Here is a 57,348-nt window from a genome sequence, read left to right as displayed (position 1 = left end):
ATATTGATAATGCCCTTTTCATACGGCAGGTCGTAGTCCACGCCGGCATCTACTATTTTCAATACGAATCCATGTTGCCGGCAAAGAAAGTTTACACCTGCCCCTCCGTGTAGGAAGTTGCTGATTTGTTGCCAAGTGATTTCTTTGGGCGACAAGCTCACTCCTTCTTCTACAATGCCATGATCGGCCGCAAAGATAATGTTCTGTGGATGCCTCAGGGTAGGGGATAAGGTTTGCTGTATAAGACCGATTTGCAGTGCCAATTCCTCCAACATGCCCAGAGAACCTTTGGGTTTGGTAAGGTTGTTGATTTTGTCTGTCAATGCGGCACGGATAGATTCGTCCGGATGAGTGATATGGAATGTTTTCATTAGTATTTTCTTGTTTAAAACCCTAGTAAGGTTTGTTTATTCATTATTTGATTACTTTTTGCAGTTGGTTATCTCGTCATTTTTTTACTTGCATCGGAATGCCTGCCACCATCAATATCACCTCATCGGCGCGGGAGGCAATATATTGATTCATCCATCCCTGCATATCCGTGAACTTCTGTTGTAGTTTGTTCTCGGAAACCCCACCCATACCAATCTCATTGGTTACGAAAATGAAAGTAGCCTCTTGCTCGGTGAAACGGTTGAACTCCTCTTTAGCTGCGGCAAGCGCCTGCTCGGTATCGGAATTCATATCAAAAAAGAAGTTGGTGCACCATAGAGTGACGCAGTCTATCAAAACCACCTTTTCAGCCAATCGGTGGCGACTGAGTTCTTTCTCTTCTTCAATATTGATCCATTCCGCTCCCCGCCGTTTCTGATGCTGTTCCACTCTTTCCCTAAAATCATCATCCCAAATGCGTGCTGTGGCAATATACACAGGGGTGGGCGAAAGGCTGAGTGCCAATTTCTCGGCATACGTGCTTTTACCGGAACGGGACCCTCCGGTGATTAGTATGATTCGCTTCATAATGCTGCATCTGCTTGATTTATGGAGCAAATATATATGATTTTTATGGCAAAGGCAAGGATGTCTCATGATATTATGGAATTAACCTTTTAAAGATAGGAGTAGGTTTTATAGAGAATACTCTCGTTTTTTATCTTGTATGATATTAGTTCCTGTTTTTCAATTACAAACATAGGAACTTAAGGGGAAGATAATTTAGAAACACGAAATATTTAAGAAAATGCTTGTTTCTTTCGGGAAGATTTTATTACCTTTGCAGCCACTTAAGTAGATATAAAGAATGCGGCAGTAGCTCAGTTGGTAGAGCATCAGCTTCCCAAGCTGAGGGTCACGAGTTCGAGTCTCGCTTGCCGCTCTGTCTGAGAATGTGAGGTTGTGCCAACGTTTTGACACAACCTTTTTCATAATAAAAAAAGTCCCATAATACCCCTTCATTATTCAGCAGTTAATCAGATATGCTGACCCCATCGTACCCACTCTACAAATTGGCCGACAAAATAGATTGGGAGAAATTCGATACGGCTTTCAGCCCTTTGTCTTGTCAGAACGATGGTCGCCCGAGTAAGCCGATTCGTTTGATGTTCTCTGCAATAACACGGGAGAACTCATAACTTTCTGTCTCACACCGGCCAACGTGGATGACAGGGACAAACGGGTGTGGCCTGTTTTTACAAAAGTCCTGTACGGAAAGGTTTTTGTCGACAGGGGCTATATCAAACAGGAACTTTTTGAGGAACTCTTTCAACGGGGGATACATCTTCTACACGGATTGAAAGCAAAGATGAAGAACAAACCAATGCCGATATATGACAAGGTCATGCTGTGCAAGAGAAGGAGAGGTTCTTATCCCGAACCGGCGTATAAGTTCATCCATGTCCCTCATCCCCTCCACACTTCATCGTCCGCAACTCCGCACTTTGTCACCCGTAAGCCCGCACTTCGGCTTCCGTAGCCCCGCACTTCACCGTCTGCAATCTCACACCTCGCACCCGTTGCGCCCTCACGTTATGGCTCATGCGGTGTGGCGTTTCTCCACCTCCTCCACCTTAAGAGGAGGAATTATATGGAGGAGGTATTTTCTATTCTCTTCTTCTCTATTCTCTTCTTCTCTCGCGCGCGCGAGGGGAGATAGGTGTGGTAACTCGCTAAGGAACTGCTTGTTATCTCGCTTTTTGCCTCTTTTCGGGCTGCTTGCCGACTGCGAGTCAGCTCGCAGTCGGCAAGCAGTCGGCTACAAGTTTGTCCGGAGTCGCCGCGCAAGCTTCGGACACTTCCGTAGTAGTGGCAGGGGAAGCTGCCGCCTGAAAATCCCCGTCTTCTTCTACAAGCGAGCTTGCTTTTTCGGCAAGCGGCCCTGTTTCTTCGGGCATCGGTTGTGTCTCTTCGGCAACCTTCATCCTATCCGTCATCACCTCCTCTTCTTCCGCTTCTCTCTTGGTAGTATTTTTCTTTGACACTTCCGCTTTCTGCTATTTGAATCTTATAAAAAACAATACCCAACTTTACATATAGGGTGTAAAATTGGGTATTGTTTTATAAATTATTGATTTTCAATATTTATTGCGGTGCGTACGGTTTTTGAACCATTCAATCTGATCCGCTATTATTCAGTGATTTGTTTTTTCAAAGATCACTACGGGATACAAGATGGGATAAATTGACTTGTTTTTTACCTATTGGCAGCGTTTGCCGCAATTGGCGTTCATCTGTCCGCATAAAATTCAGGTTCAAAAATACTACATTTTTTAGAAACTACAAATATTCTTAATATAAAATCATTTGACCTTAGTGCAAGGTGCAAGTCTATCTATATATAGATGCTTGCACCTTGCACTAAAATGTTTCCCTATGTATTATCCTGATTTTAGTTGACTGCTGTTATTACAATCCCTGTTTAAAGTTGACTCAGTTAAGTCTTATTCTTGGCTAAGTGTATCTTTTCTAACAGCTATGTCGTTGTACGAAATGCTTTCTACCAACTTCCAAGCTGATTTTTCGGGGTCTTCTGAGAATAAAGCAATTCCCTTATCAAAGACTTCAGGCGTGTAAATGATTATCATTTCGTCAATCAAGCCATTGTCACGTAATAAGGAAATGAGGTCGGCGCCTCCGGCAAGCCAAATGTCCTTCCCTCTCGCTCTTTTGAGGTCAGCAATCGTCTCCGAAACCTTTTCCGTGATGAATTTTACTTCATACTTTGCTAAGACCGGATGAGGAGAAACGACATATACCTCTTTGCCTTTGTATGGCCATAGAATATCCATACAAACAAGATTACTGTACATATTACCGTCTAAAAGAACGGTATCCACCGAGTTTAAGAAATCTTGATGTTCTTCCTTCGATGGCATCGGGTGATTGACAAGCCAACTCAAGTCTCCGTCGGGAGGTGCGATATATCCATCCGCAGAAACAGCAATGTACAATTTAATCTTTTTCATGTCTCAATTTATTGCCATTTTTCCTGTCAAAGAACATTCGCTAACCTCCAAAAAAAGAAGCGTGGAACTCACGCTGCTCCACCACGAGGTACTGGCATACCCAAAGAAGAAGACAGGCAAGCCCACGCCATACTTGTGTATAGCATGAACATTGCGCATCGGTCTCTTCTTTTAGTTGAAAAGTGCCAGTTTTCGTGATGAGACGTTCAGCGAACGTTATGTTATATATCATGAATTGCAGGAAAATATTTCCGCAATACATACTTCTATATTTCTCCTACAAAGATACTGTATTTGTAAGCAAAAACCATGAAAAATCGTTTTTTCAATTCTTCATTTCGTTTATACCATGCTATAAAGTCTATTCTTAGAAACGAAGAAGACTACTGTTTATTCAAAATCCGATAGTCCTGATATCCTATATCCTTTTTTCTCTGCTTCCCTCGAATATAACCTCTTCCTCTCTAAGACAAAGCATCCGGAAAGCGGTAGGACGTGTCGGATTCAGTTGCGAAAGTATTTTCGTGTTCTTAACGCCGTCGCAAGTTCAAGCCTTACGGTTTGAACGAAAAATCTTCCTCTTTCCCTCATGCTTCGGGCGAGCGTATTTATTCGTCAAAAACTGGACGACGGCTGAACACTACTTTCTCATTGCACCTGAAACTCGACACTCCTTACCGGCTCCGATACGGCATAAAAAAAAAGTCAGAGGTTATGAGAAGCATCGAAAAAAACAGGAAACATCGAACGACAGCCTACCTTCCAATTAGCATAAAATCAGCAGGGAAAATCACTCTTGTAGTTTTGGGGTACTTCGTTTGGGGTACAGGCTTTCTCTGGGTGTTGGCGGACTGGTATCTACTGATACATATTCTTCGGGGTATTATCTCCTTGTTGGTGGGGTTGCTCACCGTTATTCTCGTTCTTCTCGCCCTACTGACATTTCTATAACTTTATAAAATTCAAAATTATGAACAAAGTATTTTTATTAGGTGCAAACAAGCAGATTGACAGAGCCGAGCAGGTAGTGGAAGTAAATCAGATTATCCAAATGGAGGGATACAGTTGCGACAAATATGTTGTTTACGAAGTATCCAAAAACGATTGGGGTATTACCTACAAGTTGATTAACCTCCGAACGAAAGAGTTTAATACAGCAAACATCATCAGACCCTTGAAAGAGAAATTCGGCATCGGCTTTTATTACGACAGCGAAAATCCGCAGTTTATGGACAGCTTCGAAGTGGCGATGCTCCTTCAGGAAGCACAGCAAAAGAAACAGGCAGAAGATGAAGAAGCCCAACGGGAACGAATACGAGCCGAGAAAGTCGAACAAGTCGGGAGAGAACGTTTAATACGGATTTTCCCCGAAGATGCACAGGCGGTTATCGTAGCACGTCAGATGCAGGATGAGAGTGATCCATATACGGATTATCACGCAAGTCGCATCATTCGAACCGTTATTTTAGGCTTTTCCAAACATAAAAGAGACCTGTTCTCCGAAATGAGGAAATACGCATCCCACTTTGAAGGGACTGCCTATTTGAGCGAAAAGAACGAAAAATACGAGCATCGGGAAAAATATTCGATGGGAGCAGGATACTATCTGGGTAGAAGCAAATACAGCGGTTGGATAATCGAGAAAATACCCGTGTACAGTCGGGAGCAGACAATTAAGGATTTAGCTTACACGGCAGGGAAAGAAGAAAACATACGGCTTGGCAATGCCATAGCGACACATCCCGACAAACAGTCTGAGCAAACAGATGGGAATTACACGCTTGTAGAGTATTCCGAAAAAGCCGTAGCCGTTTTCGGGGAAACACGGGCAATCAAAGAGGAGCTTAAAGCAATGGGCGGACGCTTCAACAGCCGATTGACACATAACGGCAAGAAGTCGGCAGGGTGGATATTCCCGAAGTCGCAGGAAGAACGATTAATCCATTATTTCGGATTGAATTAAATAACAAGGGGCAGGGCTTGCTCTGCCCTACCAAACGCAACAGATATGAAAGCAGAAATAGAAAGCATCGTATGTAATTGGGCGGATGAGATACCTCACATCCTTATAAGAGTTATCAACGCCGTAGCCCTATCCGCCAATGAGGAGGAATTGAGAACCTCTATAAGGCAGATAGCCGAAGAAACAAAACTTGACGAATTCTTCGCCTATGGTTACGGCGCACATCACTTTTGGCTTACACATCGCAGACCGTCCAATGGTGAGCCGATGCCAAACAGATTATTAAAGGTTGAATTTTAAGGATATGAAGAAGCAAATTTACAGAATACGGACACAATATATCTTTGAAGGTGTGTTTGAAGTGCTTGCCGAGAGCAGAGAGGAAGCACGGCAAAAAGTCCTGCAAGATTGCGGACTCGTAATGGGAAGGAACATCTACAGCACCTTGCCCGATGAAGAGGTAAATTGGGCATTCGACATCCATCCTGAAAAGCGGATAGGTGAGATAGTGCAGTTGAAGTAAAGAAGAACAGCGGGCGGCATTTTTGTCGCCCGCTACTTTTTGTCGGTGAGCCTGAAGCGGTACAAAAAGTAGCAAAAAGACCGATTGAAAAAGAAAATTAACGGTGATTTGCCGGTTACTGACGAATCGACAAACCCTAAGAAATAGGGATTCCGGACTGTGAAAATAGCCACTATTGGCGATTGCAAACGATATTCTACTTGTATATTTTTGTAAACTCAAATAATAAGAAAAAGGTATGGATAAAAAACTCAGATTGACAGGGTATGTGGGAGTGGCAGGTAGCCTACTGATGTATACCGGCGACATGTTGCTGTATTTTACGACACAACCCATTCCCGATCGGGAAAAAGATCTGCTGCTTTCTATGGGCACAGTGCCCTTGGAGCGTCTCATTGCCGGAGGGATAATAGGCCCGTTGGCGGCGGTTCTGTACATCATCGGATTCTACCATTTGTTTCTCAGGGTTAAGAAAGCGCGACGAAAAACAGCCTGCTGGATGCTTGCTTCCCTATCCGTAAGTATAATTGTCGGAGGTGCTTATCATGCCTTCTTCCCGGCTTTCGGCATCGTATCGTCGCAGGGACATCCCGAAATCATCGACCATTTTCTCTCCTATGCCGGCTGGTTGGGCGGTTTTTCTTTTTTCTTAATGGGAATCGGATGGTTGCTCTTTTCTGTATTGGTGCTGCAAAAGCAGACTTCTTTTCCTCGTTGGATAGTTTTCGCAACACCGTTGATCACCATCTGGTTCAATTTCCTTTGGAAAACGCTGCCGCAACCGTTTCTTCTGTTGATAGCGGGCGGATGGAACAATCTGGTGTATACCCTGATTTTTGCCGTATCGCTGATCACATTAAAAAACAATATCATCCCCGATGACTATGAGTGATTTTTCATTTTTCACAACGTTGCAAGCCGGATGGCTGAACGCATGGATACCTTCGTTCGGCATGGTGCTGATACAGTTTATATATATGGCAATCTTCCGTGAGGGAGGAAAGCGTGCGGTGGACACCTCGTGGTACACGGCCAAAGACAAGGCGAACGCCTCTGTCAGTACAATCCTGCAAATTGCCATATTGGTGCTTTCCGTTTTCGTCCCGTTCAAGTTCGGTACGGCATGGTTTCTTGCGGGAATGGCGGTTTACGTGCTTTCGCTGGTGCTCTTTGTCCGGGCTTTTCACAACTATGTGGCAACTCCTGCCGGAAAGACCATCAAAGGAGGAGTCTATCGTTGGTCGCGCAATCCGATGTACTTTTTCTTTTTTACGGGAATGTTCGGCGTTTGTATCGCTTCCGCCTCGTTGTGGATGCTACTCGTCATGATACCCTTCATCATTGCCACGCATTTCCTCATATTGGGAGAAGAACGCTATTGTGAGGAGACCTACGGAGAGGAATACCGGGAATACAAGGCCAAGACTCCTCGTTATTTCTTGTTCTTTTAGCTGCTGAATAGAAGATGAGACTGTTCAAGAAGTTCATAAGCAATTGCCGCAGACCTGAAAACAATTTCTGGGGAAAAATGATGCTTGCGGGGATGAACTACGGCCATAATAAAATGGCTCTCTGGTGCATCGACGAATGTATCCGACCGTCCGGTGAGGAGGATATTCTCGACATCGGTTGCGGCGGCGGGCAAAACATCGCCAACTTTCTGACAAGGACGAAAGGAAAAGTATGCGGAGCGGACTACTCGGCGCAGAGCGTGGCAAAATCCGTTGCCAGGAACAGGAAAGCTGTCCGAGACGGCCGGGCGGAAATCATGAAGGCCTTGGTCTCATCCCTTCCTTATGAATCTGCGACTTTCGATCTTGCAACAGCTTTTGAAACCATCTATTTCTGGCCGGACATCGTCGAAGATTTCAAAGAAGTAAGGCGTGTGCTCAAGCCGGGCGGCAGGTTTGCCGTCTGCAACGAAATGGCTTCCGAGGCAGGAAACGAGCGATGGATTTCACTCTTGGATATGAAAATTTATACCCCGGACGAAATCGTTGAGAACATGACGAAAGCAGGGTTTACACAGACCTCCGTATTTACGCAGGGCAATCGTATCTGTGTTATCGGGCATAAATGAATACTTGACCTACTCCGATTGCCTCCAAATCATTATCGAAATGAATCTGATAAAAGAATTTAGCACTGCTCTCTGCAGCGAAAAAAGAAGTGAACGAATCCCCGAAGAGCTCGATTTCTTCGGTTCTTTGGTGGGAGAATGGGAGATCGAATGGACAGACCGTTTGTACGACGCAACACCCAGACGGGTAAAAGGCGAATGGATATTCTCTTGGGTTTTGGACGGGACTGCCATTCAGGACTTGTTCATCGTCCCGTCGCGTTCCGAGAGGTTGATAAACAAACAGCCGGATGCCGAATACGGAACCACACTCCGCATTTTCAACCCGAAGACTTCGGCATGGGATATTTTCTACGGTTGTACGGGCGAAGCCATCCGGTTGACAGCCCGTAAAACGGGGGATGACATCGTATTGACCGAAAACACGACCGGCAGAATGAGATATGTTTTTTCCGATATGACTGCCACCGCTTTTCATTGGCGCAAAGAGCAACAAAATGAAAACGGAACATGGCAGATGGTCGCCCGGGTCGTTGCGACGAAAAGAAGAGAATAGATAAAGAAACATTACAATTCATTGGGTAAAAACGTACCGAACCCGTATCTTTGGACGCTATAAGTTCATTGATACGGTAAACTTGTAATTAGTTATGAGCTACATAGACAAAACATTGCTGACGGGTGAAACTGTTACATACAAAGCCCAAGTGCATTGGTGGTTTTTTGTTTATCCGATGAAATTCCTGTTGTTCGGACTTCTGTTGATATCCTTTTCATCACTCTACATCAAGATTCCGGGTTATGTGCTGATCGCTATAGCCCTATGGGGGATTATCAACAACTACCTTGGCCGGCGCTATGCCGAATACGTCGTAACCAACAAACGGGTGATTTTCAAATTAGGCTTGATTCGTCGCAGCGTTGTCGAATTGCAACTGAACAAAGCCGAGGCCATCGCTTTCGGAGAATCGTTCTGGGGACGAATTTTCAACTTCGGAACGGTGGTCGTAACTACCGGAGGCGCTACCAATACCTATCGTTACATCGCCGATCCTCTGAGCTTTCGCAGAGCCATCAGCGAAGAGGTAGATAAGCGTTTCGGCAGAGGCAACGAATAAATGATCTTTTTCCCTGCCGAAAAATATTTTCGAAACAATTTGTTGTTTATAGAGAAAAAACATATCTTTGCGCTGTGTAGAACCTGCCAAGCCTCTCATTGCGATGCTCAAATGGGCAGGTCGTTTTATTTTTACAGTCCTATGATAAAGAAACCTTATGCCAAGCCTCCTTTATCGGTTCATGAGCAAATCAAACGGTTAAAAAGTCGTGGATTACTCTTAAAGGATGAAGCAAAAGCCGAAAAATATTTACGTTCTATCGGTTATTTCAGGTTGAGTGCTTATTTCTACCCTTTATTAAAAGAGCCTAAAACGGATCATAGATACAAAAATGGAACATCATTCACCGATGCGCTTAATATGTATCGATTTGACCGCAAACTCCGTTTATTGATCTTTTCTCAAATTGAAAAAATCGAAATAGCCGTCCGCGCATCTATTGTTCGTAATGGAGTAGAAGGACTCGGAAGTGTGTCATGGTTTCTAGAGGAACGCTTTTTTAGTGATAAAAAACGTTTTGAAAAGAGCAAAGAGCTTATTCTGAAAGAATGGGATTCATCAAAAGAAGATTTCATCGAACATTTCAAAGAGAGTTATACCGATGATAACCGGCCGGTATGGATGCTCGTTGAAGTTTTACCGTTAGGAGTTCTATCAAACCTTTATATGAATATTGGGAAGAAATCTCTGAAAAAAACGATTGCTAAAGATTTCGGATTGCCTCCCGACGTTTTTTCTTCATGGTTGCAAAGCCTCTCCGGAATTCGCAATATTTGTTGTCATCATAACCGCTTATGGAATCGGTTACTTCCCAACAAACCCAAAATACTGGGACGTCCCGTTTATCCATGGATTGATACGGCTGGCGTCGACACCGGCCGTACATATTATAAATTAGCCATGATCAGGTATATTTTGATTTCGATAAATCCGAATAACCGTTTTACTTCGAACTTGAAAGCACTGTGTGATGAATATCCAACCGTAGATTTGGCGGCTATGGGATTTCCTTCCGGTTGGGCATCAAATGAATTGTGGTCGATCTGAAAAACGGAAAACGGAAAGCGCCTATCCTCTCGGACGGGCGCCTTCGATTGATTAAGAACAAAAAAGGAATTATTGGAGCGGTCAGGTGCGGTAACCGGCTTCTCGCTCTTTATCCTCGTCCGATTCTTTGTGATTGAATTTCAGAACGATTGTTTGCGATTGTCCATGATTGTCCTCGAAGACGATTTCGAGCGACTGCCGCTCTTTGCTTCGTGAGGTATAGTAGAGGCGGAAGTCTCCTTTACCCACCGGATAACGGTCATTGGGTTTGAGAGCAACCCCACGTCCGATCCGCAAAACGCCTTTCCCCTCCGTTTGAAAAAACCGCATTGTATAGCGCGTTCCGGAAAAATTGCCTTCCGAAACGAGGGTACAGCGCACTTCCACGGTTTCACCCTGTTTGATTTGTTTGGGAACCGGCATCGTTTCGACGGTGAACGGGTACGCCTGCTGAATATCCAACTCGTAATTACAAGCAGACAGGCAAAACACGGCGAGGGCAAGCAGCCCCGTCACCCAAATTGCGTTTAATATATTTCGTTTCATTGTATCCTCCTTTCTCTTTTTAGTGTATCATCCATTTCAGTTTTGCTCCGAATTGCGCATGAAACCGTCCGGTAGATGTGCCCCACAGCATCCGTTCGCGGGCAGTCAGAAGCAGCACGATACGGTCGGACAAATACGTCTCCATTTCAAGGGTGAGTGCCCCGCCATAGACAAAGCCGTCTTTGTTCCGAAGAGTAGCCCCGTCGAAAAGCGTCTTTTCACCCCAATTGCTTGTTTCGTATCCGGCAAGAGCGGATGCTCCGAGCGAAAACAGCAGCGTCTTACCGGGCGTAGAAAGAAAATTCAGGTAGTAACCGCCTTCTCCTGTGAACTGGCTGACGGGGATTCGATTCGCTCTGTACGGATAATACTTGTTCAGGTACTCTGCGCCAAAGACCCACTGATGGCCACCTTTAGAATATGTGGACATCGACAGTCCGAAAGAATATCCCAACTTATTCCTGCTATCCGGACGATGCATACCGTCTACCATTCCTCCCGTTATCCGTATGCCCTGCATACCGAGCAGGCAGCGCTGGGCGTAAGCCTGATTCGTGGAAAACAACGTCCACAGAACTGAGAACATAAATACCAACTGTTTCATAGACTTACTTCACTTTTAGTTCACTGATTACACGGGCTCTCACAAGATCGGCATTCTCTACGGTAAACGACTGATGGCGTCCACCGTCTTTTTCGTGCAACTCGACCACAAGATGCTTATCGTCGGGAATAGTAAACTTCGGCAGTGTAAAAACGGTTCGCTCCGTTTTCTTTCCTCCGGCACACATCAGATGGTTATACGCCCTGAGCGGGGTAATGACCTGTTCCTGAATAGCGGTGCGCTTGGCAACCTTTTTGTCGATGATTTTGAACGTGATGTAATCTACATCGAATGGCACATGGGAGGCATTTTTCAGTTGCGTATGGAAATAGAGCAATCCGTTGTGCGTGTAAATTCCTTTCAATGTAAATTGGATACCAAAGCGTTTACTCCCGATATGTTTTATCTCACGCCTGTTGTTCTTGTAAATGGATTGCATAATCAACCTGACGAGCAAGGGCGATTCGCTACCCAACTCCTTCAGGTAAATATCCATCGCATTGTTCGGGCGGTTCACCGCTTCGCCATCACGGATAAAGTCGGCCATCTCGATGCTTAACTTGACCGGTTCGTCGGCATACTTCACGTTGAACGTGTAATAGGCTCCGTCTTCGGTAATCACCGCCAGATTACTCTCACGGGAAAAATCCCGAAGCGCGGCCTTCACCCGCAGTACGTTTTCCGCCCCGTCGGCTTTGGCGGCCAACAAATCGGCGGAACCCAAATCTACGTAGCGAATCGCTGCCGGGAAGATGATATGCACGGTTTTGGAGAACGTAACCTCCAGCGCATACGGCGGTATCATCCGGTTAAAGGTGAGCGGGCGTGTCAGCCCTTCAAAATAATCTCCTTTGGAAGGAGAAGAAAGCGTGTCGGCTTGCTGTGCTTGCGCCGTCATGATGCACCCGATAAGAGCGCATACCCAAAGAATTGATTTCATACGAATTGGATTGATTTTTAATGATTGTTTATTGAGTATTTGTTGGATTTTTAGTGGCGAACGTGTGTCCCTGTGTTACGTCTTGGGGAGTAGCAAAACCCGGTATCCCGCTTTCAGGGTAACTTTGACCTCCCGCATCTTCTTGCCGATGTATTGCGAAATGCCCTGCATGGCGTTTCGTCCCAAATCGGCAGCCAGTTGCGAACCCACATTTCCCCCGATGGTAATGTTGCTCCCCGTAGAGGCTCCCATGTTGGCGGCAATCTCTTTGGCCGCATTGATTTCGGTCGAGTTGGGAACAAAAATGCCTTGCACTCCATCGATGTCGTACACCTCCAGTTCGACCGGGATTACATTATCGACATACCGGATGGACGTAACGGTGATATGCAGGCGTTCGCCTCCGAGTTTGGCGCTCCCGACAAGGATCGTATTGGCCGGTATCAGGAACTGTCCGGCTCTCATCGGCTCCAGCAAACGCAGTTGTAACTCTTTGCCGTTGGACAGGGTTACGGTGCGATAGACCGAAGCGCGGATGCTGTTTTTATCCGTTATCGCTTCGTTGCCGGCAGCCGTAATAAATCCCATGTTGCGGGGTTTGCCGTACTGTTCCATAAAATCATAGGTTTCCATCGGGGCAGATAAAAGAGAGACCACATTCCGTTGCACCTGCGATACCGGTTTGGGGATAATTTTCTCTCTTAAATTGCCTGCACTTCCTGCAACTTCGGCAGGCTGTGCCGCCTGTGCATCGGAAGTTACCGACTGAGCAGGCGTAGCGGACATATATTTTGCCGCAATCGCATACGATTTCTCTATCAAGTCAAGTTGTTGATCGGTGGAAGATTTTTCTTCCAATTGCCTTTCTAACTCCTGAACACGATACTCCAAGGCGAGCTGTGTCTGCTCGTCCGTTTCTTCTGCGGGTTGGTCGTACCAGCTGCTTAATTGACGGTTGATGTCCTGATAAGCGTGTGCCGAAGAGCGGAGGCCTTCGCCATTACGGGGATTGCGACCCTCCGTATAGCCGGATGCGTTGTTCGCTTCCGTTACACGGGCATCCGCCACATAATCGCCGTGTTCATCTTCCGTAAGGAGCGAAAAGTATTGCAGCGTACGCATCTTTTCCTGCTGCTTGCTTTGCATGGCTTCCCGTTCGTAAGCTTCCCGCTTATCCCCGACAATGGCTTCATCTTTCGGGATAGGCAGTTCGGGATTGAACCCGTCGGACTGCGTGTTCTCTTTGTTGCCGGAAGGAGCAAAAATGAGCCACATCGCTCCGGCAAAAATCAGGAAAAAGAGCGGGTAAACCAACATCTTTTTCCGCTTCTGAATCTCTTGCGGAGTAAGCTCCTTTCCGGGCTTATCCGCCTTCATCTTTTGCTTCTCGACAACTTCCGCTTTCGGGTCGTTGCCTTCATGTTCTTTATTCATCGTGGAATGAGTTTAATTGTTTTTATACTGTCTGTTTGCGATTCCGGTTTCAGATACCTGATGCGCTCTATCGATATATTCCGCTTGCCTTTTCCCATCTCATAAAGAGAAGAAACGGTCATGTAGAACGCCAGCGTACCGAAGAGGACAAGCAGAAGAAGTACCGTCCTTATCCGGCTTTGGGGAGACATCTGTTCCAATCGAGAGCGCACATACCGTTCCATCCGTTTTTTCAGGATTTCGATGCTGTTTCTTATCATGGCTTACCGGTCTATGGTTCGTATATCCCTGTTCGCGATGATTTCGAAACGTTCCATCATGAACCCGTGCGGGTTATTGTCGCTACGGACGGAGTTATGCAGGTCGCAACGGGTAACGAGGCTTCGCTCCGTTACGTTGCTTGCCCGGATAATCTTCTGTGTGGCATAGACCGTTGTCCTGTAGGGATAAGTGTCGAAGTTGCATGCAACCGAATCGACCCGGATCATCTGATGGATATTGCCGGCCACAATCCGGTTGTAATACCCTTTCTCCTGCATATCCTGATAGTAGCGGAAAGCGCTCTTGTCGACCAGAAAGAGAGCCCGGTTGATGTTCGATTCGATGGCGTTTCTGTCGGGTGAAAGGGTGAAGAACAGTTCGTGAAAACGTTTGACATGCTCACGGGCTTCTACCGGACGGTTCTGTGCCAAATCCTGCGAAAGCGCCAACATAAGTGACTTGCCTTCATCCAATACATAGATTTTCTGCCGCTGGGCTTCGGCAAAAGAGTAGGAACTCCAAACCGAATACCCGGTAATTCCGGCACATAAAAGGACAAACACAAAGACCATCATCCGTATTTGTCTGAAACTTGTTTCGATATTCTTTAAACTTCTGAACTCCATAGTTTTTGTTTTTGATTTTACTTACCGAGCAACCGGCCTCCTACATTTCCGAGTGTGGCTCCCGCGACTCCGCTTGCCACCCCTCCGGCCTTGCCTGCCGTTTTGTTTACCGCGCTGCCGTATGCTCCGGCCCCTCCGGAATGGATAATCCAACCGGCAACTGTCGGGATCGTAAAGTAGCCGACGATTCCGATAATCAGAAAAACGATGTAAATGCCGTTCGATCCGTCGGGAACGTAATTGGGGTCTTGCAGCAGGGCAATATCCTGTTGCAGCATCAAGGCCTGAATCTTCGACAGGACTGCCGAAAAAAGGTCGGCCACGGGTAACCAGAGATAGACCCCGATGTAGCGTGCCAACCACTGGGTGAGTGTCGCCTGAAATCCGTCGTAAACGGAAAAAGCAAAGGCAATCGGCCCCAATATGGACAGTACGATGAGAAAAAAGGTGCGTATCGTGTCGATACTCAAGGCTGCGGCATGGAAAAGCAGTTCGAAAAAGTCTCTGACAACCTCCCGAAACCACGTCTTGATGTCGTACCAAAGCCTTTCTCCCCACATGCCGATGATTTCGGGAGTATCCATGATACCCAAGTCTTTCATCTTCTGGTCATAGGCTTCGTCATCGACCAGCCACGCTTTACCTTTCCGCAACCGGGCTTCGTAATGGAGCTGGTCTTTCTGTTGTTGCAATGCCTGCACATCGGTTATCTGGCTCTCCATGACGGTATGCGATCCTTTGACGATGGGACTCATGACGGCATGAATGCTTCCCAAAACAAGTGTCGGGAAAAACAGGATACACAGACCGATCGCGAACGGACGCAGCAAAGGAAACACGTCGATGGGTTCGGCACGCGCGAGTGCCTGCCAAACTCTGTAGGCCACATAGAACAAAGCTCCGAGACCGGCTAAGCCTTTGGCTACGCCGATCATGTCGGAGCAAAGCGGCAACATCTCCTGATAGAGATTGGCAAGAAGCTGATGCAGATTATCAAAGTTCATGTCTTCTTCTCTTTTTTGAGTTACCAGTAACGCTCGGAAGGACTGCCATATAACGCCAATACCCGTTTCATATCGTTTTTCTCTTTGGCCCGGATGTATGATACCGAGATACTTTTCCGGGTATAGTACTTCGTCAGGTTGCGGTACTCCAACATCTTGTTGTATATCTGATCGATGGCATCCATCCGCTCCTTGTCGGACAGCGATAGCCCATTGCCCTTGGTTACGATGTTTTTCAAGTCCGAAACCAAAGCGCCTCCTTCTGCCAACAGTTTGGCATATCCGGTAGAGATCGCCGTCAATTCATCGGGAGAAAAATTCGGGTCGCTTACCATCTTGTTGAATCCGTTCACGTAGATATCCGTAATTTCGCTCACCATTTCGATGGTCAGCTTCACCTTGCGGGCATCTTTAATCAGGTTGTGTACGGACTTCAGCGCGTCGTAATACTCTTTTCCCTGTTTGTAGATTTTAATGCTTTCATTCAGGTTTTTAATCATATTCGCTGCCGTAGAAGTTCCCTGCACGGCGCTGATGATGTTTTGTACCAAATTGGTCGGGTCGGTTACCACCCACTGTGCTTTGGCCTGATAGGAACACACGGAAAGAGCCGCTACCAGACACGATAAAATAATTCGTTTCATGTTCTTTGATTTTTAATAATTGATAATGAATAGTTTCTAATAAAGGGAAGTTTACAGGTTTTCCCTGCCTTGCCGTTCTCTTTCGGCCATCTGTTTAATCGCCAACTCCATATTACCGTCCAACTGTTCGGTCAGACGCAACAATTCCAGTTTTTCAGACTCTTCGGTCGTGTACGTGTAATACTCTTCCAAACTAACCTCAGTGGCATAAACCGCCGATTGTACACCGCCCAGCCCAAACCACACTTCCTTGTATTTACGGCTGGGCACATTCGACATATTGATGGAAAGAATCTGCGACTTCTCCTTATCCGTCAGGCCGAGTAAAGCCTGAATGCTGTCGAACTTGTTCATGTATTTGCGCTGGTCAAGCAGGATTTTACAGTCACTGTTGTTAATGATACTCTCCTTGACAATGGGCGAAGCGATGATGTCATCAACCTCCTGCGTCACTACGATAGCTTCACCGAAAAACTTGCGGACGGTCTTAAACAGGTACTTGATGTACTCAGCCATCCCTTCTTTGGCAATCGCTTTCCACGCCTCCTCGATAAGGATCATCTTGCGAATCCCCTGTAAACGGCGCATCTTGTTGATGAATACTTCCATGATGATAATGGTAACCACCGGAAAGAGGATTTTATGATCTTTGATCGCATCGATTTCAAAGACGATGAAGCGTTTGGATAACAAATCGAGTTGCCGGTCGGAATTTAGCAGGAAGTCATATTCCCCACCTCTGTAGTACGGTTCCAGCACGTTGAGAAAATTGGCGATGTCGAAATCCTTTTCCCGTACTTTCTTCGTCTCCAAGACTCCGCTGTATTCATCCCGGACAAATTCATAGAAGGTGTTGAAAGACGATGTCATACGGCTATCCTCTTTCAGCTTGTCGATATACAGGCTGACGGCATTGGAAAGGGCAACTTCTTCCGCCCGTGTCGGCGCTTCGTTATCCCGCTTCCATAAAGTCAGAATCAACGTTTTGATACTTTCCCGCTTTTCGATGTCGAAAACATGGTCATCCGTATAAAAGGGATTAAAGGCAATCGGATTTTCTTCCGTATAGGTAAAATAGATTCCGTCCCGGCCGTCTGTCTTACGGTGAATCAGGTTGCACAATCCCTGATAGGAATTTCCCGTATCCACAAGGACAATGTGTGTTCCCTGCTCGTAATACTGGCGGCACATATGGTTCGTAAAAAACGATTTGCCGCTTCCGCTTGGCCCAAGAATAAACTTATTCCGGTTCGTAATGACTCCCTTTTTCATGGGTAGGTCGGAGATGTCCACATGGAGCGGTTTCCCGCTGATGCGGTCTGCCATTTTGATACCGAATGGACTGGGTGAACTGCGGTAGTTCGTCTCCTCGGTAAAGAAGCAGAGAGCCGGTTCGATAAAAGTGTAGAACGATTCTTCGGCAGGGAAGTCGCCACTGTTGCCCGGCATACCTGCCCAATAGAGTGTGGCGACATCTACCGTATTATGGCGGGGTTTGCATTCCATCAAGGCAAGCTGGCTGCCCACATCGTTGCGGATATGCTTCAGCTCGTCCGGATCGTCGCTCCACGCCATCACGTTGAAATGTGCCCGTATCGAAGTCAACCCGAAAGAGTGTGCTTCGTTCAGGTACTTATCGATCCACTCCTTGTTTATCTGGTTGCCTCTGGAATAACGCGAGAGCGACTGCATATTCCGTGCATTCTTCTCAAACCTTCGCAAGTTCTCTGCGCTGTCTTCGATAAACAGGTACTGATTGTAAAGATGGTCGCAGGAGAGCAACAAGCCGACAGGAGAGGCAAACGAAAGCCTGCAATCGCTCCGGTCGGTCGACAGTTTTTCGTAGCGCATGTCCGTTCCGATACGTCCCGGCAGATCATCCGTATCCGAAAGAGTGTGTAGGCAAACATGCTTACTGCCTATCCGCAGACTATCCGTGCCCAGCTCCATATCTTCCAGACAAGCGCTACCATTGAGCGACAGAGAAAAATATTTTTCAATCAATCCCGGCTGCTCATTTGTTCCGGTAATCTCATCCGAGGTGATCCGGATAAGACGGATAAATCCGCTATCGTTCATAATCCGCTCAAACTGCCCGACCGCTTCCAAAAACTTTATACCGGTTTCCTTATTGACCTCTTTGGGAACGATATTCCCACAGCAAAGCGAAGAAAAGCTACTCTGCATTCGCATCCGCTCTTTCGTCGTTTTTGTCAGGAACAGGAAACAGGAGTAATTCAGAAACGGACGCTCATTGAAATGTTTTTCAAAACTTCGGGAGAGAAAACTCATATCCTCTTGAGCTGTATCAGACTGGTAAGTTTCCCGCACAAACCAGTCTTGTTTGTGTACGACAGAATAATCCGGCAGAACTTTGACCGCCTTTGTCCAAGAGGCGTGAATGGCTTCGTACTCCGCACGAGTGACGGTAAAAAGTTCCGGCAGTTCGACCTGAAAAGCGACGGTAATATCCGCATCTTTGGAAATAATACAATCGTGTTCTACGGCCAGTAACGGGAATTTGCTTTCAATCGTAGAGGCTTTCAAGGTATTACGCATGGACAACCTCCTTTCTCTTACTCCGGAACAGGCGGTGGGGCGCTTTGCGGTTGATCAGGAAACGGGGATGTTGCCGTTTGGCCAACCGTTTCATCAATCCGTATTCTCCATACCGTTCGTTCAGCTTAAAGGTCATCCCGACCAGAACAGATGCCGAGCCGATTCCGAAACCGATGCAGACCCACTGGTTGATCCCCGCCATATACATGACGACAAAGAGCACAAAGAGGGCAAGCAGTCCGCCCGCAAAAATGAACAGGTATTGGGCTTTGAGGCCTTGAAATTCTACACTCTTGCCTATTCCTTTGTTAATCGTATATTCCATCATTCTCTGTTTAGGCTACCGGTTAAAGGAAGAAAGAGCGCAGGATGGTAGCAGCCACGATTAAGAAGATACAGGCACCGAACCACGAGGCGGCAGTCTTTGAAGTGTCGGGGTCTCCGCTGCTGAACTTCGAATAGACTTTGACTCCACCGATCAAACCCACAACCGCGCCGATCGCATAAATGAGTTTGGTCGCGGGATCAAAATAGGAGGTTACCATGTTGGTGGCTTCGGTAATCCCCCCGACACCATTGCCCTGTGCAAAGGCACCATAAACGGTAGCCCAAAGAAACGCTACCGAAAGAAATACTTTTTTCTTGGTCATATTGAGAAATTGTTAAGAGGTACCGGGATGGATGGTCCCGATACCGGATAAATAAATGAGGTTACTTAGTATTTTTAGTGGCAAACCTCCTTGTCAGCCGTACTCTTTTTCTTTCATCGCTTCTTTTTTACGTTGTTACACTTCTTGTCTTATACTTTATATAAAATCCCTGATGTTGAAATCGTCAGGTACTTTCTTTAGATCTCCGGATATCCCGGCCTCCCGGTCTTTCCGTTCATAGAAAGCGGCAAGGCTTTCCGCCATCAGCTCGGTAACCATTCGTTTCGCATCGGGTTTGCCCGAAATCAATTGTTCGAACAAATCGCTCCGGCGTATCTCCAGCAGGGTATCTCCCGCTTTTTGCCGTTGTCGGGGAGTAGCGTCCTCTGTCCGGTTTAGGGTGCGTACCACATTCCCCAAATTTTCAAAGCGAACACCCGTTGCCAGCATTGCTCCGGCCAAGCCTTCCATCTCTTCCGTTTCTTCTTCATCGAAGTCTTCCGGAGGCGCCGTTTCATATTCGAGCGGATAGTCGATTTCCATCGGCTCGTTTTCCTCACCGGAAGGCGTATCGGAGAAAACTTCGTCGAGTTCGTCCGGCGGAACTTCCGCGATCGGTTTTCCTTCATCCGGCAGGGCAAAATTACCGGCTTTTTCTATCGCATTTCTGGGTTCCGACAAGCTGGAATCAAGTGGCTTCGCGTTGGCGGCGAGTGGCATCGGAGAACTTAACTTGAAACGGCTTTTCCCTACGATGTCGCTCTTCAATCTCTTGTCTTCAGGATAAGAACCGCTCTGCCCGATGATATGCTTTTTGCGTATTCGACCCGCTCGTAACCAAGTAAGGTAAACGGCGACAAAAAGAGCGTACAGTAGGATTATCCCGGTCAGTATCTTTTCCATAATCCGTTTCTTAGAAGATGTTTTCATTGTACTTCTCGTACAGCTCCTTTATCTCATTTTGATAGATCGCAAAATGGTGCGTAAGTACTTGGTCGATATAACTGAACAGGGAAACCTGATTCTTGCCGATAACCTGTACGATTCTTGTGATTCTCTCGTGATGCTCCCTGCGGATATAAACCGATTTGCCGGTACGTGCCGTAATGCCTGCCTCCTGAATGAACAGGCTTTCATAATCGGGTAATTTGCCACGTTTCCGCTTCGGCTCTTCATGGGGAGCCTCCACAGGCACAACGGCTATGCGGATCTCTTCTTCGTCCTCTATCGCATCCTGCTCCGGCACCAAAGCTTTGGGAACGGCGCTCGGATTGTTCCGTCGTTCTTTGTTCTTGAACGAGGAGATGACGAAGTTGGCATCCAAGTCGCTTAGATTAATGTCTTTCTTCTTTGCCATAATCGGTTATTTGAGCGTGTTCAACATTTCATCTATGAGGGCATCCAGATGACTTCCTTTGATCAAGGTTTTATCGGCAGGAAAGAGGGTGGAGCGGAACAGGGCTTTGTGGCTGACGGATTGTTCCCTTCGGAAGCGCTTACTGTCGGGCAGGAAGGTTTTGAAAAGCGAGAAGCCCAGTTTGGCGATCACATCTTCGTACACCTCGTAGAGTTCGGTCTTTTCCCGTCCGTCGACCAGATTCCAAAGCAGGTACAACCCTTTGATTTGCGCTCTTCCGGGAGTGATCAGGGCATCGTTGACCGTGATGGCGTATTGCAGGGTGCTCTCCAATACGACACGGTCTGCCGATATGGGGGCAATGATATAGTCCATCCGAGAAAGGGTTTTGACTACGGCCGGGTTGTTGATGGTTCCGGGCAGGTCGAAAAAGATGAAATCGGGGTGTAATGCTTCCGTCAGCTCCTCCGCATCGGTTATCGCGTTTTCGGGGCTGCTTTCAATTACTTCGTACGCCTTTTTCCCGAGAGCGGAAAACTGCTCGTAAGCCATCAATTTATAATGCTCGTCTTCCATGACCATTTTCAAGTCTCGCTCACGCATTTCAGCAATGGAGTGTTGGGGAAAGTCGCAATCGATCACGGCCACATGGTAGCCTTTTACGTAGTGCAGGTAGGACGATACCAGCACAGTCAGGGTTGTTTTTCCGGCTCCGCCTTTCTGAGTGCTGAAAGCCACGTTTAATGTCTTCTTTTGCATAATTTTTATATTGAATGAGTGATATATCTGTCTATGCGTCCGTGCAGCTATCCGTTTGACCGGCTGTTTGTCTGTCTGCCCGTTGGGCTGTTGGAACGTTTAGCCGTTGGTACGGCCAAACAGGCAGACACAGGGCTGCACAGCCTTCTGTTTACCGGTCCGGATAGTTATATGACCGGATGTCCCGACGTTCCGATTTTCCGCAAAATAAACCGGTCTTTTGCTTTGAATGGCCTCTTTTTTCGTAGGTGGAAGCAAGTGGCTCCGATTCGGCACCGAGAGGCATATCTTGCTATATGAGAGCAGAGTGGTTTGCTCCGTAACTTTGCGTTATGAAAGATTCGAACGTATCCGGGACTGTTTTTACTCTCCCTTGGCTTTACCTCTGTTCCGGTCAGAGAACAGATTTATTTGCGCCGGAGAAGCAAATAGCAAGCTGTGTTTTTTGCTGCACGAAACAAGTTCTGCTGCAAAAAACGCTTGCCCCGAAAGGGGACGGGCATATCCTCCGAAGTCGGTTGCTTGTAAAGAAGAAATTCGGGGGATTAGGGAATCGTTACGGATGCGTTTACGACAGTCTATCCACTAAAAAGGCCAATGTATGAACGAAGAAAAAAGTAAGCCCTCGAAACGGGGCAAAGGCGGAAGAAATCCCAAAATCGACCCGGCACGTTTCCGCTACTCGGTCAATTTTACGGCTGAAGAACATGCCCGTTTCCTCACACTGTTTGAGGAGTCGGGAGTGCAATCGAAAGCGCGTTTTATCGCTGCCCGTGTCTTCGGGGAAGAGTTCCGGGTCATCAAACACGACCGTGCCATTATGGAATATGCGACCAAGCTCTCCTCTTTTTACGCGCAGTTTCGCTCCGTCGGGGTGAATTACAACCAAGTGGTAAAGGAGTTGCACAGCCATTTTTCGGAGAAGAAAGCGTTGGCCTTGCTCTATAAATTGGAGAAAGCGACGGTCGATTTGGCGGAGATCGGCCGGGAAGTCTTGGCCTTATCGGAAGCGTGTAAAGAGCAATGGTCGCAAAAATAAATATCGGTAGCAATCTGTACGGGGCACTGGCTTACAATCAGGAAAAGGTGGACGAGGGATTAGGCAAAGTGCTCGGCTCGCGTCTGGTCTTTGAACCTGCCGACGGAGCGTTCAGCATTTCGGAGTGTATGAACGATTTTATGCAGTTTGTTCCGGCACACTTCCGTACCGAGAAACCGGTCTTTCATGTTTCCATCAATCCGCATCCCGACGACCGTCTGTCGGACGACCAACTCGCGGATATCGGACACGAGTATATGCAACGGCTCGGATATGGGAATCAGCCTTATCTGATTTTTAAGCACGAGGATATCGGGCGGGAACATATCCACATCGTTTCGCTCCGGGTAGACAGTAACGGAAAGAAGATTAACGATTATCGCGAACATGAGCGAAGTAAGCGGATTACGGAACAGCTGGAACGCAAATATAACCTCCATCCGGCGGAAGGACAAAAGCATTCCGAGCAATGGGAATTAACGTCGGTCGATGTTTCGCGGGGGAATCTGAAAAAGCAGATGGCATCGGTCATCAAACCGTTGGCCGCCATGTACCACTTTCAATCGATGGGCGAATACAAGGCGCTTCTTTCTCTGTACAACATCCACGTGGAAGAACTTAAAGGCGAAGTAAAAGGAAAGCCTTACCGGGGATTGCTCTATTCGGCGTTGGACAGCGAAGGAAACAAGGTTGGCAATCCGATAAAGTCTTCCCTATTCGGTAAATCTGTCGGATATGACGGATTGGAGAAACGGATGGCAACATCTGCCGGACGCATCAAAAATCAACGGTTAAAGCTGCATACCCTCCAAGCGGTATTGGAAGCCAAACAAAGTAGCCCCAGTGAAAGCGAGTTCCGAGCGAAACTAAGGCAGCAGGGTATTGATGTACTATTCAGGCGGAACGATGAAGGGCGGATTTATGGGGCAACTTTCATAGATCATACTACCCGTACCGTATTGAATGGTTCCCGATTGGGCAAGGAGTATTCCGCCAATATCTTCAACGAGTTATACGGTGGTAAGCAGGAACAAGCGGAGAATGCGGCCTGCCCTATCCGGCTTTCGGATATTTATCACACGTCCGAATGGGGTGCAGGAGGTCTGTTTTCCATGCTTTCCCCGGAGCCGGAGTACCACCCCAAAGAAGAGCTGCCTTTCCCATACCGGAAGAAAAAGAAAAAACGGAGGTATGGGAGGCAGGTGTGAAAATAATCTGTAATATGTTTTTTAACTCAGATTGGTCATTAAAGATTAGCTGTTATGTATCAGCAGTTCGTTGACATTTTTAAGCGACAAAAGTGTATCAGCAGTTCGTTTACAACCCCATGGGGTTGGCCGCCCATTAGGGCGTCTAAAATATCAGGAGTTCGTTGACATATTGTTTACTTTGGAAGATTCATAGCAAAGGGGAAATAATGAAATATTATATGGTTTCGAGAAACCACCAGAACAAATTTATCCAAGATGATTTCAGCCATAACATACGAATATTTCAATTCCTCGTTTACGATGAAAACAGCATCAAGGATACGTAATTTTAAATCGCTTCGTATAAAGCGGATAAAAATCAGGGAACCTTCCTCGACAGGAATTTTGGCATTCAAGTCAATTTTCCGTGATAGTTTCCATCGTTTTTCAGGCGGATCAGTCACTTGATTCGGAGTTCGGTTCCGGATGCACCCATAGCGGTGATTGGCGTTGTGGAAGTTACTGAAAGTTGCAGCTTCATCTTTGATTTCCTCAAAACCGGAAAAAATGCGTGAAGCAAAAAAGCGTTTCTCCACGTTGTGATTAAACTTCTCAATAACGCCATTTCGCCAAGGCTCTGCCGGAGGAATGAAAACGGGCGTAACTCCGTACGAAAGTGCCACTTTAAGCAATAGCCCCAAACTCCTGGGATGTTTGTTGCTTCCCCTGAAAGAAAGCTCGTTGTCCATTTGCAAAAAATCGGGTAACTGAAAATTCTCCCCAAAATCTATCAGGCAGGGAACAATGCTTTTCGCCGATTTGTTTTTGACCGGATAAACTTCCGCATGGTGGGTTTCCACATCCATTATCGAGTAAAAGTAAAATTTAAATCCACCTTTCAGGTAGCAAGGACCGATTAAATCCATTTGTTGTACATTAATGAAACTTGACGGATATTCTGCGTTTTTCCGCATCTTGCCGCGTGATTTGTTTTGCAGTCCGTTGCGTTTGATGACCCGGTTGATGGTGGCCGTAGAGGGTGGTTTTATCCCCGTCTCATTCAACTTGTAAAAGATATTGACGGCTCCGTTCTGATGGTAAGGGTTTGACTCAAGTTCCTTGCGGATGTTGATAATGGCCGTTTCCGTTTCATTAGGAATGCGGTTTCTAATATTCTTTGGGGCATTGGAATGGGCCTGATGCCAATTCTCTTTCTCCGGTGATGCCGAATGCCGTTTAATCCATTTGTACACCCATTGACGACTGCGATTCAATTGTGAACTTATTTCCTGTACAGACAGGCCTTGCAAGTGAAGGACAATGGCTTGTTTTCTTAAAATTTCTTCTTCTTTATTGTTCATAGTTTTTTTACTATAAACAATTAATGTAAACAGTGGGTCAAAGAACTTTTTAAGTTCGGGTAAACGAACTCGTGATACAAATTGGTAATTAAACCGTCAACGAACTTATGATATAATTTACACACTTAGATGTAAACGAACTTATGATACAAAAGTGTCAACGAACTTATGATATTTATCAATTAGCTTATAGAATCAAGGAACTACTTATTGCTTCCGAGGTAAAAGAGTTACGTATGGAATATGCTTGGACTTCGCATCACCCGATTGGTGAGATGAAATTAGGAGGCCGATGTTATCTTTTGCTGGAGTGCAAGTGTCAGATATTAAGAGGATTACAAAATAAATCTCTAATAACATGACTGTCGTTAGAAAAATAAGCACTAACGACTATTATAGGGTTAACAACAAGTCATTCCTATTTAATTTAGTAGTAAATCCATTGAAAAATAAATATCTTATAGCCATATTATTAAATTTAGTGTGTAGTTTTTGATTTTATCAAGAAATAAACTTGTTTATTATAAGTGTGTTGTGTTTTTTTTATATGCTTAAAAAACATAGCAATTTAATAATGCCAAGTTTTTGTTGATTAATTATTTAAAAAGAATCTGTTCGTTAGTAAAATAAGTTTTCTTCTTATCGATTTCTATGACTTCTATGGCAACTCCATTTGGTGATAGACTTTTATTGGGATTATGTATTTTTAAAAAAGATCTTTCTTCCCCAGAGATAATATTAGGATTTATTTTTTGTATCTCAACTATAGCCTCCGATAAAGTTTTTTTTGTAGAGTTGATTAGAATTTCAATATATTTAAACGGAATTTTATCCCCATCTGATAGGGGGGAAATCCCTGCAGACCATAATATTTCGTCAATATACGCATTACCAATCCCTCTAACCACCGATTGATCTCGTAGTATTTTTTTTATATTTTTGCCTTTCGACATCTTTAGTATTTTCATCAAATAGTCTGAACTAAAACTATTATCAAGCGCATCAGGAATATCGGAAGTTGCGGGATTCAAAATAGGCCTTGCTTGCCCCATAGTATCGACAATTGAGAAACCTTCATTTCCACCGAACAAAGAAGTTTCATCTGTTGAGTCAAAAACTAAATCAAATATTTTATGTTTAATATTTGGCTCAGATAATAAATGAATTTCTCCCTTTAACATTAAATGAATCCCTAAAGAATGATTGTTCGAAAACATTAACCGTAGCTCCTTGCCGCTTCTTGTGATGCTTTTTAGTAATTGTCCTTCTATATTATTTTTGAAATCGGATGCCGATGTGTTAAGTTTTGACTGTTTGTAAATATTAAACGACAAAACTCTCTTGTTGGCAAATTTCCTATGTAAGTTTTCGCTTATAACAGCTAAATCTGGTAATTCTGGCATGATAACTAAATTAATTGGTTGATGATTGTTTCGCTTATTCCCGTAGAATTTTTAATCAACTCATCAATGTCATCCTCTACAAAGTCCCAAAAAACCAAATCTTTAAAAATCCTAAATGTTGGAACATTTTTCTTTCTCTGTGTTGTTGGATACATTGCCACTATCGCCTCATCATCAAAGGAATAAAATGAATAAGTAGGGAAGTAGTTGAAACATCTTATTTCGACATCAGCATCCAAATCTTTTTTCAATCTTAGGAAGAACCTATATGCATCCTGGATAAGAGGGATGATTACATCCCCATCAGAAAAATTCTTTGTTATATATGATATTAATTCCTCATTTTCAATATTGGGCAAAAAAACCAATAGCTTATTTTCTTTATTCTTTAAAAATAATCGCAAGGCATTTTCATTGTTTTCTCGCCATTGTCTACTATGAATAAAAAACAGCCTCATTTTTTTTGATTTATAAAGCATCTCCTCAAAGTCTTTTGTGAAAGCATTAAAAAAATCAGCTCTTTTTACTCCAATTTGTTTTGCAAAAAACATTTTTTTAATACAAGCCTTAACCTCGGAGCAAAAAGGGGCAACTATAGCTTTAAGATTATTATCCCGAGCAACTCTCTCGTAATCATAAGTTCCAGGAATTACCCCCAATAAATCTGAAGGAAGGTGTAAATCAGGATAGTCTTTAGGTATCATGTAAAATACCCTACCAGAGCCTAATTTCCCCAAATATAGGCCTAATTCGAAAATCACATTGTCTCTAATTACATTAAGATCTTCTCTATTCCTTATTGAAGCTTTATCGTCTGGTTTGAAAATAAATACTCCAAAGTCATGCTTCTCTAAAGAATTAAGCAAATCTGTCAGAGTATTACTAGACAAAGAAAAAATCCCTTGATTCCAAACTGTTGTATCAGCAACTTGCTCTAAATTTTGCTGTATAGCTTCAGCAAAGTCAATTCCTTCTACAGAAGAGCCAATAAATATTTTGGGCCTGACGTTCATCAGTTATTTATTGTATAGTTCTTCATCTTATATATAACATTACAACCAAGAATCAGGTGCAAAGCTATAATTTTTTTTGATTTAAACATCACTCAAGAGGAGAAATTTATTGTTTCAGAAACATTTCTCTTTGATGCCAAACCAACGCCACACACAGCCAACTCATTTTATCAGAAGAACAAAATCAAATCTTCTCTCTAATTTCGCCACTCAAAACATCTTACACTCCCATTATGCAACAAGAAGACGATTTGAGAGGACTTTCCAAAGTTATGGAATTTATGCGAGCGATAAGCATTTTGTTCGTGGTGATAAATATCTATTGGTTCTGCTATTACGCCCTGAAGGAATGGAATATCGGCATTACTGTTGTGGATAAGATACTGTTAAACTTTAACCGTACAGCCGGATTGTTCGACAACATTCTTTATACAAAGCTGTTTGCCGTTGTCTTTCTTGCCCTTTCCTGCTTAGGGACAAAGGGCGTTAAAGAGGAAAAGGTTACGTGGCCGAAAATCTACGTGTTTCTGACCATCGGCTTTCTCCTTTTCTTTATGAACTGGTGGATACTCGATTTGCCTTTGACACCAACAGCAACCTCCGGATTGTATATCTTGACGACAGCAACGGGCTATCTTTTTCTGTTGGTAGGAGGGCTGTGGATGAGCCGGCTGCTCAAAAACAACCTGATGGACGATGTTTTCAATACCGAAAACGAGAGTTTTATGCAGGAAACACGGCTGTTGCAAAATGAGTACTCCGTAAACCTGCCGACCAAGTTCTGGTACAGGAAAAAGCAATGGCGTGGCTGGATAAATGTAGTGAATCCGTTTCGAGCAAGCATCGTGTTAGGCACTCCGGGTAGTGGAAAGTCGTATGCCGTAGTGAATCAGTACATCAAACAACAAATTGAGAAAGGTTTTTCGATGTACGTGTACGACTTTAAGTTTCCCGATCTTTCCATGATTACCTACAATCATTTACTAAATCATCAGGCAGGATACAAAAAAGTTCCTACTTTTTATGTGATAAACTTTGATGATCCGGCCCGTTCTCACCGTTGCAATCCCATCAACCCTTCGTTTATGGAGGACATTAGTGATGCCTACGAATCGAGTTTTACTATTATGCTGAACCTGAACAAGAACTGGGTACAGAAGCAGGGTGATTTCTTCGTGGAGAGCCCGATTATCCTTTTTGCGGCTATTATCTGGTTTTTGCGCATTTATCAGGATGGCAAGTACTGCACGTTCCCGCATGCCATTGAGTTTCTGAACAAGAGGTATGAAGACATTTTCCCCATTTTGACTTCTTACCCTGAACTGGAAAACTACTTGAGCCCTTTTATGGATGCTTGGTTAGGTGGCGCCGCAGACCAACTGATGGGGCAGATTGCGAGTGCAAAAATCCCACTCTCCCGAATGATTTCGCCCCAGTTATATTGGGTAATGAGCGGCGATGAATTTACCCTTGACATCAACAATCCGGAAGACCCGAAGATTTTAGTTGTCGGCAACAACCCCGACCGTCAGAATATCTACTCGGCGGCATTGGGCCTGTACAATAGCCGGATTGTAAAACTCATCAATAAAAAGGGGCGATTGAAAAGTTCGGTCATCATCGATGAGTTGCCGACCATCTTCTTCAAGGGATTGGATAATCTGATTGCTACCGCCCGAAGCAACAAAGTTGCGGTGTTACTGGGCTTTCAGGATTTCAGCCAGTTGCGACGCGATTATGGAGATAAAGAGAGTAAGGTTATTGAAAATACGGTTGGTAACATCTTCTCCGGTCAGGTGGTCAGTGAAACGGCGAAAACATTATCGGAACGTTTCGGAAAAGTGCTTCAGAAACGGCAGAGCATGAGTATTACCCGAAGCGATAAAACGACTTCCATCTCTACACAAATGGACAGCCTGATACCGGCATCGAAAATATCCAACCTTACACAAGGAATGTTTGTCGGAGCAGTGGCCGACAACTTTGATGAGCGTATTGAGCAGAAAATTTTCCACTGTGAGATTGTAGTGGATAACGCAAAAGTCACAGCCGAAACAAAGGCTTATCAACCTATTCCTGTTATCACTGATTTTACGGATGAGAACGGGACAGACCGCATGAAAGAGCAGATACAACTTAACTACAATCGCATCAAGGAGGAAACGAAACAAATCGTTACCGACGAGTTAGAACGGATAAAAAATGATCCGGATTTACAACACTTGCTGCAACAAGAGGCTTCGTAGAAGTATATCACTCTTGCCGAGATGTGGCGGCAGTCATCAAAAATGTTTCTCATTGATTGTTGACACAAAACAATAGTTTTTCTATCTTTGTAATGTGTTGTTAAGTCAGTAACAAATGGATATTTGGGATAAAAAGAAACGTTCGGAAGTAATGTCGAAAATTCCGTCGAAGAACACTAAGCCGGAAATAATCTTGCGGAAAGCCCTTTTTGCTAAAGGCTTCCGTTACCGGATTAATTATAAAAAGCTACCCGGTAAACCAGACATTGTTTTTCCTAAATATAAAATAGTAATATTTGTTCATGGTTGTTTTTGGCATGGGCACGATATTGGTTGTATAGACTCGCATATTCCTAAGACAAATACCGATTATTGGGTAAAAAAAATTGCAAAAAACAAAGAGCGAGATAAAAACAATGCTATTCAAATTTTATCAATGGGATGGAAAATTTTAACCGTATGGGATTGCGAAATTCAGCAACGAGATAACTTAAAACTACTGATCGAAAAAATTGCAAATACGATATTAGAATCAGTTGCTTCTCGGAAAAGTATGCGAATCAAATTTTACGAAGAAGTAGAGGGCAACCTCACAATGGTTGCCCCAAAAACGATTTCTTATCAAGACAAAATTTCTGAATAGTTTACTCGGAGATATTTAATATATAGTTTTTTAATATTTCAAATCGCAACTTTCTGTTTTTAATCTTATTTACTCCTTCCGAAGACGCTAATTTGTATTTTTTTATCGCTTCGTTATCAGGGGTAGTTTCCACTTCTGTATCAGATGAATTCTCGAATTCATTATATTTTTTGATAAATTCACTAAATCGTTCTATCATTGTGGTGTTAATATTTATCTTCTCTTGGGTTAAATAATCCATTAAAGAAAACACGGTGTACAGTTGTGTTCGTTTCCTCATAAATGAATAATTTTCTTGCGAATAGAATTGTTTGAATTTTTCAATCCATTCTAATATTCTGTTTTTATCTTCCTCATATTCAGGATAGTTGGATGCATAGTCTGTATATGCTTCATTCAGAGGACTTTGATTAGTTTGATTTATTATACCCTTTCTCGCCAATAAAATAAGAGATGAACAAAATTCGTCATTTTTCATTCTCTTGATATCTCCATAGTTAAATAGTTTATAGTCAATCCAAAATGGCAATTCGACAATTTCTTGTGTTAAATCAGCAAAGAGTCCCCAAGTATTACTATGCCTTTTTTCTTGGTCATTTAAGGAGTAATTTGTCAAGTTAAGGCGATAAAAAATATTCCTTATTTCATCTCGCTCTTTGTTCTTTATTGATACAATAGACAAGTTAAAAGACCATATGATTACCTTATCATCATTAGATAAATTCTCAAAGCGTTTATCTCCATATTTTTCTTTAATATCTTCACTTGTCAAATGCTCTTTTGATAACCGGAATTCATTACCTATGAACTGGACAATTGCATTTATTCTTTGCTGCCCATCTACAATGTGGGTTATGGTTTTTCCGGTATCAGGGTCGGTCTCTGCATCCCAGAAGTAAACTTCTGGAATTATCAATCCCATTAATATGGTTTCTATTAATCTTATTTTATCTCTTTCGAGCCAAACACTTCTTCTTTGATAACTTGTATCAACAATCAAAGAACTGTCCTTAAAGTCACGAAAAATATGTTCTACTTTCAGTTCATGTCTATTATATGTCAATCCCATAAGTGTTATATTTAAATTTTTTCTTTTAATTTTCTAATTCCTAAAATATGGTATGCCTCTAAATCTTCCCAGCTTCTATAAATTCTATAATTAATAGAATGGTAGATAGATAAATGTTTTTGTAAGGATTTGTTTACTTCGTCAATCTGATTGTTCCAATCCGGACGAATTTCATCTATGTTTTTGAAATTGTGTTCGTTTATAAACCCTCTAAAAATAGACGACGTTATTTGGTTATAATGACATAAGTATTTAATGCTGTATTCCGCCCTTATTTTATTCCATAAATGGTCAAATAGTTTAGATGAAATGATTGCAATGTCAATGTCAGAATCTTCATCCCCTTCATCAAATTTTTTAAAGTCTTTACTTGGAGATAAACTGCATCCAATTTTCCCACTCCCAACCATTAAAACATTATGAAATGCCACTCCTATATTTTTATTAATTATCTCTTTGAGTGCATCCATTTGGGCTATAGAATCGGCCTCAGATTTATGTTGATATTCGCTAAAATACCAATTATCTGACCGTAGCAAGTATTTAATGAGAAACTCTTTCTCTGAAAGTGTTCCCACATCTTTCCTTATAGATTCTACTGAAAAATCCATATACAATAAATTACTCGATTATTCTATCTAGAAGTTTTTTCATCGATTTGGCAATCTCGTTGCTTAACTTTACAGGGACCCCATTGCCTATCACTTTAAATTTAGTTGATAATGAAATATCTCCTGAAATCACATATGAGTCAGGAACTGTTTGTATTCTTAAGGCCTCTCTGACGGATAGCCTTCTTTTTTGTTCCGGATGCAAATGTACCTCGTTATTGCCATATGCTGCTGTTGGACTGAATTTATTTCTATGCAATTTTTTGAAACTTTTTCTAGAAGTATCTCCCTCTTCTATTTCGTTAAATTTTGACGATTTTGGCTTGAAGTATTCATCAGAATTTGGCAATTTACCCAATTCTTCCTGATTTATGATGTAACTTCCAACTTTTAATTCATCGGGTATTTTTTTTAATGCCTCAAAGTCATCAATTTTATCCCACTCAAAAGCATTTTTTGCTTTAGGGTATTTTTCAGTAGGCCATGGAAACCAATCACTTTGGCTTGAATAATTTTTCCGAAAAATTTTCCGGAATAAACCTTTTCTAATTCCAAGTAGGATAATTCGTTCTCTGTCTTGTGGGATGCCAAAATCCAAGGCATTAAGCAATTTGCTATCTACCGCATAACCATTTTCTTGTAATTGTTGGATTAATTCTATGAAAAACTCTTGATGCTTTTTTGTTTTAATCAATCCTTTTACATTCTCAAATATAAAGAAAGAAGGTTTAAGTGTACAAATATGATCTACATAAGTTTTTGACAATTTACCTCTTTCTCCATTTTTTCCTTTATTTTTCCCTCCAATAGAAAAATCTGGACAAGGAGGCCCTCCAATAATTCCCCATATTGGGGTATCAATCTTTTTTACAATCTTTTTTTTCAAAGATGAAATATTAATATCTTCGATAGATTCATTAGAGCTAATATTCATTTCTTTCTCTAATGTAGAGCTCATTCCTGAATTATATATTTTTGAAATTTCAACTGAGATTTCATTCGACCAAATAATCTCAAACCCTTCCTGTTCAAATCCAAGATCTAAAAATCCACCTCCTGAGAAATATGATAAAATAGGTATATTCATTTGTGTTATTTTGTTGAAACAAGTAAATCTTTTATATCTACATTCAGTCGTTCGGCTATTTCAGCAAGTGTTTCCAATGATGGCTGGTATTCGTTAGTACACCAACGTGAAACCGTTGCTTCATTTCTACCTAACTCTTCTGCCAACCATTTACCGGTTCTATTCTGTTCTACAAGAACGACTTTTAGCCTGTTCAACTGTTTCATTTGTCAAATTATTGATATACCTTGCAAAGGTATTGATAATATTTGATTTAGGCAAGACAAGTCTCCTCTTAATTACCAGTATCCTTATTACTAATGAAAACATCTTTACCAAAGTCCTGCTAAGTCCCCCTCAACGCCACACACCGCCATCCTGACGCCACACTCTTCCAGAGCCTTTCAAACAGCTTAGAATCGTTCTGTTACCGACTACTTTCGTTACGCATTAATAGTGATGCGTAACAAAAACAGTATAATTATGGACGAAAAATTAAATCCGAAAGACCGTGTTCTCCTGATGCGAGAAGAGGGAGAAGGCAACAAACTCCAAGTAGTAAAGGGTATCGACAAAAAAGGAAAAATCGATGCCATTGACCCCCTGAAGGCAAAGCCCAATGACTTTCTCATCATTGACCGGCACGCCGATCCGATTGAGAACTTTTTCAGAAACTTCTTCAACCAGTTCAAAAATCCGTCGCATATCGGTTTTTATGCCGTTACGGTCGAGATGTTGGACAAGGTACTGACGCTAACCGAAAAGGAATTGGAGAAATTCCGCATCAATCCGAAGAACTTCCTGAATCAAACAAAGGGAGAGTCTCAATCAGTACCCAAGCAAAACGAAATTATTAACCCTCAAACAGAAGAAATGAAACCTCACGCACCCAAAACAGACGAACCGAAAACCGATTTCCGGCAATTCGACACCAATCGTATTCCTGAAAGCGAATACCAAAAATACGGCATCAAGCCGGAAGCCATTAAAGACGAACTCAATGCGATGAGTCACGGATATAAATCCCCTCATTTGCTGGATATTACTCCGAATATCGACGGCGTTGAGTGTCCGATGAAAGCCCGTTTGTCGTTGGAAGAGCAGCCGGACGGAAGCCTGAAATTCGTGCCACATCCTTACCAGCACCAAGTCGATTTGGACAAACCGTTTCAAGGCATTATCATTCCGGATGACGTCAAAGAAAACCTGTTGGCAACAGGCAATGGCGGTAGAGTGGTAGAATTAGAGCCGAACATCCCCGGCGAAAAAGTTCCTTCATTGATATCCATCGATAAACTGACGAACCGTCTGGAAGCTGTTCCGGCAGACAGACTAACTGTTTCCCAAAACCTGAAAGGCACTGAACTCACTCCCGAACAGCAACAGGCACTCAAAGAAGGTAAAAAAGTGCTGGTTGAAGGAATGACGTCCAGAAATACGATCGGAACGGATCATCCCAAGAAATTCGATGCTTATGTACAATTCAACGCGGCCAAAGGCGGGTATGATTTTACTTACGACGGGTTGAACCGGAACAGGTATCAACAAAGCAACAAGGAAAAACGTCTATCACCCGTGGAACCCACCAAAGTCCGCATTCCCCAAAACCTTTTAGGAGTCAATTTGAACGAAAAGCAACAAAATGCGCTCCGGGAAGGGAAGACAACCTATGTGCAAGGTATGGTTAAAGACGGGAAAGGTGAACCTTTTAATGCCTATGTAAAAGTTAATCATGAGAAAGGGAAACTCGATTTCTTCAAATGGGATCCCGACAGGGCGAGAAAACAAAGTGCCCACGTGAAGCCTGCCGAAGAAAGCAAAACGCAGGTTGCCGTCAATAGTCACGGAAAAACCAACGAAGCGACGAAATATGCCAAAGAACCTCTGAAGCAAGGTCAACAACGGCCAACGGAAGCGCAAGATACCCGTCAGAAACAGCAACAAGGCTTGAAAAAGCCTGTGAGAAAATCCTCCGGACAAAGAATTTAATTCAACCACTAAAAAAGCTCCAACAGTAGTATGAAATTGATTATAGCAGAAAAACCGAGCGTAGCCCGCGATATAGCGGCTATCGTCGGTGCAGATAACCGCAAAGAGGGTTATCTGGAGGGTGGCGGCTATGCCGTTACATGGGCTTTCGGACATCTTGTCGGGTTGGCCATGCCTGCCGACTACGGTATCACGGGGTTTCAGGCAGAGAAGCTGCCGATACTTCCGGCCACATTTAAGTTGATCCCCCGCCAAATCAAAGAGGGCAAGGAGTACAAGCCCGATCCGGGCGTATTGAAACAACTTAAAATCATCGGAGAACTGTTCGACAAGTGCGAACGTATCGTGGTAGCGACCGATGCCGGCCGGGAAGGTGAATTGATCTTTAGATACCTGTACGCGTATCTTAACGGCGATAAACCTTTTGATCGCCTTTGGATAAGCAGCCTTACGGATCAGGCAATCCGAAACGGATTGAACAACCTGCGTCCGGGAACCCAGTACGATAACCTGTATCTCTCCGCCAAAGCACGCAGCCAAGCCGACTGGCTTGTCGGCATCAATGCTTCGCAAGCCCTTTCCATTAGTGCCGGAAGCGGCGTCTGGTCATTGGGACGGGTGCAAACGCCGACCTTGGCGATGATATGCAGCCGCTACCTCGAAAACAAGGAGTTCAAACCACAAACCTATTTTCAGATAAGACTCCACACGGCAAAAGAATCGATATCGTTCCCGGCAATCTCTACCGACTGGTACGACACCCGGCAAGACGCCGACAAAATCTTAGCGCGTATCCGCTCCGCAGAATATGTCAGCGTATCCCACGTTGAAAAGAAGCAAGTAAGTCAGGAACCGCCATTGCTTTACGACCTGACTACCTTGCAAAAAAAAGCGAACAGCCGGCACGGTTTCTCGGCCGACAAAACTCTGTCAATCGCCCAATCACTCTACGAAGCCAAATTCATTTCCTATCCGAGAACAGGGAGCCGGTATATCTCCGAAGATGTGTTTGCGGATATACCCGCCCTTATCGCTCAATTATCGGCTGATCCGTCATTCGGAAGTTATGCCCAAGCGTTATCATCGGGTACGGAACTCAACAGACGTTCGGTAAATGATAAGAAGGTCACCGATCACCACGCTCTGATTATTACAGAGAATATGCCCCAAGATTTATCCTCCGAGCAAAAAACGTTATACGATATGATTGTCGCCCGTGTGCTGGAAGCCTTTTCGGGGAAATGTACCCAAGAAACTACTACCGTTTCGTTGGAAATTGCAGGTGTGCCTTTTTCGGTAAAAGGGAGTGTCGTTGTTAGCCCCGGTTGGCGAGGCGTGTTGAATGCACAGGATGAAGAAAGAGAGGATGACGCTGTTTCAACACTTCCGAATTTATCTCTCGGTGAAAGACTTCCTGTGAACGACGGGGAACTCTTGGAGAAGCAAACCAGACCTCGCCCTGTACACACGGAAAGCAGCCTTCTTTCGGCAATGGAGACCTGCGGAAAAGAATTAACGGACGAAACCGAACGGGAAGCCCTCAAAGAGTTGGGCATCGGAACGCCTGCTACCCGCGCGGGAATTATCGAAACACTCTTATCTCGCGAATACATTCGCCGGGAAAAGAAGTCCCTTGTTCCGACAAACAAAGGATTAACGGTTTATCTTGCCATACGGGATAAAAAGATTGCCGACGTCAGCATGACCGGAGAGTGGGAAAGAGCCTTGAATAAAATAGCAGCAGGCGAAATGGATGCCGATACATTTCACAAAGGGATTGAGGTATATGCCTCACAAATCACCTCCGAACTGTTGGAAAGCCGGATTGAAAGCGACCATGCACGGGAAGCATATCCCTGTCCGAAGTGTAAAAACGGCCGGGTCGTTTTGTCCCCGAAAGTGGCCAAATGCAATAACGAAGCATGCGGGCTTACCGTATTCCGGAACAAATCGGGCAAAGACCTGACCGACGGACAACTGAAAGAGTTGCTGCTCAAAGGGAAGACCCCACTTATCAAAGGGTTTAAGAGCAAAGAGAATAAGCCTTTTGATGCGATAATAGCCGTTGACGCGGACTATAAAACCATTTTTGAATTTCCGCCAAAAACAGGTTTCAACAGGAAACGCAAATAAAAGCGCTACCTTTGCCACTAAGAAGTTCATACGCACCATAGGTTTAATGAGCGATTGTTAAGTCGGGGGACTGTTGAATTTTTTAGTGGCGGCACTGGGGAGGGATACCCCGGTGCCTTTTACTTATTTCAATTTGAATATTTTACCACTAAAAAATCATCCGTATGAAATACAATCCCCATTTAGATCCGGCGGAAATGTCTTACTTCCGTTTGAACCTCCTTTCTTATTTGCGAGATGCCCACCCCGACAAGGCCAATGACCTATCTTTCATTGCCGCACGGGGAGACATGGCCGCCGAAGCGTACAGCCAAGCCATAAAAGCGGGCTTAGACCACATTCAGGCTGCTGAAATAGCAAACGAAATCCTTTTCAAAGGGCTGCACTTCTCCCCATACAATATGCTTGTCGAAATCCTTTGGAATGAGTTTTACGACGAAGTTTCTCCCGGTGAAGCGGAAGAGAAAGCGAGAGTATTGTTACCCGAATGTCAGGCAGTATTTGCCAAATACCACCTGAACGATCATTACGCCGATACCCCTGAGTACTCAATTCTCTATACAGAGCTTGTCGGCATCATTCAATTGCTGTTAGACGATGGGCTACAATAAGCGTATTCATCTGCGACAGAATATCGACGCCATCCGGCTGGCGTTGATGCTCGACAAAGAACGAGGGGAAGCTACGCCCGAAGAGCGCAGCGTGCTATCTCTCTATTCGGGCTTTGGAGGGCTCAAGGCCATCCTGAATCCTGTTGATAAGCCTGAGGACATCCGGCATTGGTCTAAATCCGAGGCTGAACTTTTCCCTTTAGTCGCGGAACTTCATCAGGTACTTCGTGAACACTCCTCCACACCGGAAGCGTATAAACAATATATCGGTTCGTTAAAGAACTCTGTACTCACCGCCTTCTATACGCCTAAGCCCGTTGTAGACATCTTGGCAAAAACATTGAAAGAAAGCGGGATTGAGCCGATGCGTTTCTTGGAGCCGAGTGCAGGGACAGGAGCGTTTATAGAGGCTTTTAAGGAAGAGACTCTCGAATCCCGGTATATGGCATTTGAAAAGGATTTGCTGACCGGTAAAATCTTATCGCATCTCTATCCCGATGAGTATATCAGAATAGAAGGCTATCAAAAAATCGAGAACCGTTACTCCGGATATTTTGACGTCATCGCTTCCAATATTCCTTTCGGAGATGTAGCTGTCTTCGACCCGCAACTCTCCAATCACAAGAACCCTGCCGTAAAACAATCTACACAAGCTATTCACAACTACTTCTTTACCAAGAGTGTTCAAACGGTCAGGGAGGGTGGAATTATTGCATTTATTACCAGTCAGGGCGTTCTGAATGCGGAGCATAACAAGCCGGTACGGGAGTACCTTATGAGCACCTGTAACCTTGTTTCGGCTGTCCGTTTGCCGAACAATCTTTTTTCAGACTATGCCGGGACGGATGTCGGGAGCGACCTGATTATCCTGCAACGAAAAAGTGAAAATACATCTCTAAGCCCAAGAGAACAGGATTTTATCGAAAGCCGGAAGCTGTCGAACGGTATTTCGATCAACAATCTGTTTCGCGACTTTTCACGGGTGGTGCAAACCCATTCAAAAGTAGATACCGATCCTTACGGTAAACCGGCCATTGTCTTTACGCACGAAGGAGGGATAGACGGTATTGCCCGGGATTTGGGGCAAATGCTGAAAGAAGACTTTGCCCGGCATCTGGATTTGCGGCATTATCATATCTATACTCATCAAGAAGAAATAAAAAGTGCCGCACAATTGGATTGGGAAGAAAATTCGTTAGGTTTTCAAGACGTTCTTTCCGAAGAGCAATCGAATGAAAACGAGGTATCAACTGCTCAGCAAATTTTACCTTCGAGGGAACGTTATCAACTCACCCAAGAGGATATAGAGTCTTTTAGTGAATTTATAAACGAATCGGATCGAAAACTTTTTTCGCAACGTCCGCCATTGCCTGAAGACTACACCCCAAAAGAAGCCGCGACAAGTGTGTCGAAACAGACTTCTGGAGGAATACATCAACGCTCTCTTTTTGACAAAGGATTCTCAGTAAGCATTGAGCCAACTGCGGAGGTGAAAGCCGGCTCTGTTTCGCAAACACCGGTCATTACGCTCTACGACCTCTTCGGTTTCTCGCAAGAGGAACGCAGCCAAATCAAAAGACCTAAAAAGAAAAACAAACCAATCAAACCGAAAGCCGAGCAACCCGAACTCCCGTTTATGGACTGGAGAGAGGAGATGGCTTACGAAGCCGCTCAAAAACGGGAGCAACTAAAACAAAAGCACTCCGGTGCAAATCCTGTATTCGATACTCGCAAGGAAGAGCAACTGCCCGGTTTGCAGAAAACAACTGAGCAGGAACAGGAAGAACAAATGCAGCCTACTCCTTACAGTCGTACCGAAGAGATGCCGGCCCATTATCGTGAAGGCTCACTGATAACCGATGAAAACAACCGTATCGGCTATTTGCGGGACATGAACGGATTTCAGCCGATGTTCCATCCGCTTCAACTTACGGCTACACAGCAGGCGAAAGTGTCCCTTTATATTGAGATACGGGACACTTATCACCACCTGTATAGCAATGAAGCAACGCGATTAGAGGCTAATCCCGCTCTCCGCGAGATGCTGAACAGGCTTTACGACGATTTTATCCGTCGTTTCGGGAACATCAACGACCCCAAAAATCTCAGCCTGATCAAGATGGACGCGGGGGGAACAGAAATCCTCTCACTCGAACGCTACATCGATGGCAAAGCCGTCAAAGCCGATATATTCCGGCAACCCGTCGCATTCAATCCGAACGAGATAACTCATGCCCGTAATGCCAGAGAAGCCCTGACTGCTTCTCTCAACAAATACGCAACCGTGAACCTCGAATATATGGCGGAGCTCACGGGAGGGACATCCGAAGATCTATTAGATGAACTAAAAGGCACGGTTTACTTCAATCCCATGATCGCGGCTTATGAAATCAAGGATAAGTTCATCAGTGGCAATGTCATTTCCAAAGCCGAGCAGGTGGAACGTTTTCTGGAGAGCCATGCTGACCATAAAGCGGCCAAAGAGTCTCTTTCGGCTTTACACGAAGCGATTCCCCGGCCAATTCTTTTCGATGAGCTGGATTTTAATTTCGGCGAACGATGGATTCCGACAGGAATTTACAGTAAATATGCTTCATACCTGTTCGACACGGACGTTTCGATACACTATGCCCCAAGCTGGGACGAATATACCCTTACTACAAACAGTAAAAACGTAAAGATATGGGATCAATTTGCGGTAAAGACCCAAAGTCGAACGTTCGACGGCATTGCCCTGATGAAACATGCCTTGCACAACACATCGCCGGACATTACAAAGAAGGTCAATAAATACATTGACGGAGAATTGAGAGAGGTGAAGATACGAGACGCTGAATCTATTCAACTTGCCAACTCAAGGATCGATGAAATACGAAACGGCTTTACCGACTGGTTGAATGAACAATCCGAGGAGTTCAAAGAACGGTTGGCAGAGAAGTATAACCGCACATTCAACTGTTTTGTACGTCCTGATTATGACGGTTCGCATCAAAGCTTTCCGGGGCTGGACTTAAAAGGACTCGGCATCCCGGATCTGTACAAGAGTCAAAAAGATGCCGTATGGATGGATATCCTCAACGGCGGAGGGATTATCGATCACGAAGTTGGCGGAGGAAAAACGCTAATCATGTGCGTAAGCTCATACGAGAAAAAACGGTTAGGACTAGTCAATAAGCCTGTTATCATTGCCTTGAAAGCCAATGTTCACGAGATTGCTCAAACCTACTGTACGGCTTATCCCAATGCCAAAGTGCTGTATCCCGGCAAAGAAGATTTTACTCCGGCCAAGCGGATAAAAATCTTCCATGAGATGAAAAATAATAATTGGGATGCCATTATCCTAACACACGAACAGTTCGGCATGATCCCTCAATCGCCCGAGATACAGCGGCAGATACTGCAAGCGGAACTCGATAGTGTGGAAGAGAATCTGGAACTCCTTCGGAGGGAAGGTAAGGAAATATCTCGTGCAATGGAAAAGGGACTTATTAAAAGACAACAAAACCTCGAAGCCAAGTTGGAGCGTATTGCTTTTCAGATTGAGAACCGGAAAGATGACACGGTCGATTTTCGCCTGATGGGTATCGACCATCTTTACGTTGATGAATCGCATCGTTTCAAAAACCTGACTTTTACGACCAGACATGACCGTGTCGCGGGATTGGGAAATGCCGAAGGTTCACAGCGCGCCCTCAATATGCTCTTTGCTCTGCGGACGATTCAGGACAGGACAGGTAAAGATTTGGGTGCGACATTCCTTTCGGGAACCACCATTTCCAACAGTCTTACGGAACTGTATCTTTTATTCAAATACCTTCGTCCGAACGAACTGGAGCGGCAAGGCATCACCACATTCGATGCGTGGGCGGCTATTTTCGCCAAGAAATCGATTGATTACGAATTTTCGGTAACGAATGAAATCGTACAGAAGGAACGTTTCCGCTATTTTATTAAAGTCCCTGAGCTGGCCGCGTTCTATGCCGAGATAACGGATTATCGCTCTGCCGAGGATATCGGTATCGACCGCCCGGCAAAGAATGAAATCCTGCATCATATACCGCCCACTTCCGACCAACAGGAGTTTATCGGAAAGTTAGTGGAATTTGCCAAGACGGGAAATGGGAAGATACTGGGGCGCGAGCCTTTGTCGGAAAAGGAAGAGAAGGCTAAAATGTTGATCGCAACGGACTACGCCCGAAAGATGAGTCTCGATATGCGAATGATTGACCCTGAAAGTTACGGCGACCATATAGACAATAAGGCTTCTCATGTGGCTAAAATGGTATCGGAATACTACAAAAAGTTCGAGGCTCATAAAGGAACGCAGTTTATCTTTTCGGACTTGGGAACATACAAGCCCGGCGAATGGAATCCCTGCTCGGAGATAAAACGTAAGCTGATGGAAGATTATGGCATTCCGTCGCACGAAATACGTTTTATTCAGGAAGCCAAAACGGACAAAGCACGTAAAACCATGATTAGGGAAATGAACGAGGGGAAAATTCGTGTATTGTTTGGCTCTACCGAAATGCTCGGTACGGGTGTGAATGCGCAGAAACGCTGCGTTGCCATTCACCATTTGGATGCTCCGTGGCGACCATCGGATTTGGAACAAAGGGATGGCCGGGGTATCCGCAAAGGCAATGAAATTGCCAAGCAATATGCCGGCAATAAGGTTGATGTGATCATTTATGCCGTGGAGAAATCACTGGATGCGTACAAATTCGGATTGTTGCACAACAAACAGCTTTTTATCCGCCAGTTGAAGAATAATTCATTGGGTAGCCGTACAATCGACGAAGGAAGCATGGATGAAAAAAACGGGATGAATTTCAGTGAATACGTGGCCATCCTTTCGGGGAATACGGAGCTGTTAGAGAAAGCCCGCTTGGAAAAGAAGATTGCCTCCCTCGAATCGGAAAAGCAAGCGTTTATGCGGGGTAAATCCTCTTCACGCTATAAATTGGAGGATGCTCTTATGAATGTGGAGAAGAACAACCGTTTTATCAGCCGCATATCCCAAGATATGGAAGCCTTTAGCGCTCGTGTACAGTATCAACCGGACGGTGTTACCCGTCTGAATCCAGTACTGCTGGACGGTCTGCAAGGGAGCACTCCGAAAGAAGTCGGCTTAAAATTGAATGAAATTGCCGATAACGCCCGCACACACGGAGCACATGAGAGAATCGGAACGCTTTACGGTTTCGATCTGCTGGTCAAATCCGAGACAACGGTCAAAGACGGTTTCGACCTGATTCAAAACCGCTTCTTTATCAAAGGCGCAGGCGATATTCTCTACAACTACAATCATGGGATTATAGCCTCCGATCCAAAGACGGCATCGTTGAACTTCCTGAATGCCCTTGACTCTATGCCCAAACTGAGGGACAGGTATCAGGCGGAAAACGAAAAGTTGCAGAAAGATATTCCGGTACTCAAAGAGGTGGTGGAAGGTTCATGGCGGAAAGAGCCTGAGTTGAAAGCCCTGAAAGAGGAGCTGGTGCGGTTAGACCGTGAAATCCAGCTCTCACTAAAACCGATAGAAGAACAGGAAGGAGAAGAGGTAACTGCCGACAAGGCTGTCTCTTTAAAGCCTCTTAATCAATTACAAGTAAAACGCGAAACATCCATAGCACCCGATGTTTCATTACCTAGTACTTTGGCGGGTGTGAAAGAAATCATGGGAGATAAGCTTGTTATCTCATCGGTGGGAGGCAGTATGCCGAAAGTAGAGAAAAGAGAGGTTGTTAAAGGTGTAAGATTATAAACCAAAAGCGGCTAATCTCACAAGTTAGCCGCTTTTATTTGTTATCATTCATCAAATAATTCCTGTAATTTTCGTTGGAGGATTTTCTTGTCGGGTAACTGGGTCTGGTACTCCGATACCATCGTGGGTGATAAATACCTGCTTAGCGCATATTCTACGACTTCACAGTCTTTGTCTTTACATAACAGAACGCCAATGCTCGGATTCTCATTGGGCTTCTTTACATCCCTATCCAATGCTTCCAGATAAAAATTCAGCTGTCCCAACTGTTCGGGCTTAAACTTATCAGCCTTCAATTCAAACGCCACCAAACACTGCAATCCCCTGTGATAGAAAAGCAAATCAATGAAAAAATCACTGTTGCCAACCTGTATCCGGTATTCCTCGCCAACGAATAGAAAATCCTTTCCTAATTCAAGGATAAAATTTTTCATCTGTCCGATCAGCCCTTTTTGAAGTTCTTTCTCATCATGATCTTTCGGCAATGCCAAAAATTCAAGCACATAACTATCCTTGAAACTGTTTTTTATGGAAGGGTGAGTTTCTCTCAACACTGTTGAGAGTTTTGTGTTTCCAATCATAGTTCGTTCAAATAGTCCTGAAGAGATTTGTCTATCCAATTCCCTTTTTGAGTACCGTTCATTTATGCTTTGATTGAGATAAAACTCCATCTCTTCAATACTTTTGCTACGTGAGAATATAAGCAGATTATTCGTCCAGTTAATTTCTCTCACCAGTGGTGAGAGTTTTGGATAATCCCTGTACGTTTCATAAAACTGTTTCATTCTCCAAAGGTTTTTATCGGAAAAACCTTTTAAGTCCGGTTCGGTTTGAGCCAAGAAATTTGCCAGTTCTTTAACGACGGATTCTCCCCATTTGGAGGTCTCCAATTGTTTGCTGATATACGCTCCGACGTTCCAATACAGGTTTATCATTTCCGCATTGACGGTTTTCATTGCGTTGTACTGAGCCTGTCGGATCATCAACACGACTTCTGAAAATTGCTGTCGTTTATCTAATTGCATCATAACCTTTTAAATTGTTTGCAAAAATACAAATAAAGATTCGGAACTCATGATAAATTACATCCTTAATCAATCGAAGCCCATACCAGTCATCACGACGGTACAGGCTTACTACTAACTCTAAATACATAATTTTTTATCGTCTAATCGGAACTGATATTTTTCCCATTCCGTTTCTTATTAAAATTCTCTCTGATAAATGTATGTACGTCGCTCTCCTTATAGAAAGTCTTTTGATAAAGTGTATGAAAAGGCAACTCCCCCGAACTTCGATAACGCTGCAAGGTACGTTTGCTCACGTGAAGCAATTGGCACAAGTCCTGATTGTCAAATAACAACTCTCCGTCCAACATATTCCGATGTTGCCCCATTTTATCGAGGGTCTTATCCAATCTGCTGAAGCGATCCATAATGCGTTCCATCCATGCTTCAAAATTTTCCTTGTCGATATACATAACCTTATGTTTTTTTTAGATGATGTGACCTATGATAAAGTAGTTTTGGTTCGAGGGATCTTTGATAATAATTTCTTTTTCCCTCATATATTTGATGTAACTTTTAGCGGTACGCTCCTTGACATCCATCGTCTGCTGGATGCGGTCGCAAAGATCAATATAAGTCAGATGCTTCTGCATACCGAATATCTCACGGGCAACATTCGCCAGTTCCTTTTCTTTCCGTTTCTCTTTCTCCTCTCTCGGTTTTTCTCCCAGATAGGTGTGCATGCCTATTTCCTTATTCCATGCAAACTGCATCAAGGGAACATCGAGCGGGCTTCCGTCCCTTACTTTCAATGCCTTGACAACCGATACCGACGGCTCGGTATCAAGTTCAATACTCAAAATTGCTGCTGCTTTACGTTGTAACTCCGAACCGAGATGTCCCCGAAGTTTCAGACCATTAGGTACATAATGCAGAACACAGACGATACACGTACGGTAAATCCCGGCCAATCGATATAACTCGTCTACTATACGAATGCTTTCCGCTTCATCGTTGGCAGACAGCACTAAGTCGGCAATCCCGTCGATAACCACCAAGCGAATGCCCTCGTATTCGTAATGGTACTTATCCATGCTCTGAACGATGGCTTGCAGTCGCTCTTTACGCGACATTCCTGTAAGTGAGAAAGCACGTAATTCTTCTGGTTTTTCTTTCAGTTTGGCTCGCTTCAACAAGTTGGATACGTTTTTGAAGAGTTGTACCTCGGATTGCTCCGTATCGTATAGTAGGACGGCTTTGCTGTCGGCATTGTTTCGGATATTGACACCAAGCGTGTCGATGACACGATCGTCTTTGATAATGGAACCGGCAATCAAAGAGGCAATATAGTTGCTTTTGCCTGTTCCTTCACCGCCCGTGATACAAAGAATGTTGCCTTGTGTCCCGAGTGGCACATCCCCTGCAGAAATTACCTCCTCAGCTTTAGCGGGAGGATTATTGAAGTCGATTTCACATGACTTGAGCATGGTCATGGTTTCATTATACAGGTTGTCAAGAAGATCAATGAATAGTTTTTGGAATTCTTTGTGACCGTTCCCCTTGTGAAAATAGTCCGTAACATCTTTGTCTTTTTTATCTCCGGAGAGCGGTAATATCAATCGTTTGACGTCATACTCCGCCAATGCCTTTTCATGTCTCAAGGCTGCCTCTCTACCGGTTTTATCTACATCATAGAGCAATACGATATGTTTGAAGCGAAACGTAAGCTTATAGATGATTTCCGGCGAGATAGTAGAAGTTTCACTATTGAAACAGATGGCGTGAAAACCATGTGCTGCGAGTGTCATCACATCTTTTTCTCCTCCTGTGATGAACAGCGTATCTCCTTTCGATGGAAGTTGCTCCAATCCGAGACAATAGCCCTCGCCGATCATTCCGCCGTACAGGAAACGGACTTCCGAAAAAGGACGATAGATTTTGATATATCGCTTGCCCATATAGCCAAATATCGGCTCACTATCTGACGAAATGTAACCAAACGGTCTGCTTTCCCGGTTTTCGCTTCGGAACTCTTTTAGAGAAATGACTTTATACTGTTTCAGTATTTCGGGAGTGATGCCCGACTGAAACCAAAAATCCAGTTCTTTCTGTGAGAACTTTTGTTGGATGATATGATAAGGTTTGCTCTTAGGAGGCTCGCTATGCAATGGCGTATTCTTTTGTGGTAAAGGAATGGCTGATGGTCTATAAGACATGCAACCGGCATCCTCCAGATGCAAAGACATGTCCCGGTTAATGGTTTTTAGAATTTCCACGAAATCCGTTCCGTTGTTACAGTCCAGACCTTTGAGTTTTCCGACAAAAAAGAAACAGTCTCCACTATACGTATCATTACCGAAGTCTTTGATCCGATAGATGTTATTATGCCGGTCGAAGTAAACATTGCAAGATGCTTTGCGGTCTTCATACAGCGGATTCAGAAAATTTCGTCCCACTCTCCATTGTACCGGAATGTAGTGCCTGAACACGTCCAGTCCGTTATTTGTCCGCCTTAATATTTCGTCTTTGCTGAGCATGGAGCTTATGATTATTGACAAGGTCGTTCATACATTCATCGGTACTGCGGATTCTCTTTTCGGCAAGCATCCGTTTGATCTCGGCAATGGTATAATACGATTTACCGGAGATAATGGAATAAGAAATCTGCCGTTTACTGCGTAAACGTTGCAAAGTGCGTTCGCTGATTTTAAGAAAAGTGCAAACATCATAACTGTCCACCCACATTTCGTCGGGGTTCATCTTGTCACCGTCCTGATGGTCGATGACAAACTTGGCTATGGCGTTTATTTTAGCAACCAGTTCTTTGTAAGCTTGACTGTCTATAGTGATGACTTCCATTGCTGTAATTTTCTTGATTCGGTGCAAAGTTCGGAAGCCTGAAAACGATACTCTGCCAAGTTGGTAAAAGTTTTTTTGAGTCAAAAAACAACGATTTCAGAGGGCTTCTGTCAGGTCTGAAACGAACAAAAAAGAACTACCAACTTGGTAGTTCTCAGGAAAAATAATAAGTTGATCTTCACTATCTTTCATCATCTTCATCCATTCGTCTGACAAGATTTTCAGTGATGAGATTCAAGTATTTTGTCCGGTCAATTTTTCGTTCCCGGATGGATACATAGGTTCTGTAATATTCGCCCAGATCAATATTAAAGACCGTTTCCAAAGCCATCATAATCTCTTTGATATCAGCATTACCTCGGTTAAGGTATTTGCTCGCATCCAAAGCATATCCCAACTCGACCAGAGCGACCTTGGGCCCTGTCCACTTCAAATCATTGACAGGATAGGTTGCCCTGTTTTTATTAATAACCGTCTGTTTTTCCAGTGCATGCATTTTCCTGTTAAGGAAAATACGTAACATCTCATTGCAGATGATTTTTGCAACCTTATAATCGTAACCTGTTGCAAATTCATTGTCCATGATATAGTGCACACTTTCGAGTCCCAGCTGATGGCAACGCTTGTGTCTGATGAAGTAATGCTTATCCAAATGGCTGGACTTAGAGCGGTAATACTGATAGAAGTCGAGGTTTTGCTGAAAGAAATAGGTCAGTCCATCCAATTCTCTCTGGTAATACGCTGCCAATGTGTCGTTGCTCCCATTAGGGCATTTCAACTCGATCGTATGTATTTTGTTGAAGTAAAGAAGAAATCCGAGAATCTCCGGCTTGATTTCTTTGAAAAAGACAATTTCATCTTCCTCTCTAATAGATTCAAAGGAAACAAAGCGGGTTCTTATCTCTTGCAAGCATCCTTCCAAGTATTCAATAATCGAAACCAAAGCTTTTACGGAGATATCACAGCTTTCCATGTCGATGGCCTCCAATTCTTGGTGAACTTCTTTTAGTTTCTGGGATAGGTATTCTTTCATCAATTGTTATAAGTAATACTTACCTGCTCGCTTTGAGGAATGTTTTTCACCATAATGACTTTATTGCCCATTACTGAAGACGATAGTGTATCCCACTTTCTAGCTGATTCAGAAAGTGGGGATAATATCGTCTTTTGATGATGCTGTAATAACTTACTTTTTATTTGACAGACTTGTCCAGAAAGCATCTTCCTCTTCAATTCTTTCGGAAAAAAGCCAGACCTCTTTGATAAGTCCGTCCTCCAAACGAAGTAAATCCACGCCTCTCATCGCCATAGAAACCCCATTTTTCTCCAAAGCGAAACGGATAGAAGCCACCACCATAGCCCCATTGTCGGCAAGGTAATCTACTTTAATACCCAAATCGCCACCGCTCCATTCGGCCAATTTCCCCAAGTGGGCAAAGACGGCTTGCTTCCCGGTGAAAGTACCCGACTGAACGCCCTTACCCGGCTGATGCCAAACCAAATCATCGGCGAAAAGCGACGCCACTTTTGCCATATCGCCATTTTCCAATGCAGAAAAATACTGCCGTACAATTTCTAAATTTGTCATTTTTAAATCTTTATTTTTAGTTGAATTCTTGTTTTCACCGAATTGGCAAGATGCAAATCCCATCAAAACAACTGCTAATAAAACTATCTTTCTCATTACCGATTGATTTTTATTTGAAAAGTTGAGAATTTGATGGCAAAATTATATCTTTGCTCTCTATTTGTCAAGTACCTACAATATTGTATGATACTTACCATATTGTTAGATTTGTTGATAATCAATAAGAAAAAAATGCAATGGAGAGAAAAAATTCAGACAATGAATGCCCAGTACGAAAGTCGATGCAGATTTTTGCAGGTAAATGGACTTTACTCATTATTTATCAAATCAACAGCAGAATAATTCGCTACGGAGAGCTCAAGCGTGCCATTCCGGGGATAAGCGAGAAGATGCTCATAAACGAATTGAAATTCCTCTGCAACAAAGGATTGATTGCAAAAAAACAATACCCGGAAGTGCCTCCGCGTGTAGAGTATTCGCTTACACCATTGGGCGAGAAAGTGCTGCCGATTATCGATGAAATTGCCAGATTCGGAATGGAAAATCTGTGAATCTTTGTTCTAATGGCACTCTCCGCTATATGCACGCCATGCGGAAACAGGTCATTTACCTTCGCCGAGTACTTCTTTTAATGCATTCATCCCGTTGATGGCGGAAGGGAAACCCGAATAAACAGTCATCAAAAGCATAATTTCCTTGATGCCTTCTTCGGAAAGTCCGACATTGAGGCCTGCTCTGATATGAAACTTCAACTGGGGGCGAGCATTGCCCAAGGCTGTTAACGCTGCAATAGTGGCTATTTGACGATATTGTCTATCCAAATTTTCTCTTGAGAAAATATCTCCATATCCGTATTCGAGTATGAACTGTGTCAATTCAGGAGCAAAACCATCGTAAGTGCTTTGCAGCTTTTCCACCATTCCCGGAGCTATCGCCGACAATTGTTGTTTTCCTAACTGCAATCGGTCTTGGGCGTTTTTTCTTTCTTCAAAACCCTTATTGTCAGAAACGCCATGCTGTTTTCGTTCCTGCAAGACTTCTTTTAATGCATTCATCCCGTTAATGGCAGAAGGGAATCCGGCATAAACAGACATTTGTAAAACAACCTCTTTCAGCTCATCGACAGAGCTTCCCGTATTGAGCGCTCCGTTGAGATGAACCTTCAGTTGCGGTCGGGCATTGCCCAAGGCAGTAAGTGCAGCAACTACCGCAATTTCTTTCGATTTCAAATCCAAGCCGTCACGAGAATAAATATCTCCAAACGAATACTCTATAATGAATCTTCCCAAGTCGGGAGAAATCTCTTTGAGACTTTCAATTACTTTCTTGCCAGCCTCACCATCAATTTCTTTAAGCTTTTGCCAGCCTCTATTAAAACGTTCTGACTCCATATTTCTTTCTTTTATTTGTGCTGTTGCACACGCTGAAATAAATAAAAACAAAATACCAATTATCGGTTTCATCTTTTTTTGGTTACAAAGATAATTCGGCAAGAATGCGTTCGGATAGGATTTTTCTCCTTTATTTGGGTGCTTTTACGACCTTTTTAGATATTTCTTTTGGAAAGCAGTCGGTGAGAAAGATGTTTTCCGGCGGAATATTTTTGCAAAATAAGAGTTGTCTTCAAATCCTAATTTAAAAGCGATTTCATTGATGTTCAGAGAGGTGTATAACAATAATCTTTTGGCTTCGGTTATTTTCATATCCAACTGCAACTGCTTGGCTGAAAACCCCGTTTGCACTTTGCATAATTCACTGAGTGTCTCAGGATTTGTTTTCAATCGTTCGGTATATGCTGTTATGGGTAGATTCGTATGGATATTTTCCATAAGTAGTTTTTTGTACTTAAAAATTAAGGTATCCTGACTCCTATAAATAGTTCTCCCTTTCTTAAGCAAAGAAATAAAATAGGAAATGGCTATCTCCTGCTTTTGCTTATCCTCTTCCGCAAGCATTTTCTTCAAAACAGTCTCCATAAAAGAGATTTCCTCTTTGTCAATATGCTGTACCGGCTCGATACTGTCTAATATGTCGCTAATTTTATAGATTTTCACTTGAAAGAGTTTTTCTTGCAAAATTACAATATATACCAACAAATACCCAACATATCAAATTCCATTCTTCCGATAACATTGATTCCCATTAGGGGATAAATAGAAATCAAAAGTTTCCTCAACGGTCGTACCTGAGATATTGAGCAAATACTTACAACGGATAATCACAGCCAGCACATCATTTGTATTTCTACTGCCATATCCCTGTAAGTTGTCAGGAAGTAAACTTTTAAGCGAGTCGATACGAGCATCCATTCTTTGAATATCTACCGCATATCTATCATATTCACTTTTAAGTTTTGTCTTGGTTTGTAACTCCTTGGTCATAGCTTTGGCAAGTTCGATACGTTTGATGACAACTTCCTTATCCTTTCTAAAATCGTTTGTCAGATAAGCAATACTGTCGGCAACCGTGACTGTGCCTTGTTCCGACATTTCCAATACCTTAAAGTCAATGCCGGATTGACCTTTCAATACATAATCACGAATGGTTTTCTCGTACTTGCTATTCATATTTGAACCACTGCAAGCAACGAAGAGAACCGCAATCAAAAAATAAATTGTCTTTTTCATAACTGAATTGTTTGTGAATATTCTACTTAATTTAGTTTTATATCAGCAAATCTTGACGATAAGTTGTATACCACCAAAACCTCTTTTTCTTTTTGGGGCTTTGTACGGATATATTCGGTCAAAGCCTTCATGACCCATTCCCTAAAAGCTCTTGCTTCAAAGGAGGCCGTCCGGTAGCTTACGAATATGAGAGCATCCAAATTATAGAGCTTCATTTCAGATTCGCGGCCATTATACTTATATTTATGTATACAGCTCACTTCGTCTTCACACAATAACCCGAATTTGAATATACTCCGAAGCTGATTGCCGATGCTACTTACATACACATTGAACAGACTCGCAATCTCATGCTTAGTCATCCATAAAGTGCAATTTACAAGTTTTGCTTCAACAACAAATTGATTTTCGCCGTTTTCTCGGATTTTGATATAACCTCGATTCATAACACAACATATTTAATCGGTTATTCCTCCTCTTGCTTTGCTGTGAAACCGATTCGCCGGCGAGGTTTGTTTTCCTGCTCTTTTTGTGATGCAAGTTTGGTGAGTGCTTGGTAGATGTCACTAAACTGCATATTCGTTTCAATCATAAATTCCTCCAGTTTGCGATTCAGTTCGGCGTAGCCTAAGGCGTATTGACGCAGTATTACGAATGCTCGCATGATAGAGATATTCACCTCGATAGCTTGGGGACTTCTCAATACGGAAGAGAGCATTGCCACCCCTTGTTCGGTAAATGCAAATGGAAGGGCTGGACTGAATTTCAGGTTCTGAGGCAGGTTGTCACAAATTGTGATAAGCTCTTGCCATTCACTTTTCGTGAGTTCAAACATAAAATCCGGTGGAAAACGCTTTATATTACGTTTCACGGCTTGTTTCAACGCACGTGTTTCGACCTCATAGAGCTCGGCAAGATTATAATCGAGCATTACTCGTTGTCCCCGAATCTCGAAAATCTTGTTTTGAATAAGTTGTAATTCCATATATTGAAACCAATTAGTTGATGTTTGCTATGGAGATTTCTGTCTTTACTTTTGAGTGAAGACCCATTTTCTTCTCAAATGTATGTGCCCAAAGGGAAGACTTCTCTTCTTCGGAAAGACTGTGCCACATTGTAGATATACGTTTAACCCTTTCCGGATCATGCGACAATGTATCCGGAAGATTAAACAATGCCATCTTCTCTCCCAAAGAAAGGCACTCGAATAATCTGTCTAAACATGAATTCGACCTTATTCTCTTTTCCTCCAATCGTTTTGCGAATGACGCCATATCGCTGCTTACCTTTGCATCGGTAATCCGAGCATAAATCTGTGTCGTTTTGATATTGGTGTGTCCCAACATTTTCGATACGCTCTCTATGGAAACTCCTTTTGTAAGCGTTAAAGTTGCAAAAGTGTGCCTTGCAAGGTGGAAGGTCAAGTCTTTGCCTATGCCACAAATTGTTCCGATTTCTTTCAAGTATTCGTTCATTTTCTGGTTACTCGCTACAGGAAGGACTTTATCATCGGGCAGTTTTCCTGAGTATTTTTCAATAATCTTCTTAGGAATATCCAGTAGAGGCACACTAAAACTCACTCCGGTTTTCTCCCGTTTACCCATTACCCACAGTCTGTCATCAAACGAAGTGCGGATATTGGATTGACGCAGGTTTTTTACGTCAATGTATGCCAAACCTGTAAAACAACTGAAAATGAAGATATCCCTGACTTTCTCCAAGCGTTCGGTCGTGAACTCTTTTTGCATGATAGTGTCTATCTCTTGCTGCGTAAGGTATCCGCGATCCGTTTTTTGGAATCTTATTTTGAAGTTGGCAAACGGGTCGATGTGTATCCAGCCGTTATTTTTAGCCATGATAATAATGGTACGGAAGCGCTGAAGAAATTTAGCTGTAGTGTTCGGAGCACATCGGCAGGTGGTCATCAGGTAAATCTCAAAATTGTGCAGAAACATGTGATTTACTTCTTTCAGAGAAATATCAGAGACGTTATAGTACTCTTTAATAAATCCAGCCATCCGCTTATAGGCTACTTCATATTTTTGAAGCGTCTCTTTAGATTTATTGATACCAACCAGTTTTGCCACATCCTTATTGTGCCGTTGAAAGAGTTCTAAAACTGTCTGGTGTTTTACCTCAATCCCCAGAAAGAGATTCTTTACCCGTTCGGCATTAACGTTATTCTCCTTGGTCTGCAAATCATGATATACGTTATGGATGCTTGTCTTAATAGTATCCAGAAGGGCATTGATTTCGACCGCTTCTTTCGATTTGCCTATGGCAGCACCGGTTTTGGCATTCCATACATTTAGATTCACATTTGTCTTCGTATAGAAACGGCTGGCCTGCCCGTCAATCGTGATGCGACACATAATCGGAAACGTGCCGTCTGCCCGTTGTTTGTCCTTTTTTACGTAGAAAAGGATGCGAAAAGTACTTTTCATAAACTCATTTTTTACTGTTACAAAACTACAATGAACTATCTCAAAATGAATCTTATGCGTACTGCCAAATCGGTACATTGTCCTGCCAATTTCGGACAAACTGTACCCCCTTCGTCTTAATTTACTGTACCCCCTTGTATTTTTCGAGGTAAGGGGGACAAATCACTTTGTATGTAACACGTGGATGAGTGAAAATGCAATGAAAGGCCGATGAATAGAGAGATTGACAATATTTTATCCGTGTAGGCAATAACAAAACGATTTGTAACATCTGTCTTACATGGGTATAACATTTAAACGGAATATAGGTGATTTCTAAACGGTAAATGTTACATCGGAATAAAGTTCGGGCTGAATTGACGCTTTTTGAGGCGTAATTCAGCCCGATTTCTGTGTGCGGTAAGGGGAACTATCCCTGAATGCAACGGATAAGGTGAGATTGGCGGATAATGGCTCTACGGGTTATCTTAACGCCTCCATCAGTGAGGCCGGCATGAAGTAATGAGTTTTGTTTGATGCCTATCTGGGCATCGTTTAAGACGGTGTAGATGGCACTGATGCTGCCGAAATAATAGTCCTTTTTCTCGAAAATGAGATGGACGTGAATAACCTTAGTCATATTGTTGCTATTTAGAAGTTTCTCATGCAAAGATATTCCAAATATATAATATATGGAGGTTTTACAAGGAAAAAGTCCTACCGTTTAAAGCGTTTAAGCGTTTCCTGCTAATTATGGAGGGAATAGATAAAAATAACCGGGAGGATGAGAGGCATCGCTGTGATTTGATTTGTTAAAAAGATGGTTAGGGATACCTTTAGGGATACCGATTAGGGATACCGTATAATGTGGGTTTATGCGTTGAAAAAACGAGTTTAGGGATACCTTTTTAACTTTTTACGGAGTGTGTTTTGACCGTCATATTTCTATTTTCGTATCGTTTTTTGGCGTTTTTGCCTATATTTATGGGGGGATAGTATAGCCTTTTGGGGGCTTGATAAAATATAATTGATTGTATAAATAGTTGATTTATAGTGCTTATATATGGGATATGTCGTATTTTAGCGTCAGAAACGTGTGCGCGCTGCACGGATATAGCAGAGGATGGAGCAGTAGGTAGCTCACATGGTTCATACCCATGAGGTCGCAAGTTCGAGTCTTGCTCCTGCCACAATATTTTGAATGGGTGTTTGGACGTCCCCACGAATAGGTGCTCCGGCTGTGGGAGTGGGACGTACGGAGAAAGGTTATTTGATTGTTGGAAGGAGTGCTCCCGGTAATTTTGCCGGGAGCGCTATTTAAAGAGAAGGGATTTATATGCTGAACGGCTATTTTGAAAAACCGCTGGTGGTTACATACAGGTATTCATGGATGTATTTCTTTAAAATGTATACAACGATCATGGTTAGATTTGGCGTTAACCATCCTAATACTCCCATCATTGCGACAGAGCAAGAGATAATTGAGAAAGTAATAAGCATTACCGGGCATAAGTATATTCAAATAATAGATTATTCGCCTATTTGAATAAGTTCTGCTTTAATGTTGTATTGCCTTTCGATCTGCTCTTTTAAATTCGTCATATATGTTTGATGGGATTTCGCTGGAGTAATGCGGTAAAGTTGTATTCCGGCATCTGTCAATGTGTATATAGAAAATAGGCTAACTCTCGGGGGAGTTTCCATCTGGGAAGTGAGCAGTCTTATAGAGTGGGTTTTTCCTTGAAGTTCCGTTTCACCCTCGTTAAGTGTAAATTGACATGCAGTGCTATTGATTAGTCCGCAATCCATAAGAGATTGTAGTTGGTTTAAACGGTAGAGTTTTTGCGTTATACAGGTACTACTAATTAGACAGTCAGCAAGTACAAATTGGCAAATTTCAGCAAACCATTTGGCCTCGAAAGGCTCAATATCTCTTAGGACAGATAAAGTTCTTTTGAAAAAACTTCCCGGCTTTACAATCTCCCCCGCCAATATTTTTGCCCAGACAGCTTGTGCCTCTTCATTTGAAATATCTTTAGCGTAATCAAAGAAACGAGCAGACCAGTCCGGATCAACCGGAGTTTTATCTATGTTGTCTATTATTTGAAGTTCCCGGGCAGCATCTGCGTAGATATTCACAATGTTGTCGAACTGTCTTTGTTCTCTGGCGGTTCGTGTCATATTGATTGTATCCTCGGCTAATGCTTTTTTTAAACTCTTTTTTAAGTCAGCATTAGCTTCAAGAGATGCTATATCAGATGAAACTGCTGCTATTCTTTTAATCTGATTTGGTTTGAATATCCAAGAACACCCACTTTGCATAGTTTCAATGAGCTTGCAAAGAGGTTCTGAAACTCCTAAAATATCTTTCATGTCCATAACATCTTTTATTTTAAAGCATATTCGTAGATTATTTTTGTCAAGAACTCGCGTATATTTCTTATTCTTACGGCTTATGCATCTTCCCAACCGAAGATTTCTTTGAGACTGGAGGCGGGTTCGTATTTGAGAAGCCGCCGCCATAATCTGGCGATGGCTCGGCGGCAAAAGTATCGACAACGCCACCGAATCCGGATTGATATTCCTTTTCTTTATTCCGTAAGGCTTTGAGGGCAGCAAGCTCAGCGGACTGCCGGCGGAGTTCTGATTGAAGCTCGTCGATCTTAGCATCTTTTTCTTTTAATAAAGCATCCTTTTCATCAAGTTTATCTATAAGACGGAGAATGACAATATCAGATTGAGAGAGTTCTTTAGAGACTACAGTAGAGTCGGAGGGGGCAAGAACGGTATCTGTACGAAGCATATTGCCTTTTTCCGACTCTATCCATACTTTGTTTATATTTTCATTCAATTCGCATAGCCTGTCTATGAAGTCGGCTGGTATTGATACTTTATTATTAAGTATCTGTGAAAATGAGGATTTATTGGAATAACCCATTAGTCTACCTATAGCCTCTTGATTATTAGCAACGCCTGTACCAATAAGCCATTTTACAGCCAATTTAATGCGATCGTGTACTGTCATACTAAACTTTTTTAGAGCCTTATGATAAAAAGTTTATATTTCTTTTTGCTGTTATTCTAAACTTGTTTATATTTGCAGCGTGTTCAACAAGAACACGCCTTAAAGATAGGAATAATTTTAATTCGATTTGATATATGGAAAGGAAAATCAGACAAAAGATTG

General features: G+C 43.3%; 56 protein-coding genes, 1 tRNA gene and 4 pseudogenes (1 of these 61 only partly in view). 20 read left to right on the top strand and 41 right to left on the bottom strand.

Going from position 1 to position 57,348, the window contains the following annotated elements; translation table 11 throughout:
* Both cobT and cobU read right to left on the bottom strand, forming a co-directional pair.
* Positions 1-371, bottom strand: the beginning of a protein-coding gene (gene cobT / locus EV202_RS01705) for a nicotinate-nucleotide--dimethylbenzimidazole phosphoribosyltransferase (RefSeq protein ID WP_131925006.1). 667 nt of this gene lie to the left of the window's left edge; the window shows 371 of its 1,038 coding nt (coding positions 1-371); its start codon is at positions 369-371; the stop codon falls past the left edge of the window.
* A 76-nt stretch (positions 372-447) separates the two neighbouring features.
* Complete coding sequence (gene cobU / locus EV202_RS01700) at positions 448-960, bottom strand: bifunctional adenosylcobinamide kinase/adenosylcobinamide-phosphate guanylyltransferase (protein WP_125239310.1); 513 nt, start codon at positions 958-960, stop codon at positions 448-450.
* Between the two features lie 282 nt (positions 961-1,242).
* On the opposite strand from cobU, the gene EV202_RS01695 reads away from it, so the two are divergent.
* Positions 1,243-1,315, top strand: a tRNA-Gly gene (locus tag EV202_RS01695).
* A 225-nt stretch (positions 1,316-1,540) separates the two neighbouring features.
* A pseudogene (locus EV202_RS01685) lies at positions 1,541-1,792 on the top strand (transposase); the annotation flags it as partial.
* 373 nt (positions 1,793-2,165) lie between these two features.
* Here the strand turns inward: EV202_RS01685 and EV202_RS01680 are convergent.
* Together EV202_RS01680 and EV202_RS01675 are read right to left on the bottom strand one after the other, a co-directional pair.
* A complete protein-coding gene (locus EV202_RS01680; RefSeq protein ID WP_131925003.1) occupies positions 2,166-2,417 on the bottom strand; it encodes a hypothetical protein in 252 nt (83 codons plus the stop codon).
* A gap of 459 nt (positions 2,418-2,876) precedes the next feature.
* Positions 2,877-3,401: a dihydrofolate reductase family protein gene (locus tag EV202_RS01675; protein ID WP_099811042.1), complete on the bottom strand. Its 525-nt coding sequence runs from the start codon at positions 3,399-3,401 to the stop codon at positions 2,877-2,879.
* 970 nt (positions 3,402-4,371) lie between these two features.
* Here EV202_RS01675 and EV202_RS01670 point away from each other — a divergent pair.
* The 9 genes from EV202_RS01670 to EV202_RS01630 all read left to right on the top strand — a co-directional run bounded on the left by EV202_RS01670 (position 4,372) and on the right by EV202_RS01630 (position 10,132).
* Positions 4,372-5,364 carry a hypothetical protein gene (locus tag EV202_RS01670; protein WP_021680169.1) on the top strand — a complete coding sequence of 331 codons (993 nt, stop codon included), beginning with the start codon at positions 4,372-4,374 and terminating at the stop codon, positions 5,362-5,364.
* 45 nt (positions 5,365-5,409) lie between these two features.
* Positions 5,410-5,664: a hypothetical protein gene (locus tag EV202_RS01665; RefSeq protein ID WP_021680168.1), complete on the top strand. Its 255-nt coding sequence runs from the start codon at positions 5,410-5,412 to the stop codon at positions 5,662-5,664.
* Between the two features lie 4 nt (positions 5,665-5,668).
* Complete coding sequence (locus tag EV202_RS01660; protein ID WP_021680167.1) at positions 5,669-5,887, top strand: hypothetical protein; 219 nt, start codon at positions 5,669-5,671, stop codon at positions 5,885-5,887.
* Positions 5,888-6,125: 238 nt separating this feature from the next.
* The gene (locus EV202_RS01655) at positions 6,126-6,779 is read left to right on the top strand and encodes a DUF6796 family protein (protein WP_131925000.1); all 654 of its coding nucleotides are present in this window, start codon (positions 6,126-6,128) and stop codon (positions 6,777-6,779) included.
* Positions 6,766-7,338, top strand: a complete 573-nt coding sequence (locus EV202_RS01650) for a methyltransferase family protein (protein ID WP_043894633.1) — start codon at positions 6,766-6,768, stop codon at positions 7,336-7,338. Before EV202_RS01655 ends, EV202_RS01650 begins: the two co-directional genes overlap by 14 nt.
* Positions 7,339-7,352: 14 nt before the next feature.
* Complete coding sequence (locus EV202_RS01645; protein ID WP_077083314.1) at positions 7,353-7,967, top strand: class I SAM-dependent methyltransferase; 615 nt, start codon at positions 7,353-7,355, stop codon at positions 7,965-7,967.
* Between the two features lie 40 nt (positions 7,968-8,007).
* Positions 8,008-8,523 carry a hypothetical protein gene (locus EV202_RS01640; RefSeq protein WP_077084227.1) on the top strand — a complete coding sequence of 172 codons (516 nt, stop codon included), beginning with the start codon at positions 8,008-8,010 and terminating at the stop codon, positions 8,521-8,523.
* 94 nt (positions 8,524-8,617) lie between these two features.
* Positions 8,618-9,085: a PH domain-containing protein gene (locus EV202_RS01635; RefSeq protein ID WP_131924997.1), complete on the top strand. Its 468-nt coding sequence runs from the start codon at positions 8,618-8,620 to the stop codon at positions 9,083-9,085.
* Between the two features lie 141 nt (positions 9,086-9,226).
* The gene (locus EV202_RS01630; protein WP_131924994.1) at positions 9,227-10,132 is read left to right on the top strand and encodes an Abi family protein; all 906 of its coding nucleotides are present in this window, start codon (positions 9,227-9,229) and stop codon (positions 10,130-10,132) included.
* An 81-nt stretch (positions 10,133-10,213) separates the two neighbouring features.
* Here EV202_RS01630 and EV202_RS01625 read toward each other — a convergent pair whose 3' ends face one another.
* The 14 genes from EV202_RS01625 to EV202_RS01560 all read right to left on the bottom strand — a co-directional run bounded on the left by EV202_RS01625 (position 10,214) and on the right by EV202_RS01560 (position 21,516).
* A complete protein-coding gene (locus tag EV202_RS01625; RefSeq protein WP_099811051.1) occupies positions 10,214-10,678 on the bottom strand; it encodes a DUF3872 domain-containing protein in 465 nt (154 codons plus the stop codon).
* A 19-nt stretch (positions 10,679-10,697) separates the two neighbouring features.
* Positions 10,698-11,282 (bottom strand): conjugal transfer protein TraO, encoded by a 585-nt coding sequence (locus EV202_RS01620; RefSeq protein WP_131924991.1) that lies wholly within the window; start codon positions 11,280-11,282, stop codon positions 10,698-10,700.
* Between the two features lie 4 nt (positions 11,283-11,286).
* A complete protein-coding gene (gene traN, locus EV202_RS01615) occupies positions 11,287-12,222 on the bottom strand; it encodes a conjugative transposon protein TraN (protein ID WP_131924988.1) in 936 nt (311 codons plus the stop codon).
* A gap of 75 nt (positions 12,223-12,297) precedes the next feature.
* Positions 12,298-13,656 (bottom strand): conjugative transposon protein TraM, encoded by a 1,359-nt coding sequence (traM, locus tag EV202_RS01610; protein ID WP_131924985.1) that lies wholly within the window; start codon positions 13,654-13,656, stop codon positions 12,298-12,300.
* Positions 13,653-13,916 carry a TraL conjugative transposon family protein gene (locus EV202_RS01605; RefSeq protein ID WP_099811056.1) on the bottom strand — a complete coding sequence of 88 codons (264 nt, stop codon included), beginning with the start codon at positions 13,914-13,916 and terminating at the stop codon, positions 13,653-13,655. Before EV202_RS01605 ends, traM begins: the two co-directional genes overlap by 4 nt.
* Positions 13,917-13,919: 3 nt before the next feature.
* A complete protein-coding gene (traK, locus tag EV202_RS01600) occupies positions 13,920-14,543 on the bottom strand; it encodes a conjugative transposon protein TraK (protein ID WP_131924982.1) in 624 nt (207 codons plus the stop codon).
* 17 nt (positions 14,544-14,560) lie between these two features.
* On the bottom strand, positions 14,561-15,547 hold the full coding sequence (gene traJ, locus EV202_RS01595; protein ID WP_131924979.1) for a conjugative transposon protein TraJ: 987 nt from the start codon (positions 15,545-15,547) through the stop codon (positions 14,561-14,563).
* Between the two features lie 20 nt (positions 15,548-15,567).
* Complete coding sequence (locus tag EV202_RS01590; RefSeq protein ID WP_021680154.1) at positions 15,568-16,191, bottom strand: DUF4141 domain-containing protein; 624 nt, start codon at positions 16,189-16,191, stop codon at positions 15,568-15,570.
* A gap of 51 nt (positions 16,192-16,242) precedes the next feature.
* The gene (locus tag EV202_RS01585; RefSeq protein ID WP_131924977.1) at positions 16,243-18,750 is read right to left on the bottom strand and encodes a TraG family conjugative transposon ATPase; all 2,508 of its coding nucleotides are present in this window, start codon (positions 18,748-18,750) and stop codon (positions 16,243-16,245) included.
* Positions 18,743-19,075, bottom strand: coding sequence for a DUF4133 domain-containing protein (locus tag EV202_RS01580; RefSeq protein WP_036874222.1), 333 nt, complete (start codon positions 19,073-19,075; stop codon positions 18,743-18,745). The genes EV202_RS01585 and EV202_RS01580 overlap by 8 nt, the downstream gene beginning before the upstream one ends.
* A gap of 22 nt (positions 19,076-19,097) precedes the next feature.
* A complete protein-coding gene (locus tag EV202_RS01575; RefSeq protein ID WP_036874165.1) occupies positions 19,098-19,400 on the bottom strand; it encodes a DUF4134 domain-containing protein in 303 nt (100 codons plus the stop codon).
* A 156-nt stretch (positions 19,401-19,556) separates the two neighbouring features.
* Positions 19,557-20,303, bottom strand: coding sequence for a hypothetical protein (locus tag EV202_RS01570; protein ID WP_131924974.1), 747 nt, complete (start codon positions 20,301-20,303; stop codon positions 19,557-19,559).
* Positions 20,304-20,313: 10 nt separating this feature from the next.
* Positions 20,314-20,757, bottom strand: a complete 444-nt coding sequence (locus EV202_RS01565; protein ID WP_131924971.1) for a DUF3408 domain-containing protein — start codon at positions 20,755-20,757, stop codon at positions 20,314-20,316.
* 6 nt (positions 20,758-20,763) lie between these two features.
* Positions 20,764-21,516 carry a ParA family protein gene (locus EV202_RS01560; RefSeq protein ID WP_039416987.1) on the bottom strand — a complete coding sequence of 251 codons (753 nt, stop codon included), beginning with the start codon at positions 21,514-21,516 and terminating at the stop codon, positions 20,764-20,766.
* Between the two features lie 601 nt (positions 21,517-22,117).
* Between EV202_RS01560 and mobA the strand changes: the two genes are divergently transcribed.
* Positions 22,118-22,555, top strand: a complete 438-nt coding sequence (mobA, locus tag EV202_RS01555) for a conjugal transfer protein MobA (RefSeq protein ID WP_099837357.1) — start codon at positions 22,118-22,120, stop codon at positions 22,553-22,555.
* Positions 22,540-23,763, top strand: a complete 1,224-nt coding sequence (mobB, locus tag EV202_RS01550) for a conjugal transfer protein MobB (protein ID WP_131924969.1) — start codon at positions 22,540-22,542, stop codon at positions 23,761-23,763. The genes mobA and mobB overlap by 16 nt, the downstream gene beginning before the upstream one ends.
* Positions 23,764-23,939: 176 nt before the next feature.
* Here the strand turns inward: mobB and EV202_RS01545 are convergent, their stop codons facing one another.
* The 3 genes from EV202_RS01545 to EV202_RS01535 form a co-directional block, all read right to left on the bottom strand.
* Positions 23,940-25,106: a helix-turn-helix domain-containing protein gene (locus tag EV202_RS01545; protein WP_131924966.1), complete on the bottom strand. Its 1,167-nt coding sequence runs from the start codon at positions 25,104-25,106 to the stop codon at positions 23,940-23,942.
* A 596-nt stretch (positions 25,107-25,702) separates the two neighbouring features.
* Positions 25,703-26,509, bottom strand: a complete 807-nt coding sequence (locus tag EV202_RS01540) for a DNA-formamidopyrimidine glycosylase family protein (protein WP_099811079.1) — start codon at positions 26,507-26,509, stop codon at positions 25,703-25,705.
* Between the two features lie 5 nt (positions 26,510-26,514).
* On the bottom strand, positions 26,515-27,522 hold the full coding sequence (locus tag EV202_RS01535) for a TIR domain-containing protein (RefSeq protein ID WP_131924963.1): 1,008 nt from the start codon (positions 27,520-27,522) through the stop codon (positions 26,515-26,517).
* Between the two features lie 233 nt (positions 27,523-27,755).
* Here EV202_RS01535 and mobC point away from each other — a divergent pair, with 233 nt between their 5' ends.
* Positions 27,756-29,768, top strand: coding sequence for a conjugal transfer protein MobC (mobC, locus tag EV202_RS01530; RefSeq protein ID WP_131924960.1), 2,013 nt, complete (start codon positions 27,756-27,758; stop codon positions 29,766-29,768).
* 115 nt (positions 29,769-29,883) lie between these two features.
* Positions 29,884-30,411, top strand: a complete 528-nt coding sequence (locus EV202_RS01525) for a very short patch repair endonuclease (protein WP_021680139.1) — start codon at positions 29,884-29,886, stop codon at positions 30,409-30,411.
* A 1-nt stretch (position 30,412) separates the two neighbouring features.
* Here EV202_RS01525 and EV202_RS01520 read toward each other — a convergent pair whose 3' ends face one another.
* The 4 genes from EV202_RS01520 to EV202_RS01505 are packed head-to-tail and all read right to left on the bottom strand — an operon-like array spanning position 30,413 to position 33,384.
* Complete coding sequence (locus EV202_RS01520) at positions 30,413-31,480, bottom strand: DUF262 domain-containing protein (protein WP_039428011.1); 1,068 nt, start codon at positions 31,478-31,480, stop codon at positions 30,413-30,415.
* A gap of 11 nt (positions 31,481-31,491) precedes the next feature.
* Complete coding sequence (locus tag EV202_RS01515) at positions 31,492-32,091, bottom strand: hypothetical protein (protein ID WP_039428008.1); 600 nt, start codon at positions 32,089-32,091, stop codon at positions 31,492-31,494.
* Between the two features lie 10 nt (positions 32,092-32,101).
* Complete coding sequence (locus tag EV202_RS01510) at positions 32,102-33,178, bottom strand: DNA cytosine methyltransferase (RefSeq protein WP_021680136.1); 1,077 nt, start codon at positions 33,176-33,178, stop codon at positions 32,102-32,104.
* A 5-nt stretch (positions 33,179-33,183) separates the two neighbouring features.
* Positions 33,184-33,384, bottom strand: a complete 201-nt coding sequence (locus EV202_RS01505) for a helix-turn-helix transcriptional regulator (RefSeq protein ID WP_021680135.1) — start codon at positions 33,382-33,384, stop codon at positions 33,184-33,186.
* 256 nt (positions 33,385-33,640) lie between these two features.
* Between EV202_RS01505 and EV202_RS01500 the strand changes: the two genes are divergently transcribed.
* From EV202_RS01500 to EV202_RS01485, 4 genes are all read left to right on the top strand, one after another.
* Positions 33,641-35,146 (top strand): DUF3945 domain-containing protein, encoded by a 1,506-nt coding sequence (locus EV202_RS01500; RefSeq protein WP_099811084.1) that lies wholly within the window; start codon positions 33,641-33,643, stop codon positions 35,144-35,146.
* A 30-nt stretch (positions 35,147-35,176) separates the two neighbouring features.
* Positions 35,177-37,279: a type IA DNA topoisomerase gene (gene topB, locus EV202_RS01495; RefSeq protein ID WP_131924957.1), complete on the top strand. Its 2,103-nt coding sequence runs from the start codon at positions 35,177-35,179 to the stop codon at positions 37,277-37,279.
* A 164-nt stretch (positions 37,280-37,443) separates the two neighbouring features.
* A complete protein-coding gene (locus tag EV202_RS01490) occupies positions 37,444-37,890 on the top strand; it encodes a DUF1896 family protein (protein WP_021680132.1) in 447 nt (148 codons plus the stop codon).
* Complete coding sequence (locus EV202_RS01485; protein ID WP_131924954.1) at positions 37,877-43,657, top strand: N-6 DNA methylase; 5,781 nt, start codon at positions 37,877-37,879, stop codon at positions 43,655-43,657. The genes EV202_RS01490 and EV202_RS01485 overlap by 14 nt, the downstream gene beginning before the upstream one ends.
* Before the next feature lie 44 nt (positions 43,658-43,701).
* Here the strand turns inward: EV202_RS01485 and EV202_RS01480 are convergent, their stop codons facing one another.
* The 7 genes and pseudogenes from EV202_RS01480 to EV202_RS01455 all read right to left on the bottom strand — a co-directional run bounded on the left by EV202_RS01480 (position 43,702) and on the right by EV202_RS01455 (position 49,207).
* Positions 43,702-44,685, bottom strand: a complete 984-nt coding sequence (locus EV202_RS01480; protein WP_021680129.1) for a PDDEXK nuclease domain-containing protein — start codon at positions 44,683-44,685, stop codon at positions 43,702-43,704.
* A gap of 140 nt (positions 44,686-44,825) precedes the next feature.
* Positions 44,826-45,137, bottom strand: coding sequence for a helix-turn-helix domain-containing protein (locus EV202_RS01475; protein ID WP_021680128.1), 312 nt, complete (start codon positions 45,135-45,137; stop codon positions 44,826-44,828).
* A gap of 15 nt (positions 45,138-45,152) precedes the next feature.
* A pseudogene (locus EV202_RS01470) lies at positions 45,153-46,811 on the bottom strand (AAA family ATPase); the annotation flags it as partial.
* Positions 46,812-46,900: 89 nt separating this feature from the next.
* Positions 46,901-47,201, bottom strand: a pseudogene (locus EV202_RS15440) (bifunctional DNA primase/helicase); the annotation flags it as partial.
* Positions 47,164-47,523: a helix-turn-helix domain-containing protein gene (locus EV202_RS01465; RefSeq protein ID WP_021680126.1), complete on the bottom strand. Its 360-nt coding sequence runs from the start codon at positions 47,521-47,523 to the stop codon at positions 47,164-47,166. The gene EV202_RS01465 and the pseudogene EV202_RS15440, both read right to left, overlap by 38 nt.
* 181 nt (positions 47,524-47,704) lie before the next feature.
* Positions 47,705-48,556: an RteC domain-containing protein gene (locus tag EV202_RS01460; RefSeq protein ID WP_021680125.1), complete on the bottom strand. Its 852-nt coding sequence runs from the start codon at positions 48,554-48,556 to the stop codon at positions 47,705-47,707.
* A gap of 153 nt (positions 48,557-48,709) precedes the next feature.
* Positions 48,710-49,207: a nuclear transport factor 2 family protein gene (locus EV202_RS01455; RefSeq protein ID WP_232522142.1), complete on the bottom strand. Its 498-nt coding sequence runs from the start codon at positions 49,205-49,207 to the stop codon at positions 48,710-48,712.
* 140 nt (positions 49,208-49,347) lie between these two features.
* On the opposite strand from EV202_RS01455, the gene EV202_RS01450 reads away from it, so the two are divergent.
* Positions 49,348-49,662 (top strand): winged helix-turn-helix transcriptional regulator, encoded by a 315-nt coding sequence (locus EV202_RS01450; protein ID WP_021680123.1) that lies wholly within the window; start codon positions 49,348-49,350, stop codon positions 49,660-49,662.
* 51 nt (positions 49,663-49,713) lie between these two features.
* Here EV202_RS01450 and EV202_RS01445 read toward each other — a convergent pair whose 3' ends face one another.
* From EV202_RS01445 to EV202_RS14990, 9 genes and pseudogenes are all read right to left on the bottom strand, one after another.
* Positions 49,714-50,574, bottom strand: a complete 861-nt coding sequence (locus EV202_RS01445) for a carboxymuconolactone decarboxylase family protein (RefSeq protein WP_207903426.1) — start codon at positions 50,572-50,574, stop codon at positions 49,714-49,716.
* Positions 50,575-50,646: 72 nt separating this feature from the next.
* Complete coding sequence (locus EV202_RS01440) at positions 50,647-51,165, bottom strand: helix-turn-helix domain-containing protein (protein WP_234878224.1); 519 nt, start codon at positions 51,163-51,165, stop codon at positions 50,647-50,649.
* 54 nt (positions 51,166-51,219) lie between these two features.
* Positions 51,220-51,738 carry a hypothetical protein gene (locus EV202_RS01435; RefSeq protein ID WP_021679521.1) on the bottom strand — a complete coding sequence of 173 codons (519 nt, stop codon included), beginning with the start codon at positions 51,736-51,738 and terminating at the stop codon, positions 51,220-51,222.
* A gap of 26 nt (positions 51,739-51,764) precedes the next feature.
* A complete protein-coding gene (locus tag EV202_RS01430; protein ID WP_131924948.1) occupies positions 51,765-52,184 on the bottom strand; it encodes a virulence RhuM family protein in 420 nt (139 codons plus the stop codon).
* A 20-nt stretch (positions 52,185-52,204) separates the two neighbouring features.
* Entirely contained in the window at positions 52,205-52,723 is a 519-nt protein-coding gene (locus tag EV202_RS01425) for an ORF6N domain-containing protein (RefSeq protein ID WP_131924945.1), read from the bottom strand.
* 268 nt (positions 52,724-52,991) lie between these two features.
* Positions 52,992-54,182: pseudogene (locus EV202_RS01420) on the bottom strand (site-specific integrase); the annotation flags it as partial.
* A gap of 409 nt (positions 54,183-54,591) precedes the next feature.
* Complete coding sequence (locus EV202_RS01415) at positions 54,592-54,801, bottom strand: hypothetical protein (RefSeq protein ID WP_131924943.1); 210 nt, start codon at positions 54,799-54,801, stop codon at positions 54,592-54,594.
* A gap of 890 nt (positions 54,802-55,691) precedes the next feature.
* A complete protein-coding gene (locus EV202_RS01405) occupies positions 55,692-56,540 on the bottom strand; it encodes a DUF2806 domain-containing protein (protein WP_165899386.1) in 849 nt (282 codons plus the stop codon).
* 67 nt (positions 56,541-56,607) lie between these two features.
* The gene (locus tag EV202_RS14990; protein ID WP_165899385.1) at positions 56,608-57,186 is read right to left on the bottom strand and encodes a mediator of RNA polymerase II transcription subunit 21; all 579 of its coding nucleotides are present in this window, start codon (positions 57,184-57,186) and stop codon (positions 56,608-56,610) included.
* Positions 57,187-57,348: the final 162 nt, after the last annotated feature.

It is taken from the genome of Prevotella heparinolytica (genome assembly GCF_004342845.1).
Lineage (GTDB): Bacteria > Bacteroidota > Bacteroidia > Bacteroidales > Bacteroidaceae > Bacteroides > Bacteroides heparinolyticus.
Note: the sequence above shows the minus strand (reverse complement) of the source record. Positions and strands in the feature narration are given on the sequence as shown.

Excerpts from the sequence above, each read along its gene's own strand:
- EV202_RS01505 (WP_021680135.1), bottom strand. The coding sequence starts at position 33,384 with ATGAAACAGTTGAACAGGCTAAAAGTCGTTCTTGTAGAACAGAATAGA.
- EV202_RS01645 (WP_077083314.1), top strand. The coding sequence starts at position 7,353 with ATGAGACTGTTCAAGAAGTTCATAAGCAATTGCCGCAGACCTGAAAAC.
- EV202_RS01585 (WP_131924977.1), bottom strand. The coding sequence starts at position 18,750 with ATGCGTAATACCTTGAAAGCCTCTACGATTGAAAGCAAATTCCCGTTA.
- EV202_RS01605 (WP_099811056.1), bottom strand. The coding sequence starts at position 13,916 with ATGATAAGAAACAGCATCGAAATCCTGAAAAAACGGATGGAACGGTAT.
- EV202_RS01675 (WP_099811042.1), bottom strand. The coding sequence starts at position 3,401 with ATGAAAAAGATTAAATTGTACATTGCTGTTTCTGCGGATGGATATATC.
- EV202_RS01640 (WP_077084227.1), top strand. The coding sequence starts at position 8,008 with ATGAATCTGATAAAAGAATTTAGCACTGCTCTCTGCAGCGAAAAAAGA.
- traJ (WP_131924979.1), bottom strand. The coding sequence starts at position 15,547 with ATGAACTTTGATAATCTGCATCAGCTTCTTGCCAATCTCTATCAGGAG.
- traK (WP_131924982.1), bottom strand. The coding sequence starts at position 14,543 with ATGGAGTTCAGAAGTTTAAAGAATATCGAAACAAGTTTCAGACAAATA.
- EV202_RS01520 (WP_039428011.1), bottom strand. The coding sequence starts at position 31,480 with ATGGGATTGACATATAATAGACATGAACTGAAAGTAGAACATATTTTT.
- EV202_RS01445 (WP_207903426.1), bottom strand. The coding sequence starts at position 50,574 with ATGAAACCGATAATTGGTATTTTGTTTTTATTTATTTCAGCGTGTGCA.
- EV202_RS01525 (WP_021680139.1), top strand. The coding sequence starts at position 29,884 with ATGGATATTTGGGATAAAAAGAAACGTTCGGAAGTAATGTCGAAAATT.
- EV202_RS01510 (WP_021680136.1), bottom strand. The coding sequence starts at position 33,178 with ATGAATATACCTATTTTATCATATTTCTCAGGAGGTGGATTTTTAGAT.
- EV202_RS01650 (WP_043894633.1), top strand. The coding sequence starts at position 6,766 with ATGACTATGAGTGATTTTTCATTTTTCACAACGTTGCAAGCCGGATGG.
- EV202_RS01570 (WP_131924974.1), bottom strand. The coding sequence starts at position 20,303 with ATGGAAAAGATACTGACCGGGATAATCCTACTGTACGCTCTTTTTGTC.
- mobC (WP_131924960.1), top strand. The coding sequence starts at position 27,756 with ATGCAACAAGAAGACGATTTGAGAGGACTTTCCAAAGTTATGGAATTT.
- EV202_RS01590 (WP_021680154.1), bottom strand. The coding sequence starts at position 16,191 with ATGAAACGAATTATTTTATCGTGTCTGGTAGCGGCTCTTTCCGTGTGT.
- cobU (WP_125239310.1), bottom strand. The coding sequence starts at position 960 with ATGAAGCGAATCATACTAATCACCGGAGGGTCCCGTTCCGGTAAAAGC.
- EV202_RS01560 (WP_039416987.1), bottom strand. The coding sequence starts at position 21,516 with ATGCAAAAGAAGACATTAAACGTGGCTTTCAGCACTCAGAAAGGCGGA.
- EV202_RS01500 (WP_099811084.1), top strand. The coding sequence starts at position 33,641 with ATGGACGAAAAATTAAATCCGAAAGACCGTGTTCTCCTGATGCGAGAA.
- traM (WP_131924985.1), bottom strand. The coding sequence starts at position 13,656 with ATGAATAAAGAACATGAAGGCAACGACCCGAAAGCGGAAGTTGTCGAG.
- EV202_RS01490 (WP_021680132.1), top strand. The coding sequence starts at position 37,444 with ATGAAATACAATCCCCATTTAGATCCGGCGGAAATGTCTTACTTCCGT.
- EV202_RS01415 (WP_131924943.1), bottom strand. The coding sequence starts at position 54,801 with ATGACTAAGGTTATTCACGTCCATCTCATTTTCGAGAAAAAGGACTAT.
- EV202_RS14990 (WP_165899385.1), bottom strand. The coding sequence starts at position 57,186 with ATGACAGTACACGATCGCATTAAATTGGCTGTAAAATGGCTTATTGGT.
- EV202_RS01480 (WP_021680129.1), bottom strand. The coding sequence starts at position 44,685 with ATGATGCAATTAGATAAACGACAGCAATTTTCAGAAGTCGTGTTGATG.
- EV202_RS01580 (WP_036874222.1), bottom strand. The coding sequence starts at position 19,075 with ATGGAATATACGATTAACAAAGGAATAGGCAAGAGTGTAGAATTTCAA.
- EV202_RS01665 (WP_021680168.1), top strand. The coding sequence starts at position 5,410 with ATGAAAGCAGAAATAGAAAGCATCGTATGTAATTGGGCGGATGAGATA.
- EV202_RS01455 (WP_232522142.1), bottom strand. The coding sequence starts at position 49,207 with ATGAGAAAGATAGTTTTATTAGCAGTTGTTTTGATGGGATTTGCATCT.
- mobA (WP_099837357.1), top strand. The coding sequence starts at position 22,118 with ATGAACGAAGAAAAAAGTAAGCCCTCGAAACGGGGCAAAGGCGGAAGA.
- EV202_RS01450 (WP_021680123.1), top strand. The coding sequence starts at position 49,348 with ATGGAGAGAAAAAATTCAGACAATGAATGCCCAGTACGAAAGTCGATG.
- EV202_RS01430 (WP_131924948.1), bottom strand. The coding sequence starts at position 52,184 with ATGAATCGAGGTTATATCAAAATCCGAGAAAACGGCGAAAATCAATTT.
- mobB (WP_131924969.1), top strand. The coding sequence starts at position 22,540 with ATGGTCGCAAAAATAAATATCGGTAGCAATCTGTACGGGGCACTGGCT.
- EV202_RS01660 (WP_021680167.1), top strand. The coding sequence starts at position 5,669 with ATGAAGAAGCAAATTTACAGAATACGGACACAATATATCTTTGAAGGT.
- EV202_RS01540 (WP_099811079.1), bottom strand. The coding sequence starts at position 26,509 with ATGCCAGAATTACCAGATTTAGCTGTTATAAGCGAAAACTTACATAGG.
- EV202_RS01465 (WP_021680126.1), bottom strand. The coding sequence starts at position 47,523 with ATGGAAGTCATCACTATAGACAGTCAAGCTTACAAAGAACTGGTTGCT.
- EV202_RS01460 (WP_021680125.1), bottom strand. The coding sequence starts at position 48,556 with ATGAAAGAATACCTATCCCAGAAACTAAAAGAAGTTCACCAAGAATTG.
- EV202_RS01405 (WP_165899386.1), bottom strand. The coding sequence starts at position 56,540 with ATGGACATGAAAGATATTTTAGGAGTTTCAGAACCTCTTTGCAAGCTC.
- EV202_RS01435 (WP_021679521.1), bottom strand. The coding sequence starts at position 51,738 with ATGAAAAAGACAATTTATTTTTTGATTGCGGTTCTCTTCGTTGCTTGC.
- traN (WP_131924988.1), bottom strand. The coding sequence starts at position 12,222 with ATGAAATCAATTCTTTGGGTATGCGCTCTTATCGGGTGCATCATGACG.
- EV202_RS01620 (WP_131924991.1), bottom strand. The coding sequence starts at position 11,282 with ATGAAACAGTTGGTATTTATGTTCTCAGTTCTGTGGACGTTGTTTTCC.
- EV202_RS01630 (WP_131924994.1), top strand. The coding sequence starts at position 9,227 with ATGATAAAGAAACCTTATGCCAAGCCTCCTTTATCGGTTCATGAGCAA.
- EV202_RS01635 (WP_131924997.1), top strand. The coding sequence starts at position 8,618 with ATGAGCTACATAGACAAAACATTGCTGACGGGTGAAACTGTTACATAC.
- EV202_RS01670 (WP_021680169.1), top strand. The coding sequence starts at position 4,372 with ATGAACAAAGTATTTTTATTAGGTGCAAACAAGCAGATTGACAGAGCC.
- EV202_RS01535 (WP_131924963.1), bottom strand. The coding sequence starts at position 27,522 with ATGAACGTCAGGCCCAAAATATTTATTGGCTCTTCTGTAGAAGGAATT.
- EV202_RS01625 (WP_099811051.1), bottom strand. The coding sequence starts at position 10,678 with ATGAAACGAAATATATTAAACGCAATTTGGGTGACGGGGCTGCTTGCC.
- EV202_RS01515 (WP_039428008.1), bottom strand. The coding sequence starts at position 32,091 with ATGGATTTTTCAGTAGAATCTATAAGGAAAGATGTGGGAACACTTTCA.
- topB (WP_131924957.1), top strand. The coding sequence starts at position 35,177 with ATGAAATTGATTATAGCAGAAAAACCGAGCGTAGCCCGCGATATAGCG.
- EV202_RS01545 (WP_131924966.1), bottom strand. The coding sequence starts at position 25,106 with ATGAACAATAAAGAAGAAGAAATTTTAAGAAAACAAGCCATTGTCCTT.
- EV202_RS01485 (WP_131924954.1), top strand. The coding sequence starts at position 37,877 with ATGGGCTACAATAAGCGTATTCATCTGCGACAGAATATCGACGCCATC.
- EV202_RS01475 (WP_021680128.1), bottom strand. The coding sequence starts at position 45,137 with ATGTATATCGACAAGGAAAATTTTGAAGCATGGATGGAACGCATTATG.
- EV202_RS01575 (WP_036874165.1), bottom strand. The coding sequence starts at position 19,400 with ATGACCAAGAAAAAAGTATTTCTTTCGGTAGCGTTTCTTTGGGCTACC.
- EV202_RS01425 (WP_131924945.1), bottom strand. The coding sequence starts at position 52,723 with ATGGAATTACAACTTATTCAAAACAAGATTTTCGAGATTCGGGGACAA.
- EV202_RS01565 (WP_131924971.1), bottom strand. The coding sequence starts at position 20,757 with ATGGCAAAGAAGAAAGACATTAATCTAAGCGACTTGGATGCCAACTTC.
- EV202_RS01655 (WP_131925000.1), top strand. The coding sequence starts at position 6,126 with ATGGATAAAAAACTCAGATTGACAGGGTATGTGGGAGTGGCAGGTAGC.